This is a genomic window from Bradyrhizobium ingae (assembly GCF_055791185.1).
This window is the reverse complement of the sequence record NZ_JBVUBB010000035.1, coordinates 1-55,957: the sequence shown is the minus strand read 5'-3', so window position 1 is coordinate 55,957 and position 55,957 is coordinate 1. Positions and strand designations below refer to the sequence as shown.

52 protein-coding genes, 1 tRNA gene and 1 pseudogene (1 of these 54 cut by a window edge) are annotated in these 55,957 nt (G+C 64.4%); 24 read left to right on the top strand and 30 right to left on the bottom strand.

Annotated features, from left to right (window positions below):
• Positions 1–418, top strand: the 3' portion of a protein-coding gene (locus ACV1FX_RS33575; protein WP_473121828.1) for a DUF2147 domain-containing protein. 494 nt of this gene lie to the left of the window's left edge; the window shows 418 of its 912 coding nt (coding positions 495–912); its start codon lies off the left edge, out of view; it ends in the stop codon at positions 416–418.
• A gap of 11 nt (positions 419–429) precedes the next feature.
• Here the strand turns inward: ACV1FX_RS33575 and ACV1FX_RS33570 are convergent, their stop codons facing one another.
• Positions 430–1,242 (bottom strand): class I SAM-dependent methyltransferase, encoded by an 813-nt coding sequence (locus ACV1FX_RS33570; protein ID WP_473121827.1) that lies wholly within the window; start codon positions 1,240–1,242, stop codon positions 430–432.
• 218 nt (positions 1,243–1,460) lie between these two features.
• Here ACV1FX_RS33570 and ACV1FX_RS33565 point away from each other — a divergent pair, with 218 nt between their 5' ends.
• From ACV1FX_RS33565 to ACV1FX_RS33550, 4 genes are all read left to right on the top strand, one after another.
• Positions 1,461–1,775 carry a hypothetical protein gene (locus ACV1FX_RS33565; RefSeq protein ID WP_473121826.1) on the top strand — a complete coding sequence of 105 codons (315 nt, stop codon included), beginning with the start codon at positions 1,461–1,463 and terminating at the stop codon, positions 1,773–1,775.
• A 241-nt stretch (positions 1,776–2,016) separates the two neighbouring features.
• Positions 2,017–3,177: a TAXI family TRAP transporter solute-binding subunit gene (locus tag ACV1FX_RS33560; RefSeq protein ID WP_473121825.1), complete on the top strand. Its 1,161-nt coding sequence runs from the start codon at positions 2,017–2,019 to the stop codon at positions 3,175–3,177.
• Between the two features lie 21 nt (positions 3,178–3,198).
• Positions 3,199–3,801 (top strand): hypothetical protein, encoded by a 603-nt coding sequence (locus ACV1FX_RS33555; RefSeq protein WP_473121824.1) that lies wholly within the window; start codon positions 3,199–3,201, stop codon positions 3,799–3,801.
• A 276-nt stretch (positions 3,802–4,077) separates the two neighbouring features.
• Entirely contained in the window at positions 4,078–4,263 is a 186-nt protein-coding gene (locus tag ACV1FX_RS33550; RefSeq protein ID WP_473121823.1) for a hypothetical protein, read from the top strand.
• 183 nt (positions 4,264–4,446) lie between these two features.
• Here ACV1FX_RS33550 and ACV1FX_RS33545 read toward each other — a convergent pair whose 3' ends face one another.
• Positions 4,447–4,851, bottom strand: a complete 405-nt coding sequence (locus tag ACV1FX_RS33545) for a (R)-mandelonitrile lyase (RefSeq protein WP_473121822.1) — start codon at positions 4,849–4,851, stop codon at positions 4,447–4,449.
• A 23-nt stretch (positions 4,852–4,874) separates the two neighbouring features.
• Positions 4,875–5,573 (bottom strand): ribonuclease activity regulator RraA, encoded by a 699-nt coding sequence (locus ACV1FX_RS33540; protein WP_473121821.1) that lies wholly within the window; start codon positions 5,571–5,573, stop codon positions 4,875–4,877.
• 236 nt (positions 5,574–5,809) lie between these two features.
• On the opposite strand from ACV1FX_RS33540, the gene pxpB reads away from it, so the two are divergent.
• From pxpB to ACV1FX_RS33525, 3 genes are read left to right on the top strand one after another with little or no spacing between them, the layout of a single operon-like run.
• Positions 5,810–6,550, top strand: coding sequence for a 5-oxoprolinase subunit PxpB (pxpB, locus tag ACV1FX_RS33535; protein ID WP_473121820.1), 741 nt, complete (start codon positions 5,810–5,812; stop codon positions 6,548–6,550).
• The gene (locus ACV1FX_RS33530) at positions 6,547–7,584 is read left to right on the top strand and encodes a 5-oxoprolinase subunit C family protein (RefSeq protein ID WP_473121819.1); all 1,038 of its coding nucleotides are present in this window, start codon (positions 6,547–6,549) and stop codon (positions 7,582–7,584) included. Before pxpB ends, ACV1FX_RS33530 begins: the two co-directional genes overlap by 4 nt.
• A gap of 30 nt (positions 7,585–7,614) precedes the next feature.
• Positions 7,615–8,385 (top strand): LamB/YcsF family protein, encoded by a 771-nt coding sequence (locus tag ACV1FX_RS33525; RefSeq protein ID WP_473121818.1) that lies wholly within the window; start codon positions 7,615–7,617, stop codon positions 8,383–8,385.
• Between the two features lie 104 nt (positions 8,386–8,489).
• On the opposite strand, the gene ACV1FX_RS33520 is transcribed toward ACV1FX_RS33525, so the two are convergent.
• The 6 genes from ACV1FX_RS33520 to ACV1FX_RS33495 form a co-directional block, all read right to left on the bottom strand.
• Positions 8,490–8,642: a hypothetical protein gene (locus ACV1FX_RS33520; protein WP_473121817.1), complete on the bottom strand. Its 153-nt coding sequence runs from the start codon at positions 8,640–8,642 to the stop codon at positions 8,490–8,492.
• Between the two features lie 187 nt (positions 8,643–8,829).
• Positions 8,830–10,437: a sulfite reductase subunit alpha gene (locus tag ACV1FX_RS33515; protein ID WP_473121816.1), complete on the bottom strand. Its 1,608-nt coding sequence runs from the start codon at positions 10,435–10,437 to the stop codon at positions 8,830–8,832.
• Positions 10,434–12,236, bottom strand: coding sequence for a NirA family protein (locus tag ACV1FX_RS33510; protein ID WP_473121815.1), 1,803 nt, complete (start codon positions 12,234–12,236; stop codon positions 10,434–10,436). Before ACV1FX_RS33510 ends, ACV1FX_RS33515 begins: the two co-directional genes overlap by 4 nt.
• A 13-nt stretch (positions 12,237–12,249) precedes the next feature.
• Entirely contained in the window at positions 12,250–13,080 is an 831-nt protein-coding gene (locus ACV1FX_RS33505) for a formate/nitrite transporter family protein (RefSeq protein ID WP_473121814.1), read from the bottom strand.
• Between the two features lie 346 nt (positions 13,081–13,426).
• Positions 13,427–14,596 (bottom strand): CmpA/NrtA family ABC transporter substrate-binding protein, encoded by a 1,170-nt coding sequence (locus tag ACV1FX_RS33500; protein ID WP_473121813.1) that lies wholly within the window; start codon positions 14,594–14,596, stop codon positions 13,427–13,429.
• Positions 14,593–15,183, bottom strand: a complete 591-nt coding sequence (locus ACV1FX_RS33495; RefSeq protein WP_473121812.1) for an ANTAR domain-containing response regulator — start codon at positions 15,181–15,183, stop codon at positions 14,593–14,595. The genes ACV1FX_RS33500 and ACV1FX_RS33495 overlap by 4 nt, the downstream gene beginning before the upstream one ends.
• 112 nt (positions 15,184–15,295) lie before the next feature.
• Between ACV1FX_RS33495 and rimO the strand changes: the two genes are divergently transcribed.
• Positions 15,296–16,621 (top strand): 30S ribosomal protein S12 methylthiotransferase RimO, encoded by a 1,326-nt coding sequence (gene rimO / locus ACV1FX_RS33490; RefSeq protein ID WP_473121811.1) that lies wholly within the window; start codon positions 15,296–15,298, stop codon positions 16,619–16,621.
• A gap of 19 nt (positions 16,622–16,640) precedes the next feature.
• Here the strand turns inward: rimO and ACV1FX_RS33485 are convergent, their stop codons facing one another.
• Positions 16,641–17,903, bottom strand: coding sequence for a methyl-accepting chemotaxis protein (locus ACV1FX_RS33485; RefSeq protein WP_473121810.1), 1,263 nt, complete (start codon positions 17,901–17,903; stop codon positions 16,641–16,643).
• Positions 17,904–17,988: 85 nt separating this feature from the next.
• Positions 17,989–18,939 carry a hypothetical protein gene (locus ACV1FX_RS33480; RefSeq protein ID WP_473121809.1) on the bottom strand — a complete coding sequence of 317 codons (951 nt, stop codon included), beginning with the start codon at positions 18,937–18,939 and terminating at the stop codon, positions 17,989–17,991.
• 552 nt (positions 18,940–19,491) lie between these two features.
• Here ACV1FX_RS33480 and ACV1FX_RS33475 point away from each other — a divergent pair.
• On the top strand, positions 19,492–20,688 hold the full coding sequence (locus ACV1FX_RS33475) for an acetylornithine transaminase (protein ID WP_473121808.1): 1,197 nt from the start codon (positions 19,492–19,494) through the stop codon (positions 20,686–20,688).
• A gap of 131 nt (positions 20,689–20,819) precedes the next feature.
• On the opposite strand, the gene ACV1FX_RS33470 is transcribed toward ACV1FX_RS33475, so the two are convergent.
• From ACV1FX_RS33470 to pcsA, 3 genes are all read right to left on the bottom strand, one after another.
• Positions 20,820–21,794, bottom strand: a complete 975-nt coding sequence (locus ACV1FX_RS33470; protein ID WP_473121807.1) for a quinone oxidoreductase family protein — start codon at positions 21,792–21,794, stop codon at positions 20,820–20,822.
• 91 nt (positions 21,795–21,885) lie between these two features.
• Positions 21,886–22,611, bottom strand: coding sequence for a TerC family protein (locus tag ACV1FX_RS33465; protein ID WP_473121806.1), 726 nt, complete (start codon positions 22,609–22,611; stop codon positions 21,886–21,888).
• Positions 22,608–23,333 (bottom strand): phosphatidylcholine synthase, encoded by a 726-nt coding sequence (gene pcsA, locus ACV1FX_RS33460; RefSeq protein WP_473121805.1) that lies wholly within the window; start codon positions 23,331–23,333, stop codon positions 22,608–22,610. The genes ACV1FX_RS33465 and pcsA overlap by 4 nt, the downstream gene beginning before the upstream one ends.
• 132 nt (positions 23,334–23,465) lie before the next feature.
• Here pcsA and ACV1FX_RS33455 point away from each other — a divergent pair, with 132 nt between their 5' ends.
• A complete protein-coding gene (locus tag ACV1FX_RS33455; RefSeq protein ID WP_473121804.1) occupies positions 23,466–24,650 on the top strand; it encodes a UbiH/UbiF family hydroxylase in 1,185 nt (394 codons plus the stop codon).
• 35 nt (positions 24,651–24,685) lie between these two features.
• Here the strand turns inward: ACV1FX_RS33455 and ACV1FX_RS33450 are convergent, their stop codons facing one another.
• A complete protein-coding gene (locus ACV1FX_RS33450) occupies positions 24,686–25,639 on the bottom strand; it encodes an AEC family transporter (RefSeq protein ID WP_473121803.1) in 954 nt (317 codons plus the stop codon).
• Positions 25,640–25,745: 106 nt separating this feature from the next.
• Between ACV1FX_RS33450 and hspQ the strand changes: the two genes are divergently transcribed.
• Positions 25,746–26,078: a heat shock protein HspQ gene (hspQ, locus tag ACV1FX_RS33445; protein WP_027523411.1), complete on the top strand. Its 333-nt coding sequence runs from the start codon at positions 25,746–25,748 to the stop codon at positions 26,076–26,078.
• 80 nt (positions 26,079–26,158) lie between these two features.
• Here hspQ and ACV1FX_RS33440 read toward each other — a convergent pair whose 3' ends face one another.
• On the bottom strand, positions 26,159–26,977 hold the full coding sequence (locus ACV1FX_RS33440) for an invasion associated locus B family protein (protein WP_473121802.1): 819 nt from the start codon (positions 26,975–26,977) through the stop codon (positions 26,159–26,161).
• Between the two features lie 268 nt (positions 26,978–27,245).
• Here ACV1FX_RS33440 and ACV1FX_RS33435 point away from each other — a divergent pair, with 268 nt between their 5' ends.
• The 3 genes from ACV1FX_RS33435 (at position 27,246) to ACV1FX_RS33425 (ending at position 31,909) form a co-directional block, all read left to right on the top strand.
• Positions 27,246–29,069 carry an extracellular solute-binding protein gene (locus ACV1FX_RS33435; protein WP_473121801.1) on the top strand — a complete coding sequence of 608 codons (1,824 nt, stop codon included), beginning with the start codon at positions 27,246–27,248 and terminating at the stop codon, positions 29,067–29,069.
• 28 nt (positions 29,070–29,097) lie between these two features.
• Entirely contained in the window at positions 29,098–30,600 is a 1,503-nt protein-coding gene (locus ACV1FX_RS33430; protein ID WP_473121800.1) for an AMP-binding protein, read from the top strand.
• A gap of 85 nt (positions 30,601–30,685) precedes the next feature.
• Positions 30,686–31,909 carry a GGDEF domain-containing protein gene (locus tag ACV1FX_RS33425; protein ID WP_473121799.1) on the top strand — a complete coding sequence of 408 codons (1,224 nt, stop codon included), beginning with the start codon at positions 30,686–30,688 and terminating at the stop codon, positions 31,907–31,909.
• A gap of 6 nt (positions 31,910–31,915) precedes the next feature.
• Here the strand turns inward: ACV1FX_RS33425 and mfd are convergent, their stop codons facing one another.
• Entirely contained in the window at positions 31,916–35,434 is a 3,519-nt protein-coding gene (gene mfd / locus ACV1FX_RS33420) for a transcription-repair coupling factor (RefSeq protein WP_473121798.1), read from the bottom strand.
• Positions 35,431–35,721, bottom strand: coding sequence for an FAD assembly factor SdhE (locus tag ACV1FX_RS33415; protein WP_473121797.1), 291 nt, complete (start codon positions 35,719–35,721; stop codon positions 35,431–35,433). Before ACV1FX_RS33415 ends, mfd begins: the two co-directional genes overlap by 4 nt.
• Positions 35,722–35,967: 246 nt before the next feature.
• Between ACV1FX_RS33415 and recG the strand changes: the two genes are divergently transcribed.
• Positions 35,968–38,076, top strand: a complete 2,109-nt coding sequence (recG, locus tag ACV1FX_RS33410; protein WP_473121796.1) for an ATP-dependent DNA helicase RecG — start codon at positions 35,968–35,970, stop codon at positions 38,074–38,076.
• Between the two features lie 25 nt (positions 38,077–38,101).
• Here the strand turns inward: recG and ACV1FX_RS33405 are convergent, their stop codons facing one another.
• The 5 genes from ACV1FX_RS33405 to glmS all read right to left on the bottom strand — a co-directional run bounded on the left by ACV1FX_RS33405 (position 38,102) and on the right by glmS (position 43,260).
• The gene (locus ACV1FX_RS33405; RefSeq protein WP_473121795.1) at positions 38,102–38,950 is read right to left on the bottom strand and encodes a helix-turn-helix domain-containing protein; all 849 of its coding nucleotides are present in this window, start codon (positions 38,948–38,950) and stop codon (positions 38,102–38,104) included.
• Between the two features lie 97 nt (positions 38,951–39,047).
• Positions 39,048–39,437 carry a nuclear transport factor 2 family protein gene (locus ACV1FX_RS33400; RefSeq protein ID WP_473121794.1) on the bottom strand — a complete coding sequence of 130 codons (390 nt, stop codon included), beginning with the start codon at positions 39,435–39,437 and terminating at the stop codon, positions 39,048–39,050.
• Between the two features lie 145 nt (positions 39,438–39,582).
• Positions 39,583–40,440 carry an NAD(P)-dependent oxidoreductase gene (locus tag ACV1FX_RS33395; protein ID WP_473121793.1) on the bottom strand — a complete coding sequence of 286 codons (858 nt, stop codon included), beginning with the start codon at positions 40,438–40,440 and terminating at the stop codon, positions 39,583–39,585.
• 113 nt (positions 40,441–40,553) lie between these two features.
• Positions 40,554–41,333 (bottom strand): DUF502 domain-containing protein, encoded by a 780-nt coding sequence (locus ACV1FX_RS33390; protein WP_473121792.1) that lies wholly within the window; start codon positions 41,331–41,333, stop codon positions 40,554–40,556.
• Between the two features lie 100 nt (positions 41,334–41,433).
• On the bottom strand, positions 41,434–43,260 hold the full coding sequence (glmS, locus tag ACV1FX_RS33385) for a glutamine--fructose-6-phosphate transaminase (isomerizing) (protein WP_473121791.1): 1,827 nt from the start codon (positions 43,258–43,260) through the stop codon (positions 41,434–41,436).
• A gap of 219 nt (positions 43,261–43,479) precedes the next feature.
• On the opposite strand from glmS, the gene ACV1FX_RS33380 reads away from it, so the two are divergent.
• Positions 43,480–43,698 carry a hypothetical protein gene (locus ACV1FX_RS33380; RefSeq protein WP_473121790.1) on the top strand — a complete coding sequence of 73 codons (219 nt, stop codon included), beginning with the start codon at positions 43,480–43,482 and terminating at the stop codon, positions 43,696–43,698.
• Positions 43,699–43,718: 20 nt separating this feature from the next.
• Here ACV1FX_RS33380 and ACV1FX_RS33375 read toward each other — a convergent pair whose 3' ends face one another.
• A complete protein-coding gene (locus tag ACV1FX_RS33375; protein ID WP_473121789.1) occupies positions 43,719–43,895 on the bottom strand; it encodes a hypothetical protein in 177 nt (58 codons plus the stop codon).
• Between the two features lie 35 nt (positions 43,896–43,930).
• A complete protein-coding gene (gene glmU, locus ACV1FX_RS33370) occupies positions 43,931–45,286 on the bottom strand; it encodes a bifunctional UDP-N-acetylglucosamine diphosphorylase/glucosamine-1-phosphate N-acetyltransferase GlmU (RefSeq protein ID WP_473121788.1) in 1,356 nt (451 codons plus the stop codon).
• A 184-nt stretch (positions 45,287–45,470) separates the two neighbouring features.
• On the opposite strand from glmU, the gene ACV1FX_RS33365 reads away from it, so the two are divergent.
• Together ACV1FX_RS33365 and ACV1FX_RS33360 are read left to right on the top strand one after the other, a co-directional pair.
• Entirely contained in the window at positions 45,471–46,895 is a 1,425-nt protein-coding gene (locus ACV1FX_RS33365) for a hypothetical protein (protein ID WP_473121787.1), read from the top strand.
• A 98-nt stretch (positions 46,896–46,993) separates the two neighbouring features.
• Positions 46,994–47,374 (top strand): hypothetical protein, encoded by a 381-nt coding sequence (locus ACV1FX_RS33360; RefSeq protein WP_473121786.1) that lies wholly within the window; start codon positions 46,994–46,996, stop codon positions 47,372–47,374.
• Here ACV1FX_RS33360 and ACV1FX_RS33355 read toward each other — a convergent pair.
• Complete coding sequence (locus ACV1FX_RS33355; RefSeq protein ID WP_473121785.1) at positions 47,334–48,893, bottom strand: glycoside hydrolase family 17 protein; 1,560 nt, start codon at positions 48,891–48,893, stop codon at positions 47,334–47,336. The two genes, ACV1FX_RS33360 and ACV1FX_RS33355, sit on opposite strands and share 41 nt — an antisense overlap.
• A 335-nt stretch (positions 48,894–49,228) precedes the next feature.
• Here ACV1FX_RS33355 and ACV1FX_RS33350 point away from each other — a divergent pair, with 335 nt between their 5' ends.
• From ACV1FX_RS33350 to ACV1FX_RS33340, 3 genes are all read left to right on the top strand, one after another.
• Positions 49,229–49,807, top strand: a complete 579-nt coding sequence (locus ACV1FX_RS33350) for a beta-1-3, beta-1-6-glucan biosynthesis protein (protein ID WP_473121859.1) — start codon at positions 49,229–49,231, stop codon at positions 49,805–49,807.
• Positions 49,808–50,038: 231 nt separating this feature from the next.
• Entirely contained in the window at positions 50,039–52,702 is a 2,664-nt protein-coding gene (locus ACV1FX_RS33345; RefSeq protein ID WP_473121784.1) for a glycosyltransferase, read from the top strand.
• Between the two features lie 330 nt (positions 52,703–53,032).
• Positions 53,033–53,108, top strand: a tRNA-Lys gene (locus tag ACV1FX_RS33340).
• Between the two features lie 367 nt (positions 53,109–53,475).
• On the opposite strand, the gene ACV1FX_RS33335 is transcribed toward ACV1FX_RS33340, so the two are convergent.
• Entirely contained in the window at positions 53,476–54,009 is a 534-nt protein-coding gene (locus ACV1FX_RS33335; RefSeq protein WP_473121783.1) for a twin-arginine translocation signal domain-containing protein, read from the bottom strand.
• A 280-nt stretch (positions 54,010–54,289) separates the two neighbouring features.
• On the opposite strand from ACV1FX_RS33335, the gene ACV1FX_RS33330 reads away from it, so the two are divergent.
• Together ACV1FX_RS33330 and ACV1FX_RS33325 are read left to right on the top strand one after the other, a co-directional pair.
• Positions 54,290–54,652 (top strand): hypothetical protein, encoded by a 363-nt coding sequence (locus ACV1FX_RS33330; protein ID WP_473121782.1) that lies wholly within the window; start codon positions 54,290–54,292, stop codon positions 54,650–54,652.
• A 97-nt stretch (positions 54,653–54,749) separates the two neighbouring features.
• Positions 54,750–55,022 carry a hypothetical protein gene (locus tag ACV1FX_RS33325; RefSeq protein ID WP_473121781.1) on the top strand — a complete coding sequence of 91 codons (273 nt, stop codon included), beginning with the start codon at positions 54,750–54,752 and terminating at the stop codon, positions 55,020–55,022.
• A gap of 60 nt (positions 55,023–55,082) precedes the next feature.
• Here ACV1FX_RS33325 and ACV1FX_RS33320 read toward each other — a convergent pair whose 3' ends face one another.
• The 3 genes and pseudogenes from ACV1FX_RS33320 to ACV1FX_RS33310 all read right to left on the bottom strand — a co-directional run.
• On the bottom strand, positions 55,083–55,475 hold the full coding sequence (locus ACV1FX_RS33320; RefSeq protein ID WP_473121780.1) for a hypothetical protein: 393 nt from the start codon (positions 55,473–55,475) through the stop codon (positions 55,083–55,085).
• Positions 55,472–55,702, bottom strand: coding sequence for a hypothetical protein (locus ACV1FX_RS33315; protein ID WP_473121779.1), 231 nt, complete (start codon positions 55,700–55,702; stop codon positions 55,472–55,474). The genes ACV1FX_RS33320 and ACV1FX_RS33315 overlap by 4 nt, the downstream gene beginning before the upstream one ends.
• Positions 55,677–55,957: pseudogene (locus ACV1FX_RS33310) on the bottom strand (hypothetical protein); the annotation flags it as partial. The pseudogene ACV1FX_RS33310 and the gene ACV1FX_RS33315, both read right to left, overlap by 26 nt.

The window sequence follows — 55,957 nt, the reverse complement described above, 5'->3', positions numbered from 1 at the left end:
GGCCACCGTGGCGGTTGCGCCGCCCGCGCCCCCGGCTCCGCCACCAGCCTCCGCTCCGCCTCCCGTTCAGGCGACGGCCGCTCCGGCCGCAGCGACGCCTGCGCCCACGCGCGACCTCAATTCGCCGCTTGGCGTCTGGCTCACCGAGGAGAAGGAAGGCAAGGTCCGTATCGAGCAGTGCGGCAACAATCTCTGCGGCTACTCAGTCGACGCCAAGTCGGACCAGAACGGCGAGCAGATCCTGATCAACATGAAACCGGCTCAAGGCCAGAAATGGACCGGCCGGATCGTCGATCCCAACACCGGCTCGACCTACGACTCCACGATCGCGATGCGGGGCAGCGACCGCCTGCGCGTGCAGGGCTGTGCCTTCGGCGGCATGTTCTGCGGCGGCCAGACCTGGACGCGCGTGAATTAGTTCATGTCGATCTAGGGCGTCGCCTCGATCACGTGCGCCTGGATCTTTGCGGAGATCTCGCCCTCACCATGGCGGGCGGCAATTATCTTTGCCGCGTGAGCGGTAGCAGCCTCCAGCGCGTCGGGACGCCTCGCCTCGATTTCGCCGCGGAGGGGCGTGCCCTGACAGTAGCTTATCGCGGCAAGCTGCGCTGAGATGGCCCGATTTTGATCGGACCGTGTTTCAATCGTCACGGCTGAAAACCCTGCACCCAGCACGTCGCGGCGGATCAAGGCGGTGTCGTGATAACCGTGCGGCGTGCGTGCAAGAAATCGCGGCGGATCGTCCGGAAAGAACTCGGCCAGTGCATCCGTGACGTCGGCGGCAATGACATTGTCCTCGATCCTGTCCCAGACATTGAAAATGAAAATGCCCTGCGGCTTTAGAACTCGCCGCGCCTCCTGATAGCCTTTGATGCGGTCCGGGAAGAACATCGCACCGAACTGGCAGCACACGACGTCGAACGAGTTGTCCGGAAACGGCAGTGACAGCGCGTCGGCCTGGCGCCAGTTCAGGCGCGCATCGGCGCCCTGCCGAAGCTTTGCATGGTCGAGCATCGGCTGATTGAGATCTGTTACCACGTAAGTTGCGTCCGGCGGCAAGAGAGCCGCGACCGCGCGCGTAACCGCGCCGCTTCCCGCCGCGGTTTCCAGCACGGCCTTTGGCGCGCGTACGGCGACGCGACGCGCCATGTCGTCGGCATAGCTCTGGAAAATCAGCGGAACCATATGGCGGTCGTAATTTTCCGGGACCGAACCGGCAAATACCTTGTCGGATTCAGGCATCGTATCTCCCCTCGCGAACAGCCGTTCGGGACGCAAGGCAGCAGGACACGGCCGCGGCGCCTTGTCACGTTGCGCTGCACAGCATGCCGTCCAGCGTGCGCAATGTCACGCCCACGGAATCGGAGTGACAGCCCTCACGTCGACGCGCCCGAACACGGTGGCAAGCTTCCTGCACGTTCAAACCCAGGGGCGAGTCATGAGCCATTTCCGAAGGATTTTTGATCAGCCTCCTCGCTATTGCCCTGCCGGTCGCACGGGCAAGCGCTGCGCCCCCGAGCTTCGACGGCACCTGGAACGTGCGGATCGCGTCGTCGTCAGAAGCCTGCGGCAACGGCTCGACGGTCGCCATCGGCATCAGCAATGGTCAGGTCGCATCCAGCAGCGCGGCGGTAAGTGCGTCCGGGCGCGTCGCCAACGCCGGCAATATCAGAGTCGTCTTAAGCAGCGGCATCAAGCGCGTCATGGGCTTTGGCCAGCTCGTCGGCACCTCAGGCTTCGGCACCACATGTACGGGAACGTGGAAGGCGGAATGACTCTAAACATGGCGAGGCTTGCCTGACGGTTGGCATTCTAGTCGCGGTTCGCCGATCACGCGCAGACGTGCCGGGGAACGTCGCTCCGATCGGCGCGTTGGGAAGTCCAAGCAAACCCACTCCGACCGTCATGCGACCGATGGGCGGGGGATTTGCCAGATAAGATAAGACCGCGCCAAGCGGACGTTGACGCCGCGAATAGGCTTGAACAATGAGGGTCTGCGCAGCTATGCGGGCCGGTTTGTTCACCGCACTCATTGCAGCGACCTGGCTCGGCGGACAGGTCCAGACATCCCTCGCGCAGACCCGGCCATCCGTTTCCTCCAACGAAAAGGCGAAGGTGTCTCCGCGGAAAGAAAGTGTACCCCGGAAGGAAGCTGCGAGATCTGATCCGCACACGACAGGATTTGTAACCGGCGCGGCGCAGAGCACTGAGTTTGCCATCGCTCAGGACATTGCAACGACGCTGGCCAGTGGCCAGGAGACCGGCCCTCACGGCGAGGTCGCGTTGCGGGTGCTGCCAATAGTGGGAAATGGTGGCGTTCGCAACATCATCGATATACTGAGCCTGGCAGGCGCGGACATGGCGATCGCTCCTGTCCTGCTGGCTGATCGTCTTCGAGATTCAGGAACGCTCGGAGATATCGGAAACAAGCTCGTCTACATCGCCCCGCTGTTTGTCGAAGAGTTCCACCTCCTTGCGCGGCCCGAGATCCAGAGCGTGTCGGATCTGGCGGGAAAGCGGGTCAATCTCGGCGAAGAAGGCAGTGCAGGCGCTGTCCTCGGCCGCGAGGTGCTCAACCATCTCGAGGTGAAGGTCAGCGAATCCAACCTGGCTCCGGACGCAGCACTGGAGGGAATGCGGAAGGGGCAAATCTCCGCCGCTCTGCTGGTGTCGGGCAAGCCGGTCAGTTTCCTGGTTCGCTCCGCGCAAGGCGACGGCCTTCACTTTCTCTCCATTCCTTACTCGAAGGCGTTGCTTCAGCAAGATTATCTGCCGTCGACGCTGCGCCATGAAGACTATCCAGAGATTATCGGCGCCTCTGAGAGCGTCGACACCATCGCGATCAAATGCGCGCTTTTCGCTTACAACTGGCCGATCCGCAGCGAGCGGTTTCCGCTTCTGGAACTGTTCGTGCAGACACTGTTCTCGCGGTTTCCTGAATTTCTGGGTGATGACCATCACCCCAAATGGCGAGAGGTGAATCTGGCCGCGCTGGTTCCTGGTTGGCGGCGATTTCAACCTGCGGAGCGCTGGCTCCAGCAGCAATCCGGCGGGGAAGCCGCGCTTCGCAAGGCGTTCGGTCGTTTCCTCGAGCAAAAACCGATCAGCAATCCGCCTGACCGCGAACAATTGTTCCAGGACTTTATGCGATGGCGAGAACGCCAGCAGGGCCGATGACCCAAGCACTGGGAGGTCTTGATGCGCAATTCACTGGTGACCGGAGCCTTGGTCACGTTGCTTGCATTGACTGCCGACGTCAGGCAGCCGGCCGCGCAACTTTTTCCATTCGAGCAGCCGGCTCCGCAGACGCTCGCTCCAACTACGCTGCCATCGACCGACGATAATGGGAAAGCCAACACCGGGAAAGCCAAGGCGGTAACTCGTCATGACGGCAAACCGCATACTCGCCCGGACGGCAAACCACACAAAAGGCTCTACGTCGCTGCCTTACAGCCAAATCAGCGGAGGATCGCCGAAACGAAGGGATACAAGCGCGTCAGCGACCTCGTGAACTTCCCGAAATTCTTTCCCGGCTTGGGCATTCTCTTTGTCAAACCCGACACTCTGCCGCTAGGGCCTTTCCTGTGCTTTGATCGCAGGGATCGCCTGGTGGCGAGCGTGTATATGGTGCCCATCAAGGATATCGACGATCACAAGTCGTTGGAGGCGCTGGGCTTCGCTGGACGGGTTGACCACGTCAACATCTACTTCAACCCGGGTCACCCTGGCGTGGACGTGCCCCACTACCACTTCGTGGTCTGGCACGTGAGCAAGAAGGAGGAAGCGCGGGTCGCGAAATAGCTTACGTCACCTTGAGAGCGATGAATCATCACCACCAGCTTGCGTTTGCTCATGGAAAAAGTTCTCGCCTATACGATTTCGGGTTTCATCGTCGGCTTCGGCATCTGGATCCTTGTTGCTGGCCTGGACTCCAGCACACCCGCACTCCGGTCGTGCGCTGCCCTGTTGCCCATCGCAATCGGGCTTTTGAGCGCTTTCGGGGACATTTAGAGATGGTCCGGCAGGAACCAGGACCGCCCCCGCGGCCTTGGTTCTTGGGTGGGGAGATTTTGCCCGATGGACCTTACCGCAACCGAGCGCGATTTCCTGAGACGGCTAGCTTTCGAGGCCTGGACCAGCCCACCGCTGTTCGACCATGAAATCGTCGTCCGACTCGTGGAATTCGGACTCGTTGAGACGGAACCACTGGTTTCAGGCGAAGTCGAATACCGGATCACCGATGCGGGCCGCGACGCTTTGTGAGCGGCGCCTCTGACGGCGCCACAAATGCGCAGGACTTGGACAAGCTCGCGAGTCCCGGACGCGTTGCAGCGCGCAGAATTGCTCCGCAGAGCCGGCCAGTAATCGTGGTGCCGTCGAGAATTCTAGGCCCCGGATCGGCGATGCATCGCCACGAGGCGATGCATCTTGTCCAGGAGCACGTTGCTAGCCCACCGGCGCTGAATATTCCGCGTCGGTCACCGGCTCCAGCCAAGTCGAATAGACGCCGTCGAGCGCTTCCTGCATGGCGATGTGTGTCATGCCGTTGGTGGGCGAAGCGCCATGCCAGTGCAATTCGTTCGGCGGAATCCAGACGGTGTCGCCGGGGCGGATTTCCCTGATCGGGCCGCCCTTGGCCTGGACGCGGCCGACGCCGGAGATGACGTAGAGCGTCTGCCCGAGCGGATGGTGATGCCAGTTGGTGCGCGCGCCGGGCTCGAACGAGACGCGCGAGCAGTTCAGCCGTGCAGGCGCGGGCGCCATGATGACGGGGTCCTGCAACACCGTGCCGGTGAAGTTCTCCTTGGGCGCGCGGCGGGTCGGCCGCGTGCCTGCGACATGAATATCCATGGGATACCTCGCTTGGTTTCTCGTTACTTCTTGCTCGCGGCGTAGCGCGCCTTGGTCTCGGCGTTCATGGGATAGAGGCCCGGCAGGACGGCGCCATTGTTCACTTCATTGACGATCCAGGCTTCCATCCGCTCCTGCTCGACGCCCTCGTTGAGCACGTGCTCGAGCATAGCCTGCGGAATCAGCACACAGCCGTCCTGGTCCGCGACGACGATGTCGTTCGGAAACACGGCAACGCCGCCGCAGCCGACCGGCTCGCCCCAGCCGACGAAGGTCAGGCCCGCGACCGACGGCGGCGCAGCGTAGCCGTCGCACCACACCGGAAGGTTGGTGCCGAGCACGCCCTCGACGTCACGCACGACGCCGTCGGTGACGAGCGCGGTGACACCGCGCTTGACCATGCGCGCGCAGAGGATGTCGCCGAAAATGCCGGCATCGGTGATGCCCATGGCGTCGACCACGGTGATGCAGCCCTCCGGCATTGCCTCGATCGCGGTGCGGGTCGAGATTGGGGAGGACCAGGATTCCGGCGTCGCCAGATCCTCGCGCGCCGGCACGAAGCGCAGCGTGAAGGCCGGGCCGACCAGCCGCGGCAACCCCGGACGCAGCGGACGCGCGCCGCGCATCCAGACATTGCGCAGGCCCTTCTTCAGGAGGACCGTGGTGATGGTGGCGGTGGTGATGCCGGCGAGGGTCTTGCGGGCTTCGGGGGACAGCGACATGGACGAGAACGAGCTCCGGGTGGGCGGGAAAGAAGTTGCGCATCTTGCGGTGTGCGCGGCGTCCGTCAAGGCCAAAGGAGAAGGCACGCAACACTGTTATGCGATGCGATAACAAGGCTTTATCGCTAGCCGCTGAATTAATTTATTGGACTTGCGGGCGCATTTACGCGAAGCAAAGGGGCAGCGGGAACCAAGGGAGTCTCCTGCGACTTCCAAAAGGCCGATTTCGACAGCTCATGGCAGCGACGCTTGCTCCGACCCTCGCCCCACCCCGCCTTCTGCCCAGTGGCGACAGTGCCGTCACGGTCGAGTTCAGCCGCACCATCGACAATGCCGCAAACCAGCGCGTGCTGGCGCTCGACCGGGCGCTCACCGAAGCCGGCATCGAAGGCGTCACCGAGGCGGTGCCGACCTATCGCTCTCTGCTGGTGCACTACGATCCCGGCCGGATCGGCTTCGATGCGTTGGGCGAAAAGCTGCTCGCGCTTGCAAGCCAGCCGCAACCGCCCACGGCAAAGGCGCGCCGCTGGCGCATTCCCGTGGCCTATGGCGGCGAGCACGGCATCGATCTCGAGGATGTCGCCAAGACGCTGAACACCACGCCCGACGACATCATCGCGCGCCACGTCGCCGGCGACTACCGCGTCGCCATGATCGGCTTCACCCCAGGCTGGTCCTATCTCAGCGGCCTGGCGAAATCCCTGCACTTGTCGCGGCGGCAGAATCCGCGGCTCTTGACGCCCGCCGGAACGATCGCGATCGGCGGCGTGCAGACGGGCGTGCAATGCCTTGCCGGTCCGAGCGGCTGGCACCTGTTGGGGCGCACCCCCGTGCGGACCTATCAGCTCCACCGGAATCCCACCTTCCTTACCGAACCCGGTGATCGCGTGACGTTTTTTGCCGTCGACCATAAGACCTTTGCGGAGCAGGACCGGGCGGCCGAAGCTGGCGAGATCATTGCGGAGCTGACGCCATGAGCCGGCTCATTGTCGCCAGCATCGGGCCGGCCAGCTCCGTCCAGGACGGCGGCCGGCCGGGCTCGCAGCGCTATGGCCTCACGCCGAGCGGCGCGATGGACCGGCTGGCGCTGGCAGCCGCCAACTGCCTGGTCGGCAACGAGCTGTTCGCAGCCGCCGTCGAGATCGGCCCGTTCGGTGCCTCCTTCATCGCGCGCGACGGCTCGGTGCGTGTCGCCCTCGCGGGGGCGCCGCGCAATGTCGATATCGCCGGCAAGCCCGTCGCGCTTGAAACATCGTTGACGCTGAAGGATGGGGAGACGCTCACGCTCGGCTTCGCCCGCGGCGGCGCGTTCAGCTACCTCACGATCGAAGGGGCTATCCAAGGCGAGCCGGTGTTCGGCAGTCTCGCGGTCAACGCCCGCGCCGGGCTTGGCAGCCCCTACCCGCGCCCGCTCCAGGCCGGCGACGAGTTCAGTGTCGCGGCCGCCAGCGGCGGGCCGGAGCAGCGGATCGAGCTGCCGAAGCCATTGAGTGGTCCGATCCGCGTCGTGCTGGGTCCGCAGGACGACGAGTTCGATGACGCCAACAAGGCGCTGTTCCTGTCGAGCGACTGGAAGATCTCGGCAACGTCAGACCGCATGGGCTACCGGCTCGAAGGTCCCGCGATCAAGCATCTGCACGGCCACAACATCGTTTCCGATGGCACGGTTAACGGCAGCATCCAGGTGCCCGGCAATGGCGCGCCGATCGTCCTGATGATGGACCGCGGCACCAGCGGCGGCTATCCGAAGATCGCGACCGTCATCTCCGCCGATCTCGGCCGCCTCGCCCAGACCTCGGCCGGCACCGCGTTCCGCTTCAAGGCGGTCAGCATAGCGGAAGGGCAGGAGGAGGCGAAAAAATTCGCACAGCTCCTGCGCAGCCTGCCCGACCGCTTGCGCGCGGCGGACACCTCAGAACTCAACATCGACGCGCTGCACGATGCTAACGTCGCGGGCTACGCGGTGAACGCCGTCGACGCCGGGACGTGGCAGGTTTCGGCGGAGCCGTAACCGACAAGAAGATGAGAGGCGGAGAGCACCATGACGACGATCGATCTCAACTGCGACCTCGGTGAGGGATTCGGCGCCTGGGAGATGGGCAACGATGCAGCGATGCTCGAACTCGCGACCTCGGTCAACGTCGCCTGCGGCTTTCATGCCGGCGATCCCGACATCATGCGGCGGACGGTGGAGCTTGCAAAGGCGCGCGGCGTCTCGATCGGCGCCCATCCCGGGTATCGCGACCTGCACGGCTTTGGGCGGCATCCGATCGTCGGGCTGAAATCCTCCGAGATCGAGAACCTCGTCGCCTACCAGATCGGCGCGCTCCAGGCGCTCGCGACCGCGGCCGGCCACAAGGTTACGCATGTGAAGGCGCACGGCGCGCTCTCCAATGTCGCCTGCGAGGACGACGTGACAGCAAGGGCGATCGCGGCCGGCATCAAGGCCGTCGATCCCTCGCTGATCTTCGTCGTGCTCGCCAATTCAAAACTGGTGAAGGCCGGCGAAGACGCGAACCTGCCGATGGTGCATGAGGTGTTCGCCGACCGCGCCTATGAGGACGACGGCAACCTGGTCTCGCGCAAGAAACCTGGGGCGGTGTTGCACGACGCCAAGGCGATCGCGGATCGCGTCGTGCGCATGGTGCAGGACGGCGCCGTGATCTCGGTCACCGGCAAGGTCATCAAGATGCGGATGGACACGGTATGCATCCACGGCGACACGCAAGGTGCGGTGGATATCGCGCGCAATCTGCGTCAGGCGTTGAAGGATGCCGGGATTGCGGTGGCGCCGTTCAAGCGCGCCGCGTGATGTAAGGTCTGTAGGGTGGGTTGGCCGAAGGCGTAACCCACCACTTCTCTCTTCGCGGAAAGCAAAAGAGGTGGGTTACGCTTCGCTAACCCACCTACGAATTCTCAGAACGGGTGCACCGACAGCGTGCCGAAGACGATGGCCGCGATAACCGCAAATGCACTGTAAAGGGCAACATGGTGCATGCTTGCCCCGGTCCGCCGCGAGAGCGAGCGCGCGTAGAGATGCAGCCTGGCTTCCGCCGATAGTTCGCGCATGGTCGATCTCCAACGCCCCATTTGCGGAGATATGAAGGAGCAATCGGGGCGGCGGACAAGGTGCCGGCAGAAATAGCGACGGCGGTTCTCTCCGGAAGCGCCATCGCAGAGGGAAATTCTCTTCACCGCCGGGTTCCGAGAATCTTATTCGTTCAACCTTTAGGCCAATGGAACCGGTTCCCGCGCACTAATAAACATCCGCCTGGAACCTGCCCTTCTTTTTGAGGTCGGCCACGAAGCTCACGGCCTCGTCGGTCGAACGCGCGCCGAACTGGGCGACGATGTCGACCAGCGCACGCTCGACGTCCTTGGCCATGCGCTTGGCATCGCCGCAGATGTAGAGATGCGCGCCTTCGGCCAGCCACGTCCACACCTCGCGGCCGAGCTCGCGCATGCGGTCCTGCACGTAAAACTTCTTCTCGCCGTCGCGCGACCAGGCGAGAGAGAGGCGGGTCAGCAGGCCGGAGGTCTTCAGCGCGTTGAGCTCATCGCGATAGAAGAAATCGCAGTCGCTGCGCTGATGGCCGAAGAACAACCAGTTCTTGCCCGGCGCGCCGGTCGCCTTGCGGTCGAGCAGGAAGGCGCGGAACGGAGCGACGCCGGTGCCGGGACCCACCATGATGATCGGTGTCTTGGGGTCCTGCGGCAAGGCAAAGCCGTGCGCCTTCTGCACATAGACGTTCAGCTTCTCGCCCTCGGTGATGCGCTCGCCGAGGAAGGTCGAGGCAACGCCGAGGCGCTTGCGCTTGCCGATGACGTAGCGCACGGAATCGACGGTCAGCGACAGCTTTCCGGGCGTCGCATTGTGCGAGGACGAGATCGAGTAGAGCCGCGGCTGCAGGGGCTCGAGCGCCTCGACGAAGGCTTCGGGATGCGGACGGCAGCCGGAGAACTTTTGCAGCGCCGCCATGACGTCGAGCGTGGCGGCATCGCCATCGGGATCCTCGCCCTGCGCCAGCGCCCGCGCCTTCTCGCGCTGCGCGCCGCCGGTGATGAAGGACAGCAGCTCGAACAGCTTATCCGGCGCCGGCGACAGCGAGACGTCCTCGACCAGCGCTTGGCGCAACGTCTTGCCGTTAACCTGCGTGGTATGGGAGGCACCGAGCAGCGCGATGATCTGGTCGACGAGACCGAGATCGTTGCGCGCGAACACGCCGAAGGAATCGCCGACGACATAGTCGAGCTTGCTCTCGGAGAGATCGAACTCGATGTGATAGGTCTCCTTCTCGGAGCCCTGCTTGTTGAGGAGGCGCCTCGACAGAAACACGGCTTCAGCCGGATTTTCACGGACGCGGCCCAGTTCGCCCTTCACTTCCGGCGCGGCGGCTGCCGGAGCAGCAGCGCCCGCGGCAGGCTTCGCGGCCGGTGCCTTGTCGAGCTCCTCGAAGAGCTGCTTCAGCATCCGCGCCGTCTCCTTGCCGCCGGGAGCGCAAAGGTTGAGGCGGGCTTCGCTCTTCTTGGCAATGGCGTCGGAATAGTCGGCGCAGTTGTAACCGCACTGGCCACAGTCTTGCTGCGCCATCGCCGCCATCATGCGGCGGCGGAGCGGACGCCCATCCGCAAGCTTCATGCGATCGCCGATCGGCATCGCCGGATCGTGCCAGGGCGCCTCGCCATCATCGCCATCGCCCTGCGGCGCGAGCACAGCACCGTTTTCGGCGGGCGACAGCGGCGTCGAGCCGTCAAGGCCGAACATGCCCACGAGAAATCCATTCAGCCACAGCCGCTGCCCTTCGCTGAAGGGCGCGTTCGGCGGGATGATCTCGAGTTTCGGTGGGACAGGCATCTGGGTCATGCTGTTGCTTCCGCTCCGGCCAGTTTGCGCAGGGCTTCGCCGTCATGGCGACGAGAGAAGGTAAGGAACGTTTCTTCCGGCGAGGCGCGGTTGGCGAGATAGGCCTTCAAGAGACCCTCGACGAGCCTGGGCGCGTCCTCGGCCTTCACGTCGTGATAGACCTCCTGCCCGATGTCAGCATCGGGACCGAAACCGCCGCCGGTGAAGAGGTGATAGCCCTCGACGGTGTCCTCTTCCGTCGCACCGGGCACCTTGGCCGCGATCAGGCCGATGTCGGAGATGTAGTGCTGCGCACAGGAGTGGTGGCAACCGGTCAGATGGATATTGAGCGGCGTGTCGAGCTTCACGTGTTCGTCGCACCAGTCGCCGATCGCAGCCGCATGGCGCTTGGTGTCGGAAGCCGCGAACTTGCAGCCGGCATTGCCGGTGCAGGCGATCAGACCGGCGCGCACTTGCGAGACCTGCGTGGCGAGGCCGAGCTTCTCGACGGCCGCGGTCACCAGCGCGACGTTCTCGTCGCGCACGCCTGAGATCAGAAAATTCTGCCAGACGGTCAAGCGGATATCGCCGTCACCGAGATCCTGCGCGATCCTGCCGATGCCGCGCATCTGCTCGCAGGTCAGCTTGCCGACCGGGAGCGCGACGCCGACCCAGTTGAGCCCCGCCTGCTTCTGCTTGTGCACGCCGATATGGGCCATGCGGTCAAATGCCGGGCGCGGTGCCATCGCATCCGCCGGCACGCGCGTGAAGGGCTTCTTCAGCCGTTCCTCGACGAGCTTGAGGAATTGATCGTGCCCCATGTTGTCGAGCACATATTTCAGCCGTGCCTTGGTGCGGTTGGTGCGGTCGCCATGCTCGATGAAGACGCGCACGATGGCGTCGGCAACTGCTGTGGCGTCCTCGGGACGAACGACGATGTCAGAATATTTCGCAAAGTCCTTGTGGCCGGTGATGCCGCCGATGCCGAGCCGGAACCAGACGCCGGCGTCGACGCCAAATCCGCCCTTCACCTCCACCGCGGAGAACGCGATATCGTTGGTTTCCTCCAGCACCGCGACGCGGCCCGCGCCATCGAAAGCGACGTTGAACTTGCGCGGCAGGCCGTAGAGCGAGCGGTCGTTGAGGATGTGGTAGTGCCACTCGCGCGCATAGGGGCGCGTGTCGAGCAGCTCCTGCGGATCGATGCCAGCGGTCGGCGTGCCCGTGACGTTGCGGATGTTGTCCGCGCCGGAGCCGCGTGAGCACAGGCCGATGTCCTGGATGCCTTCGATCAGCGCGACCGCGTTCTTCGGCTCGATCTCGCGGATCTGGAAGTTGGCACGCGTAGTCACGTGGGTGTAGCCACCGCCATAAGCTTCGGCCAGATCGGCAAGGCCCGACATCTGCCAGTGCTTCAGGATGCCGTTCGGAATGCGCAGTCGCGCCATATAGGAGGTCTGCGCCGGCGCAACCCAGAAGATGCCGTAATAGCGCCAGCGGAAATTGTCCGCCGGCGTCGGGTTGGCGTTGTTGCGGGCCTGGTCCTTCAGCCGCTCATAGCCGTCGAAAGGATGAAGCTCCCGCTTGAACTTCTCCTGATCGGCAAGCTTCTTGCCGGAGGCCGTGACCTTATCCTGCGCCTTGAACGCCGCGGCATCGGGCCCCGTCGGCTCCGACGGCGCGTTGCCGCCGGCCGCGGGAGCGCCGCCTGCGACGAAGGCGCGGCCGACACGTCCGACCTGGAGGCCGGACATGAAGCCTTCGAGATAGCGCTTCTGCTCGTCGGAGAAGTCGGCCGTGGGTGCTGTGTCGAGTTTCATGGGGTAACTGGACCTACTCTGCTGGCTGAACCGCGACCTGCGCCACTTCGGCCGGCGGCTTTACGGGCTTGTACGTTGCGTAGAGGGCAAGACCGGTGAACACGAATCCGCCGACGAGATTGCCGAGCGTCACGGGAATCTGATTCCAGAGCCACCAGTCGGTGATGGACACTTTCGCGCCGAGCAGCATGCCGGTCGGGATGACGAACATGTTGACGACGGCGTGCTCGAAACCGAGCGCGAAGAACAGGAAGATCGGCAACCAGGTCGCCGCGATCTTGCCGACCGTCGAGGTCGAGGTCATCGCCATGACAACGCCGAGGCAGACCAGCCAGTTGCAGAGGATCGCCTTGACGAAGACGGAGACCATGCCGGCGGTGCCGATCGCGGCATTGCCGATCGTCTTGGCTTCCGCCACCGCAACGATGCGCGCGGCGACGCCGGCGACTTCAACCTTGCCCATGTTGGTGAGCGAGATCGCAATCAGGGCACCGAAGGCGAGGCTGCCGAGCAGGTTCGCTACGAAGACCCAGGACCAGTTGGCGATCACCGCATTCCAGGTGGCTTTGCCCTCGAGGCGGGCGAGCGGCACGATGGCGAAGCTGCCGGTCACGAGTTCAAGCCCGAGCAGCACGATCATCACGAGGCTGACGGGGAAGATGAGTGCACCGACGATCGGCTGGCCGGTGGTGACGGCGCCGGTGAAAGCGAGCGTCGTGGCAGCACCCAGGAGCGCCCCGGAAATCGCGCCGCGGATCAGGAGGTCGCGCGGACCGAGTGCCAGCTTCTTCAGGCTGGCATCAACCATCGAGGCCACGACGTCAGAGGGTTTTGCGTAATCCATATCGAAGCTCCAGCGCCGCGCGGGCGGCCACAACGGGTTGAAACGGCGTTGACCGCTGGGAGCACGATTTCAGGCGCACGTAGCCTGACCGGAACCCGGGGCGATCCGATCAGCCTCGTTGCTGCGGAAATCCATCATGGACTTGGGGCCGCCAGCTTCCACGCTGGTCGGCTTATTCCTTCCTATTCAAGGAGTGTGCCAACGCAGCATAACTCTGGAATTTGTGTAAAATCAGTAGGTTATATCTGTGTGCACCGCATGAAATGGATCAGCATTCATGCCGCTTGGGGCAGCAATAGCCCAAAGTTTAAGCTTCGAATCGCTCAGCTTAATATTTAAGCAGAAACTAGCGAGCGCGGCGCGGGACCTCGAAAGCGGCGAGATAACCGGCCAGATCCTGGGGGTCCAAGGCCGGTCCGGCGAAGGCCCCGAACGAGCCGCCCGTGGCATCCTTGCCGCCTCCCCCTGGGCCGACCGCGGCGTCGTAGAGGTCGGGCCGGAATACGCCCATGGCGGTCTTTAGCGCAGTCTCGCTGAGCTCGGTCTGACCCCAGCGCACCATCTGCGCATAGAGCCAGGCAGCCTGGACAGGTTCGGGCCGCCCTGCCCCTTCACGACCAACGAGGAGATAGCGGCCGCTCTCTCGCAGAGTGCCGTCGGGCGAGATTTTCAGGCGGCCACCAAGGGTGCGCCGGATCACTTCGGCATCGACGCCAAGCCGCTCCGGCTGCGCAAGGAGGCGCGCGGTCTCGTCGCGATTGTCTGGATGCTCGATGAACTCGGCAGCCTTCACCGCGGCACGCACCAGCGCGGCTACCGCGTCGGTGTGCTTCTCGGCCCAGGTCTGACGCACGGCCAGGACCTTCTCGGCGGCGCGAACCAGAATGTCGGAGACGAAATGCAAGATGTGACCGATACCGAGATCGACCGCGACCGAATTCCAGGGCGCGCCGACGCAGAACGCATCGACATGGCCGTTGGCGAGACTGTCGACCATGTAGGGCGGCGGCAGCACCACGAGACGCACGTCCTCATCGGGATCAACGCCGGCCGCCGCCATCCAGAACCGGAGCTGGTAATTGTGGGTGGAGAACGGGAAGGTCATGCCGAAGGTCAGCGGCTCAGCCCCTGCCTTGCGCCGTTTCGCCACAACGCGCGAGAGCGCCTTGGCGGTCGCCATCGGATCGAAGCGGTCGCCGTCGATCTCTTCCATCAGCGCGGCGTGAAGCGGCGGCGAGACCGTGATCGCGTTGCCGTTGATGCCGAGGTTGAAGGGAGCTGCGATCGGCACCTTGACGTGGCCGAGCCCCAGTGACGATGCGATCGCAACCGGTGCCAACAGATGGGCGGCATCGAATAGGCCGATATTGAGCTTGTCGCGGACGTTGGACCAGGAGACCTCGCGCACCAGTTCGACCTCGAGCCCTTCGGCCGCGGTAAACCCCTTGTCGACGGCAACGATCAGCGCTGCGGCATCGACCAGCGGGATGAACCCTATGCGGAGCGGTCCGGTCATTTCAGCATCTCCGACGCGGTGATGATCGACTGGGCGATTTCGCCGATCTTCTTCTTTTCGCGCATCGCGGTGGAACGCATCAGCACGTAGGCCTCGTCTTCGGTCAGGCCCTTCACCCGCATCAATATGCCCTTGGCGCGCTCGATGATCTTGCGGTCCTCGAGCTGCGATTTGGTGCGCTCCAGCTCCTCCTGGAGTTTCGCAAAAGCGTTGAAGCGGGACACGCAGAGGTCGAGGATCGGCTTGATACGCTCTTTCTTCAACCCGTCGACGATATAGGCGGATACCCCCGCCTCCACGGACGCCTGGATCGAGGCCGAATCGCTCTGGTCGACGAACATCGCGATCGGCCGCCGCACGGCGCGGCTGACCTGGAACATCTGTTCCAGGACGTCGCGGCTGGGGTTTTCCAGATCGATCAGGATGATATCGGGGTCGACCGCATAGATGCGCGCCAGCAGGCTCTGCATCTCCCGGATATGCATGACCTGGGTGAAGCCCGCCTCCCGCAACCCCTCCTCGAGGATCGCAGCCCGGATCGGGCTTTCGTCGACAATCACGATTTTAGGCGACTGTTCGGCGCTCATTGCTCACTCACCACCCGGCGAGGCATCCATAGCACGCCGGAGCCCCATGCAAAGGGTTGTAATTGTGGGCAATTAGGACTAGCTGCAAGCGGTCAATCAGGCAGATTTAGGTATGGATCAGACGGCTGCGCCCAAGGTCAGCTTCGTTTCGCTCGGGTGTCCCAAGGCATTGGTGGATTCCGAGCGCATCATCACGCGGCTGCGCGCCGAGGGCTACGAGCTTGCCCGCAAGCATGATGGGGCCGATATCGTCATCGTTAACACTTGTGGCTTTCTCGACAGCGCCAAGCAGGAATCGCTCTCGGCGATCGGCGAGGCAATGGCCGAGAACGGCAAGGTCATCGTGACCGGCTGCATGGGCGCCGAGCCCGAGCAGATCGAGCAGGCCTATCCCGGCGTGCTCTCGATCACGGGGCCGCAGCAATACGAATCCGTGCTCGATGCCGTGCACCGGGCTCTGCCGCCGGCGCACAATCCGCATCTCGACCTGGTGCCGCCGCAGGGCATCAAGCTGACGCCGCGCCACTACGCCTATTTGAAGATCTCCGAGGGCTGCAACAACCGCTGCACCTTCTGCATCATCCCCAAGCTGCGCGGCGACCTGGTATCACGCCCCGCCAATGACGTGCTGCGCGAGGCCGAGCGGCTGGTCGGCGCCGGCGTCAGGGAGCTACTCGTCATCTCGCAGGACACCTCGGCCTATGGCGTCGACGTCAAATATGCCGAGAGCCCGTGGAAGGATCGCCAGGTCCGCGCCAAATTCCTCGACCTCGCGCGCGAGCTCGGCGAGCTCGGGGCCTGGGTGCGGCTGCAGTATGTCTACCCCTACCCGCATGTCGATGAGGTCATCGCGCTGATGACCGAGGGCAAGGTGCTGCCCTATCTCGACATCCCTTTCCAACACGCGAGCCCTGAAGTTCTCAAAGCAATGAAGCGTCCGGCGGCGCAGGACAAGACGCTGGCGCGGATCAAGCGCTGGCGCGAGGAATGTCCCGATCTCGCCTTGCGTTCGACCTTCATCGTCGGTTTCCCCGGCGAGACCGATGCGGACTTCGCCTATCTGCTCGACTGGCTTGACGAAGCCGAGATCGATCGCGTCGGCTGCTTCAAATACGAGCCGGTCGCGGGCGCAACCTCCAACGCGCTGCCCGGCGCGGTGCCGGATGAGGTGAAGCAGGAGCGCTACAACGCATTGATGGCGCGCCAGCAGAAGATTTCCGCGCGGAGGCTCAAGCGCAAGGTCGGCACCCGCCAGCAGGTCATCATCGACGAGGTCGGCCCGACCGTTGCGAAAGGCCGCTCCAAGTCAGATGCGCCCGAGATCGACGGCGCGGTGTATCTGTCGAGCCGCCGCCCCTTGCGCGTCGGGGAGATCGTCACCGCCAAGATCGAGCGCGCCGACGCCTACGATCTGCACGGCAGCGTTGCGGGATTCTGATCTTCACGCCGGCCACGCGTTACGCGGCGCGCACGGCTTTCAGAAAGCCGGCCACCTTGTCGCGCAGCGCAACTGCGTTGCGTGACAATTCGCCGGCAGCGCCGAGCATGTCGTTGGCGGCAGTGCCCGTGGCATCGATCGTGTGCGTGACGGCATTGATGTTTGCGGCAACCCCGCCGGTGCCTGCCGCCGCCTGGCTCACTGAGCGCGCGATCTCCTGCGTCGCATGACCTTGCTGTTCGACGGCAATGGCAATCGACTTGCCGATATCACTGATCTGCCCGATCGTCCCGCCAATTCCCTGGATGGCAGCAACAGTATCATCCGTTGCACGTTGCATGGCGCTGATATGGGCGCTGATCTCTTCGGTGGCCTTGGCGGTCTGGCTGGACAGGCTCTTGACCTCGGCAGCGACGACCGCAAAGCCGCGACCGGCATCACCGGCTCGCGCCGCCTCGATCGTGGCGTTCAGGGCCAGAAGATTGGTCTGGCTTGCGATCGCATTGATCATCTCGGTGACGGCTCCGATCTTGGCCGCCGCCTCTGACAGGCTCTTCACGAGATCATTGGTGCGCGCGGACGCCTCCACCGCTTCGGCAGCGATGCTCGATGAGGTCGTGACCTGACGGTTGATCTCAGCAACCGAGCTCGACAGCTCTTCGGTCGCACCCGCCACCGACTGAACATTGGTCGACGCCTCGGACGATGCAGCCGCGACGGTCGAAACGCGTTGCGCAGCATTCTCGGCGGTCGAGCTGAGCGAGCTCGCCGTCACCTCTACGTCCTTCGCGGCCGACGACAGGGCATTGGCAATGGAGCCGATGGTTTCCTCGAATTCGCCGGCGAGTTTTGCGATAGCGCGCTTCTTCTCTTCCCGCGCGGCAATCAGCTCGGATAAGTCCCGCCGATAGCTGATGACGACGGGCTGGCCATCGATCTCCGCGGGAACGAGAGTGACCTGCACCGGCACCATCTGCCCATCCGCTCGGCGCGTGATCCATTCGAAACGGGCGTGGCCATCCTTCATTGCCCGCGCGAGCGTCTCCTTGACGCACTCCGACGAGCGGCGACCATCCGCCTGGAATTCGGGAGCCATATCGGCCGGGGACCGGGACAGCAGGTCGGCCTTGCTGCGATAGCCGCCAAACCTGACCGCGGCCTCGTTGCAGGCGATGATCTTGGGTCCCGCCAGCACCATGATCGCATCGACCGAACGTTCGAAAATTGCTTGCCAGATCTGGCCGTCGCGATCCTGGCTTGCTTGCCGCCCGAAAAATCTCATCCGCTCTCCCCATTCGAAGCGGACGGTGAATAGCAAGAAAACATTAACCAAACACTTATCGCACGACGAGCCGTTCGGAGCGAGATCAGCCTGCAGCCAGCCAGGTCGGCACCCAGCGCTCCGGCCGCGGCGCCCGGGCGAGGTCCGCCTTCGCCTCGGACAGCTCCGCCGGGACGTCGTCGATCGTCGGGCGCTCGTCATAGTCGAAGCACGGCATGACGCGGCCGTCGGCGTAGAGGCCAAAATCCATCGAGTACCAAAGCCCGAGCTCCGGCTGCGCGCGGCGCATGTCGTCGCGCAACTCACGCAGCAACGGCTCGATCGCCTTTTCCTCCTTGAACGACTGCGGACCGGAACGCATGAGGCGCGCCTGATATTGCGTGCCGACGATCGCGACCTCGAACCGTGTCTTGTCCCAGGGATTTTTGCCTTTCGGAAGGTGCGCGGCGAGGCGCCAGCCGAGTTCGGCCATCATCGTGTGGTTGGCCCAATAGGTCTCGCGCTCCCTGCTCCATCTGTCGACGAAGCCACGAAAGTCGGGCAGGTCCGATGACGCCTCTTCCAGTGGCGCCAAACCGACACCGGAAAGTCGCCTCGCCAGCCACTGCGCAAGCTCGACCGTCTCGCATTCCACCTCGTCGTTGGGCGCCAGATCATGCCACGCACGCTCGAACTCCTGGCTCGCGAGCTTGGCGATCAGCCGCGGCAATGACGATGCAAGTATGTCGTATTCGCCTTCCGATCCAAGTCCCACGATGGGCGGATCGGCTCTGTCCAGGCCCTCACCATACCAGGCGCCGACGGCCGAGCCGTCCGGCAGCCGCATGAACAGGGCGAATTTGTCGCGTAAGGGGCTGCTGTCGAAGACCGGCGCGGTATCCGCGAACTGCCCGCGCAGATCGAAGCATCCGACACTGCCCCAGGGACGGCCCTCGAGCCAGCCTGCAAAATCGAGCAAAAGGGGCGGCGCCTCGGTGCCGGGCGGAAAGGCCCGGCGAATGCTGTCGACGTCGATACGATAGGAGGGATCGGACAAGGGAGCGCGCCTGACGGGATGGAGATGTCTTCTTGGTCGCGCAGGCCACCAGCCCGGTTCGAACCAAGCGGCGCCTGAAAGGTACAAACACGCGGGCGTGAAAATGGTTCGGCGCGGTCGCCATCGATGAAATCTGAATTCTGGGCTGATCCCGGGGCTTTTGCGGCCATTCTCGCTCTTGCCCTCGCTCGCCGCCACTCGACGGAGGCGTGGACGTCCTCACCGTCCGAGCTGTGCGAACAGTGCTCACAAGGGACGTGATCCACTTCGACCGGCTCATCGAAGGCTGCACGGTCGTCCTCACGAAGCAGCTTGACAAGCCCCGCCCTTCGCCTGTATGGCCGCGCCCCATGATCTCTTCTCGGACCCACCGCCGCGCAGCTTTCCGTCGTCGCACCCGCGACGATGATGGGTTGCGCCATGTCCGACGACGCCGCTGAAGCACTGACATCAGCAGAGTTTTCGAGAAGGCCGCACCCGCAAAGTGCGGCCTTCTCGCTTTTTCGCGCGTCTTTTTCCCTGAACTGTCCCTGCCCCCATGAGGAGTCTGACATGACCAAGGCTACCCATCCGTATCATGCGCTGATGGACATCACCGCGCGGCCGAAGGCCGTGTTCATCCGCGGCGCGGGCTCCTATCTCTGGGACGACAGCCGCAAGCGATATCTCGATTTCGTACAGGGCTGGGCCGTCAACTGCCTCGGTCACTCGCCGCCGGCCATTGCCGACGCGCTCACCGCGCAAGCCAAGCGACTGCTGACGCCGAGCCCCGCCTTCTACAACGAGCCGAGTTTGAAGCTCGCGCAGGCGCTGGTCCAGAACAGTTGCTTCGATCAGGTGTTCTTCGCCAATTCCGGTGCGGAAGCCAACGAGGGCGCGATCAAGCTGGCGCGCAAATTTGGCAGTCTGCACAAGGCCGGCGCGTTCGAGATCATCACGTTCGCAGGCGGCTTCCACGGCCGCACGCTCGCCACCATGTCGGCATCGGGCAAGAAGGCATTCGAGCCACTGTTCGAGCCGAAAGTCTCGGGCTTCAAGAAGGCGACGCTGAACGACATCGCCTCCGTCGAAGCGCTCGTCACTGCGAACACCGTGGCCGTGATGCTCGAGCCGATCCAGGGCGAAGCCGGCGTGTGGCCCGCGACCGACAAATTCCTGCAGGACCTGCGCGCGCTCACCAAGGCGCACGGCCTCTTGCTGATCCTCGACGAGATCCAGACCGGCGTGGGCCGGACCGGAAAGCTCTTCCACTATGAACATGCCGGGATCACGCCCGACATCATGACACTCGGCAAGGGCATCGGCGGCGGCGTGCCGCTCGCCGCGCTGCTCGCGACCAAGCACGCCTCATGCTTCGAGCATGGCGACCAGGGCGGCACGTTCGCCGGCAATCCCGTGATGTGCGCCGCAGGGCTCGCGGTGCTTGAGGAAGTCGGCAAGCCGGAGTTCTTGAAAGCCGTCGCCGACACGGGTCTGCTGCTCGAAAGTGCGTTGCAGAAGGTCTCGGCGCGGCACGGCCTCGGCGAGGTGCGCGGCCGCGGCCTGCTCCTGGCACTCGACTTGAAACTGCCGATCGCGTCTGCGATCGTCGCGCAGGCATTCGAAGAGGGTGTCCTCCTCAACGCGCCGCAGGTCGACACGCTGCGTTTCATGCCCGCGCTCAACGTGACGCGCGAGGAGATCGCCGAGATGATCGATTGTCTCGACGGGATATTGACCAAGGCGGGCGCGGCACGGCGGGTGGCGTAAGGTTTACGCCCCTGCCCCGTCGTCATGGCCCGGCCTGTCCCGGCCATCCACGCTTCGCCACGATTCACGAAGATCGTTGATGCCCGGGACAAGCCCCGGCATGACGTCCCTCTTGGACAGCGGCGCTGCGCCTACGGCTTCAAGATCGAAGCCCCCGTGGTGGCGCGGCTCTCCAGATCGATATGCGCCTTCGCCGCGTCCTTCAGCGCATAGGCGTGGTTGATCGGCACGTGCAGCTTGCCGCTGATCACGGCGGCGAACAGTGTGTCGGCGCCTTCCAGCAATTCCGAGCGCTTACCGATATAGTCGTTGAGCTTCGGCCGGGTGGCAAACAGCGAGCCGTGATTGTTGAGCTCGGCGATCGCGAATGGCGGCACCGGACCTGAGGCATTGCCGAACGAGACGAACATGCCGCGCGGCTTCAGGCAGGACAGCGAGCCGGGAAAAGTCGCCTTGCCGACGCCGTCATAGACGACGTCGCAGCCCTCGTTGCGGCTGATCTGCTTTACGCGCGCGACGAAATCCTCCTCGTTGTAGAGGATGACGTGGTCGCAGCCATTGGCCTCGGCAAGCTCCGCCTTCTGACGCGAGCCGACCGTACCGATCACGTGCGCCCCGAGCGCCCTCGCCCATTGGCAGGCAAGCAGGCCGATGCCGCCGGCGGCGGCATGGATCAGCACGCGGTGATGCGGCTCGACCTTGAAGGTCTTGTGCAGGAGGTACCAGACGGTGAGCCCCTTGAGCATCAGCACGGCGCCCTGCTCGTAGGTGATGTGGTCGGGCAGCTTGACCAGCTTCTCCCAGGGGATGTTGCGCTCGCCGGTGTAGGCACCCAGATTGTGGTAGTAGGCGACGCGGTCGCCGGGGTGGAAATTCGTCACACCGGGACCGACCGAGATCACCTCGCCCGCCGCCTCGTTGCCGGCGATGAAGGGCAGTCCTGGCGCCTTGTAGAGGCCGGTGCGGAAATAGACGTCGATGAAGTTCAACCCGACCGCGTGCTGGCGAATGCGCACCTCGCCCGGCCCCGGCGCCGGCACGTCGACGCTCTCATAGACCAGGACCTCGGGACCCCCGACCTGGTGCACCCGGACGGCTTTGGTCATCACCTGACCTCCTCGTTCTTGTTGAACGCAAGCGAAAGCCATCACGCCTGCCTTGTCAACTCGACGCACGAATCCGACCGGACAAACCCGGCTATTTGCCGGCCTTCCTGCGATTGCGCTTGGCCAGCACGTTGAAGAACTCGACCGCCGCCGAGAACGCAATTGCGAAGTAGATGTAGCCGCGCGGAATGTGAAACTTGAATCCGTCGGCCACCAGCGCGACGCCGATCAGCACCAGAAATGCCAGCGCCAGCATCTTCGTGGTGGGATGCTCGGCAACGAATCGCGCCACCGGTCCAGAGGAAATGTACATCACGAGGCAGGCGATCACGACGGCCGCGATCATGATCTCGAGGTCCTGGGCCATGCCGATCGCGGTGATGATGGAATCCAGCGAGAACACGATGTCGATGACGACGATCTGGGCGATCACCCAGAAGAAGGCGCGGCGTCCGGAATTGTCCTCGCCCCCCTCGTCATCCGCATCGACCTCCGCATGGATCTCGTGGGTCGCTTTCGCGATCAAGAACATGCCGCCGCCGATCAGGATGAGGTCGCGCCAGGAGAAATCATATCCCCCGAGCGAGAACACCGGCTGGGTCAGACCGATCAGCCAGACCAGTATGCTGAGCAGGATGATGCGGAACACCAGGGCCAGCGCGAGTCCGATCTGGCGGGCGCGGTGCGCCTGTTTCTCGGGAATGCGCGAGACCATCACCGACAGGAAGATGACGTTGTCGATGCCGAGCACGATCTCGAGCGACGTCAGGGTGAGAAGAGCGGCCCAGGCTTCCGGGCTGGTGATGAGATGAATCATGCGAAAGATCTTGCCATCCTGATCACGGCGTCGCTGCCGACAATCCAGAGCGCAATTGCGCACAGCGCGATCTTCGCAGCGGTGCCGACCTGGAAGTCCATCTCCAGTGCATAAAGGCCAAGCGCGGCCCAGATCACGATCAGCGACATGGTGAGCCAACGCAACCGCACCACGCGCACCGGATGCAGCACGTGGAAGGGAACGAAGGTCAGGACGACCAGCGCGGCGACCAGCAGCGTAGACCACAGCGGCGGCCAGTGCAGCAGGAACAGATAAAACGCCGCAGCATTCCACAGCGCCGGAAAGCCGCGAAAGTGATTGTCCTCGGCCTTCATGCGCAGGTCGGCGAAATACAGCGCGCTGGTGACGATGATGGCGACGCCCAGTAGCGGCGCTGCGACCGGCAGCAGCAGGCCACTCGCCACGATCGCATAGGCTGGCACGAACACATAGGTGACGAAATCGACCACGAGGTCGAGTACGTCACCCGACCAGTTCGGCTGCACATTCTTGACGTTCAGCCTGCGCGCAATGGGGCCGTCGATCGCATCGATGATCAGGGCGACGCCGAGCCATTGAAACATCGCCGCCCAATGCTCGCGCACGGCTTCCAGCATCGCCAGCAGCGCGACTGCCCCGCCGAACGCCGTGAAGATGTGCACGGAGAAGGCTGCGGCACGGGCGGCCGGCGTGGGGTTGAGAGAATCCTGCGGGGTATCCATGGCTGGCGCAGTGCTATCAGAATGAGAACGATTTGCACATAAGCCGCGGCGACATCCGGCCGCGCAATTTCGCGACAAATTCGCGCGAAACAGCGGCTTGAATTTACCGCCGGGCATGTCAAATGTCCGGTCATGACAGATCTAGCAGCACCTTTTGACGTGGCCGTGATCGGCGGCGGACCGGCCGGCGTCGCGGCGGCCATCGCGCTGGCGAAGTCCGGTGCGCGTACGGCGCTGGTGGCGCGGCGCGCGCCCTATTCCGACAATCGCACCACCGCGCTGCTCGGCGGCTCCGTCGAATTCCTGGACGGGCTCGGGGTCTGGTCGCGTTGCAGCGACAAGGCCTCACCACTCGAGGCGATGCGGCTCGTTGACGATACCGGCCGATTGATCCGCGCGCCGGAGGTGCGGTTCTCCTGCCATGAGATCGGGCTCGACGCGTTCGGCTACAACATCGACAACCGCTCGCTGATGCAGGCGCTGGAGGCGCGCGCCACCGAGCTTGCCAATCTGGTTCGCTTCGATGACGAGGCCGACAGCGTCCTGACCGAGGCTGAGGATGTCGCGATCCACACCGCCGCCGGGCAGTATCTGACCGCGCACCTCGTTGTCGGCGCCGACGGCCGACATTCGCTGTGCCGCGAGGCCGCCGGCATCGAGGTCACGCGGCACGATCTGAAGCAGACGGCGCTGACCTTCAACGTCAGCCATTCCCGGCCGCATTGCAACGTCTCGACCGAGTTCCACACGCCGCATGGGCCTTGTGTGTTCGTGCCGCTGCCCGGCGATCGTTGCAGCATCGTCTGGGTGACCTCGCCTGCGGAAGCCGAGGGGCTCCGCGCCTTGAGCGACGAGGAGCTCTCGACAGCGGTCGAGAAGCAATCGCATTCCATCCTGGGCCGGATGAGCGTGGAACCGGGCCGCAACCTGTTTCCGCTGGCGATCGAGCGACCGAAATCCTTCGCTCGCGACCGCATCGCGCTGGTGGGCGAAGCGGCCCATGTGGTTCCCCCGATTGGCGCGCAAGGTCTCAATCTGGGCCTGCGGGATGCCGCCGATATCGCCGGGCTCGCCGGAGAGGCGATCGCGGCAGGTCGCGATCCGGGAGCGGACGAGGTGCTCAAGCGCTACGACTGGGCGCGCCGCCCGGACATCTTGAGCCGCACCTTCATGATCGATATGGCGAACCGTTCACTGCTGAACGATTTCCTGCCGCTGCAGCCGGTTCGCGCCGTCGGCATGCACCTGCTCGGGGCCATCGGCCCGTTGCGGCGCTTCGCCATGCGCGAGGGGCTGGCGCCGACGTGGCGGCGCTAGATCGGCGGCGGTCATTTAGCGGCCCCAGCCTTGCGTCACGGAAATGCAAGCCGTCCGGTCTGGATGAACCACATCACGCTGGTCAGCGTGACTACCGAGGCGAACGTCCCGAGCAGCACCGCAACCGATGCGGATTCGATCCAGGCATCGTTCTGGCGCGCGATGACGAACACGTTCAGCGCGGGCGGCAGCGAGGCCATCAGCACGGCGGTCGCGGCCCAGGGCTGCGCGAACGGGCCGAACGCCAGCATCAGCGCAAACGACGTGAGCGGATGGATCAGCAGTTTCACTGCGATCACGCCCGGCACTTCCCAGGGTACGCGATCGAACGGCCGCAGCGCCACGGTGACGCCGAGCACGAACAGCGCCGTAGGAGCCGCAGCATTTTGCAGGAAGGTGATGGTGCGATCGAGCGCGACCGGCAGCTCGACATGGAGTGCCGCGACGGCCGCGCCAAAGCAGGCCGACATGATCAGCGGGTTGAGCAGGATCTGCTTCAGCACGACGCCGAAAGCGTGCAGGATCGAGGGATGATCACGGTCGGAGAGCTCGATCAGGAGCGGCACGATCGTGAACAGGAAAATGCTGTCGCAGCAGAAGATCAGCGCGGTGGGCGCCGCAGCCTTTGGTCCGAGCACAGCGAGCGCGAGCCCCGGGCCCATATAACCGATATTGCCATAGCCGCCGGAAAGCCCCGCAAGCGTCGCCTCGCGCAACGAGAGCCGGCCAAGGACCTTACCCACCACGAGCGCAATGCTGAACGCGGCAATCGTCGATAGCGTGGTCGCAACCAGAAACGGCGGGTTGTTCAGCTCGGAGAACGGCGTCTTCGACATGATCGCAAAGAGCAGCGCCGGCAACGACACGTAGAGCAGGAAGAAGTTCATCCAGGCGAGGCCCGATTCCGGTAGGGATTTGGCCTTGCCGCAGGCGAAACCGACGAAGATCAGACCGAAATAAGGTAGGGCCAGATTGAGGATATCGACCATTTATGAAGTGATGTCTGAGGCAATCAGGGCTATCCGCCCGCCCTCTGCGGGTTAATTCCAAGCAAGGCCACTAGCATCGGCCACAATCCTGGTCTATCGACGAAGCATGATTAAAGCACGGACCGCAAAATTCCAGATCGGACAGGTCGTGCGCCACCGGATATTCTCGTTCCGGGGCGTGATCTTCGACATCGATCCGGAATTCAACAACACCGAGGAATGGTGGCTGTCGATCCCCGAGGAGGTCCGGCCCCACAAGGATCAGCCGTTCTACCATCTGCTGGCGGAAAACGCGGAGTCCGAATACGTCGCCTATGTCTCCGAGCAGAACCTGTTGCCCGACGATTCCGGCGAGCCGATCCGGCATTCGCAGGTCGCCGAGATCTTCGTGAAGGACAAGTCGGGCGGCTATCGCCCGCGCAATCCGTCGCTCAACTGATCCGTTTGGAATTCGGCCAATCAAGCCAATAAAAAAGGCGCTCAACCGAGCGCCTTTTTCGTGTTCTTGTGTCGGCCCGATTACTTCTGGGCCGAAGGCGCCGGCGTTGCCTGGCCGCTCTGCTCGAGCTTCTTGCGCTGCTCGTCGGCCTTCTTCTGCAGCTCTTCCTGAAGCTTCTTCTGGTTCTCTTCGAACACCTTCGGATCGGTCGGCGGACCGTCATAGGCCTTGGCAAACTCGCCCGCGAGCGGCAGCGGCAGCGTCAGCGGCGCGCCGTTGGCGTTGATGGCCTGAACCACGAGGTTCTGCCCCTTCTTCAGGTTGGCGATGAGCTCGGGGGTTGCTTCATAGTCCGACATGCAGCCGTTGGCGAAGCAGATCACGTACGGGCTCTGCAACGGCGGATTGCTGTCGACGATGATGCGGGTGCCGTGCACGAGCTGCATGCCGAGCGGCAGCGTAACGCGAAGAATTTTCTTTGGCTCGCCTTCTGGCTCGATGATCACGGCGGCGATCACGGGCTGACCGGACTCGATGCGACCGTCCTTGCCGGTGAAACAGACCTGCTTGGCATTGGCATCCTGGCCCTTCAGGCAGAATTTGGTCCAGGGCGCGTAGATCAGCTGGATCTGCTGCTGTTGCTGGTCGGCCGGCGGTGCGCCGGCTGCCGGAGCGCCGGCGGCGGGCGCCTGGCCCTGGGCCTGCGGCGCCGGTGCGGCGGGCGCAGGCGCCTTGGGAGCGGCCTTCGGCGCGGCTTTCGGAGCAGCCTTCGGTGCCGCCGGAGCAGGCGTTGCGGTCTGAGCCTGGGCGGCGAAGGGAACAACAAGTGCCGAGGCCGTCAGCAGGGCGAGAAGGCGCCCGCGCGGCCGGACCGACGCGGCCAAAATACGAAAATTCATTGCGGAAAACCCTTTCTGAACGGGAAGTGCCCGAACCGCTCCTGAGCACCGATACCGAGCCGCCTTGGCGCGGCTGTCTCCCCATCAATAGAGGCGGAAACGTGACAAGTTCGACGCTCCTGCGCGATTGCCCGCCTTCTTAACGTGGCGGACGAAAAGATCAATGCCGACAAGCATGTTTGAAGTGGGCAGAGAGACTTAAGACGAAGGCCTATGTGCTAGGTTCGGGGGGTGATCGGTCCCCGAATCAATCCGCGCGCCGTTGTTCATGCTTGAGAGCCTGCGCCTGCCAACAGCGGCCTGCGTGGCGATTGTTCTCGCATGTGCGGGCCCGACGTCCGTTCCGGCCAACGCGGCCGAAAGCTACGCCATTGCCATGCATGGCGAGCCGGCACTGCCGCCCGATTTCACCCATATGCCCTACGCCAATCCCGATGCGCCCAAGGGCGGCCGGCTGATTTGGTCGGTGCTCGGCACCTTCGACAGCCTCAACCCGTTCATCGTCAGAGGCATCGCGGTCCAGCAGGTCCGCAGCTACGTCGTTGAAAGCCTGCTCGCACGCGGCAATGACGAGGCCTTCACGCTGTACGGACTGCTCGCCAGGACCGTCGAAACCGACAACGACCGGACTTACGTGACATTCCATCTCGATCCGCGCGCGCGGTTCTCTGACGGAACACCGGTCCTCGCCGATGACGTGCTGTTCTCCTGGCAGCTCCTGCGAGACCATGGCCGCCCCAACCACCGGCAATATTACACCAAGGTCGCCAAGGCGGAGGCGCCGGATCCCCTCACCGTCCGCTTCGATCTCACTGGCGCCAATGACCGGGAACTGCCGCTGATCCTGGGGCTGATGCCGATCCTGCCCAGGCACGCCGTCGATGTCGCGACCTTCGAGGAGACGACGATGAGCGGCCCGATCGGTTCGGGGCCGTATCGTGTCAGCGCAGTTAAGCCCGGCACCAGCGTGACGCTGACCCGCAATCCCGACTATTGGGGCCGCGACCTGCCGGTCAACCGTGGCCTGTACAATTTCGACGAGATCAGGCTGGATTATTATCGCGAGGCCAACGGCCAGTTTGAAGCCTTCAAGCGCGGCCTCTACGACTTTCGCGTCGAAACCGAGCCGCTGCGCTGGCATGACGCTTACGACTTTCCCGCCGTGAAGACCGGCCAGGTGATCCGCGACACCATCAAGCCGGGTGTGCCGCAGCCCTCGGAATTTCTGGTGTTCAACACCCGCCGACCGATGTTTGCCGACATCCGCGTTCGCCAGGCGCTGACGCTGTTGTTCGACTTCGAGCTGGTCAACCGCAGCTACTTCTTCGGGCTCTATTCGCGCGTGGCCGGCTACTTCGCGGGCTCGGACCTATCCGCCTATGGCCGCCCCGCCGACACGCGCGAGCAGGAGCTCCTGAAGCCGTACGCGGCGCAGATCCGGCCGGATGTCATGGACGGCAGCTACCGCCTGCCCGTGACCGACGGCTCGGGGCGCGATCGCGCCACGCTACGCGCAGCGCTGAAGCTGTTGTCGGAGGCGGGCTACGATCTCGACGGCACAGTTCTGCGCAGCCGCGCGACCAAAGCGCCCTTCACCTTCGAGATCCTGGTGACCACGCGCGACCAGGAGCGCATTGCGCTCGCCTTCGCCCGTGACCTCAAGCGCGCCGGCATCGAGCCGACCGTGCGTTCGGTCGATCCGGTACAGTTCGACCAGCGCCGGCTCGGCTACGAGTTCGACATGATCCAGAACCGGTGGGACCAGTCGCTCTCGCCGGGCAACGAGCAGTCGTTCTACTGGGGCAGTGCCGCCGCCGACAATCCCGGCACCCGCAACTACATGGGCGCGAAGGACCCGGCTGTCGACGCGATGATCGCAGCTCTTCTGGAGGCCCGCGATCACGCGGATTTCGTCTCCGCCGTGCGGGCCCTCGACCGCGCCCTGATCGCCGGCTTCTACACGATCCCCCTCTTTAACGTATCGGAGCAATGGATCGCACGCTGGAATCGGATAGAACGGCCATCGGCTACCGCCCTGTCCGGTTATCTGCCGGAGACCTGGTGGCAGAAGATGGACGCCCCGCGCAAGTAACAAGGCAACCTGCAAGCGACGTGATGCCGTGAATCAGCCAGCCGTATCGCCGACGCTCGACACGCTGTTCCAGCGGACGCTCGCCCGCCAGCCGCATGCGCCTGCGCTGTACGATCCCCTCAACAAGATTCGTATCACCGGGCATCTGCCCAGGCGCTTGACTTACGCCGAAGCCGATCACGCGATCGAGGCTCTGTCCGCCCATTTCGTCGAATCCGGCCTGCCGGCCAACTCCGTGATCGCCGTGCAGCTGCCGAACACGGTCGAGTTCGTGCTCACGGTGCTCGCCGCCCATCGCGCCGGTCTCGTTGTCGCCGTGCTGCCGCTCCTGTGGCGGCACGCGGAGCTGACAGCGGCGCTCAACCGCACCGCGGCACGCGCGATCGTCACCATGAGCAAGGTCGACGGCGTGATCTATGCCGATCTAGCCATGCATGCCGCGGCGGAAGCCTTCTCCATCCGTCACGTCTGCGGCTTCGGCACCGACCTGCCGGAAGGCATGGCCTCGCTCGACGGTGTTCTTTCGCGCCCGCCCGGCACGACACGCAGCGTGATCCAGGACGGCCGCAAGGCTGCGATGATCTCCTTCGACGTCACTGCGGAAGGCTTTCGTCCGGTGCCGCGGCCGCATTTCAGCATCATCGCGGGCGGGCTTGCGATGTCGCTTGAAGCCGACATTCCGCAGGGCGCGACCATCATGTCGGCATTCGCGCCGATGTCGTTCGCCGGCCTTGCTTCTTCGCTTGCGATCTGGCTGCTCTCGGGCGGAACGCTGGCGCTGCACCATCCCTTTGACAGCGAGGTGCTCGAGCAGCAAGTCGACGAGCAGGGCTGCGAGGTGTTGATCGCACCTGCCCCGCTGGCCTTGCGGCTCGGTGAGGCCGAGCTCGCGGCGCGCATGCCGGGCTTGCGCAACGTCGTCGGCCTGTGGCGCGCGCCGGAGCAGGTCGCGGCAAGCGATGCCTGGATCGCGCCGCATGCGCCGCTAACGGACGTCTATTTGTTCGGCGAGGCCGGCCTGTTCGGAGCCCGGCGCGGCGAAGATGGCATGCCAATACCGGTGATGCCGGGGCCGCACGGCGCTCCACGGGAGCAGTCGGGCTCCTCCGTTGCCGGAGAGATCCTGCTGACGCCGAAGGGCACACTCGGCCTGCGCGGGCCGATGGTGCCGATCGCCGCCTACGCCCCGCCGCAACCGGTCGGCGATACGCTGATCGCCCAGCCGCCGCGCGACTATGTCGACACCGGCTATGCTGCACGGCTCGATCGCACCGGCGGCGCGCTCTGCATTACCGCCCCCCCTTCCGGCATCATGGCCGTTGGCGGCTATCGCTTCCTGTCGAACGACCTGCAGGAGTGGGCACGCCGGCTCGGCCAGGGCGCCCTGCTCACGGCGCTGCCAGACCGGCTCTCCGGGCACCGTCTGGCCGGGCGCGCCCAGGACAACGCAAGGGCGCGCGAAGCACTCAGCGAGCTCGGGCTTAACCCCCTGATGGTTGAGGCTTTTCGCGACCGCACCGAGCCCGCTTGAAGCGCTTTTCGTTGCTTGCGTTGACCGGGCATTAAGGCGGCCGGACTAGATTGCGCGGCATTCGTTTGCGTAATCAGAGCGTGAGATGTCCCAGGCGGGCCCGATCCTCTTTGTGTCCAATGCCCCGCGGCCGGCATTCATTTCGGCGCTTGATGAGGCCCGGCTTTTTCCCGTCATCGACAGCGATTGGGCGAGCGCTGCACGCGCCGTCGAAGAGGTCCAACCAGCATCTGTCGTCGCGGTGCTCGCCGGTGGGCATGAGCCGCATCTTGCTGCGGTCGCAAAAGCGATTGCGGGCCAGACGCTCTACCTTCCGTTGATCATAGTCGATCCCCGGACAGCCCTGCCCCATAATGCGCTGCCGTTCGCCCTACGCGGCAACAATTCCGACCGCCTCATCGCACGGCTGCGCGCCGCGATGCGCGTCCGCACGCTGCACGCGACCGTGCTGCGCCGCCTGCCGGAGGCAAAGGTCTCGCTGCCCGACTCCGACCCCGCGCGCGACGCCTCCGTGCTGCTGATCGGCCGCGGCTCCGCCTATCCGGCGCTGTCCGTTGCGCTCGGCGAGCGCATGGGTGTGATCGGCGCTCTCAGTATCGAAGCCGCCGCCAGGCATCTCAACACCCGCGACATCGACGGTGTCGTGCTCGCCGAAGGGTTTACCGCGCGCGTTGCGGACGCCTTCCTCACGGTGCTCGCGGAAGACACCCGCTTTCGCAATATGCCCGTGATCGTCACCGCGCATCAGCTCACCCAGACTTACGATCTGCCGAACCTCGAGCTCATCTCCGGCGAGCCCGCACAGATCGCGGCCAACGCATTGCCGCTGATCCGTCAGCACGCGATGGAAGCCCAGTTCAGCCGCACGCTGCGCTCGATCGACGCCGGCGGCTGGCTCGATCCGCGCAGCGGCCTGCTCACGCCTGAAGCCTTTGCCCGCGATTTTTCCAAGGCGGTCGAGCAGACGCTCGCCCGCGGCGGCGGCCTGTCGGTGGCGCGCTTTGCGTTCGATGCACACAATCCGCGCGCGCAGTTGGACGCCGCGCGAATCCTGAGCCGGCTGATGCGGCAGATGGATTTTGGCGCCGCGCAGAAGGATGGCTCCGTCATCGTGGTGTTCGCCGAGACCGATTTCCGGACCGCCCACATGATCGCGCGCCGCCTCTTCGCCGTGATGCGCCATACCTCGAACGGCAAGCGCGAGCCGCGCAATGAACCCGTCGTCAGTGTGGATTCGCTGTCGCCCTCGGATACCGCGCGGTCGCTGCTCGCGCGCTTGTCGGCGGAAGCTCCGCGCGCCGCATCCTGATCGCGCCTAAGCCGCCTTCTTGCTCGTGGCGAGCTGCGCGAGCTGGCGCAGGATCTCGGTCGTGCCCGCCAGCCGCTCTTCCGGCGTCTCCCAATCCTGGAAGAACACGACCTTCATGTCGGGCCGCACCTTCGCGGCCTCGCCGTGGCTGCGAATGAACGACACCAGGCGGTCGGGATGGGCGAAGGAGTTGTCGCGGAAAACGATGACCGCGCCCTTGGGGCCGGCATCGACCTTCTCGACATTGGCGCGCCGGCAATAGGCCTTGATCGCCGCGACCTTGAAGAGATACCGCACCTCGTCGGGCAGCACGCCAAAACGGTCTCGCATCTCGGCGGCAAAGTTCTCGATCTCCTCCTCGGTATCCAGATCGGCAAGCCTCCGGTAGAGCGACAGCCGCACCGAGAGGTCGCCGACATAATCTTCCGGAATGAGCACGGGCATGCCAATCGTGATCGACGGCGACCAGCGGTCGGCCGCGGGCTCGGAAACACCTGCCTTGAGGTTGACGATCGCCTCTTCCAGCATCGATTGATAAAGCTCGAAGCCGACCTCCTTGATGTGGCCGGACTGCTCCTCGCCGAGCAGGTTGCCGGCACCGCGGATATCGAGGTCGTGCGAGGCGAGCTGGAAGCCGGCGCCGAGCGTCTCCAGCGATTGCAGCACGGTGAGCCGGCGTTCGGCCTGCGCCGTGATCTTCTGCTGCGCCGGCAGCGTGAACAGCGCATAGGCGCGCAGCTTCGACCGGCCGACGCGGCCGCGGAGCTGGTAGAGCTGAGCAAGGCCGAACATGTCGGCGCGATGCACGATCAGCGTGTTGGCATTGGGGATGTCAAGGCCTGATTCCACGATGGTGGTCGAGAGCAGGATGTCGAACTTGCCGTCGTAGAACGCCGTCATGATGTCCTCGATCACGGCGGGCGGCATCTGCCCGTGCGCGACGGCGACCTTCATCTCCGGCACGTTCTTGTCGAGGAAGTCCTTGACCTCGGCCAAGTCATCGATCCGCGGCACCACGTAGAACGCCTGTCCGCCGCGATAGCGCTCGCGCAAGAGCGCCTCACGGATCATCAGGGGATCATGCGGGGCGACGAAGGTGCGCACCGCGAGGCGGTCTACCGGAGGCGAGGCGATGATCGAGAGCTCGCGCACACCGGTGAGCGCAAGTTGCAGCGTGCGCGGGATCGGCGTCGCCGACAGCGTCAGCACGTGCACCTCGGAACGCAACGCTTTCAGCCGCTCCTTGTGCGTGACACCAAAGTGCTGCTCCTCGTCCACGATGACGAGGCCGAGATCGCGGAATTTGATGGCCTTGCCGAGCAGCGCATGGGTGCCGACGACGATATCGACCGATCCGTCGGCGATGCCCTTCTTGACCTGGTTCAGCTCCTTGGTCGCGATCAGGCGCGAAGCCTGCGCGACGTTCACCGGAAAGCCCTTGAAGCGCTCGGTGAACGTTTTTGCATGTTGGCGCGCCAGCAGTGTGGTCGGAACCACGACCGCAACCTGCTTGCCTTCGAGCGCAACGGCAAACGCCGCGCGGAGCGCAACCTCGGTCTTGCCGAAGCCGACGTCGCCACAGATCAGCCGGTCCATGGGACGACCGAGCTCAAGGTCCTTCAGCGTGGACTCGATGGCTCCTAACTGGTCCTCGGTCTCGTCATAGGGGAAGCGCGCGCAGAACTCGTCATAGAGCCCCTGCTGCACCGGCAGCTTGGGTGCCTCGTGCAGATGGCGCGCGGCCGCGATCTTGATCAGCTCACCTGCGATCTCGCGGATGCGGTTCTTCAGCTTCGCCTTGCGGGTCTGCCAGCCGCTGCCGCCGAGGCGGTCGAGCTCGACCGTGGTCTGATCGGAGCCGTAGCGCGAGAGTAGTTCGATGTTCTCGACCGGCAGGAACAGCTTGGTCTCGGCCGCATAGTGCAGCTCTAGACAGTCATGCGGCGCGCCGCCGACCTCAAGGGTCTGCAAGCCGACGAAGCGGCCGATGCCGTGATCGACATGGACGACGATATCGCCGGCGCTGAGGCTCGTCACCTCCGAGATGAAATTGTCGAGCTTCCGGCTCGCCTTGCGCGGCCGCACGAGGCGGTCGCCGAGGATATCCTGCTCGCTGATGATAGCGATCTCGTCGGTCTCGAACCCGCTTTCGAGGCCGAGCACGGCGAGCATGGTTTCGTTGCGCGGGGTTGCCTGCACGGTGCGCCAGCTATTGACGCTGGTCGTATGCGTCAGCTTGTGGTCGCGCAGCATCGAGATCATGCGGTCGCGCGAGCCCTCGGTCCAGAGCGCCACGACGACCTTTTTGCGGGTGGCCTGCAAGGCCATCACATGCGCCACCACAGCCTCGAAGACGTTGACGGTGGTGTCGTTGCGCTCGGGCGCAAAGTCGCGGCCCTTGCGCGCGCCGGCATCGATGACGCTGGCGCCGTCGGCGGGCACCGAGAACTGCGTCAGCCGCACCAATGGGATCGCGCCTTCACGCTTTCCCCATTCCTCTTCGGTCAGATACAGCCTGTCAGGCGGCAGCGGCTTGTAGACGGCGCCGCCGGTCGGATGCTCCAGCGCATCGCGGCGCGCCTCGTAATAGTCGAGGATCTGCTTGAAGCGTTCGCGGATCGCGTCCTCGGCCTGCGGCTCGATCGCGACGGCTGCACCTTGCAGATAGTCGAACAGGGTGTCCATTCGCTCCTGGAACAACGGCAGCCAATGCTCCATGCCGGGATGGCGTCGGCCTTCGCTGACGGCCTCATAGAGCGCATCATCGCGCTCCGGCGCGCCGAATTCGGCGACATAGCCCATGCGGAAGCGGCGGATGGTCTCGGTCACGAGCTGGAATTCCGAGACCGGCACCAGATCAAGCGAGCGCATGTCGAGCAGCGTGCGCTGCGTCTCTGCGTCGAAGGAGCGGATCGACTCAAGGCTGTCGCCGAAGAAGTCGAAGCGGACGGGCTGGTCGAGGCCAGCCGGGAACAGGTCGAGGATGCCGCCGCGCACGGCATATTCGCCGGGCTCGCGCACGGTCGAGGAGCGGTTATACCCGTTGTGCTCCAGCCAGGCGACGATGGTATCCATCGGCACGACATTGCCCGGCGCAAGCGACAGCGCCTGCGCCGCCACCAGATCGCGCGAGGGCACGCGCTGCACGACGGCGTTGACGGTGGTCAGCACGATCAGCGGCTTGTCGCTGCCGGTGAGCGAGGCGAGCCGCGCCAGCGTCGTCAGGCGCTGGGCGAGGATGCCGCCGTGCGGCGAGACGCGGTCATAGGGCTGGCAGTCCCAGGCCGGGAACTGGAGCACCGGCAGGTCGGGCGCGAAGAATTGCAGCGCGCGTTCGAGCTGCTGCATGCGCGGCCCGTCCCGGCAGATCACCGCGAGGCTAACGGCGGACTTCTTCGGCCGCGCCGCGATCGCACGGGCAAGATCGGAGACAACCAGCCCCTCGGCTCCCTCGGCGACATTGGCAAGTGTCAGCACACGGCCGGGCGCGAGCAATTCGGCCGGCGATTTCAACCCCTGTTTCATAGGTTGCGATCCGCGACCGGGAACGCCTTGATGCGGGCAAACAGTGCGCCGGCGACATCGGGTGGCAACACCTTGTCGCCGGTAATGGCGGCATAGAGGTCGGGATCGTTGACCTCGAGCAGGTGCTCTAGCTCGGTCAGTTCACCCTCGGACAGATTGCCGATCTCGGCGTCCGCAAAGCGGCCGAGGATGAGGTCCATCTCACGCGTGCCGCGGTGCCAGCAGCGGAACAGAAGCCGCTTGCGCCGGTCATCCAGGCCGCCGCTCGATCGTGTTGTTCCCGTCATTTCCAAGGATCCAGTCAAACGCCAAAAGCCCGGACGTGCCGGGCGGGGGTGATATAGCGGCTGAGGTCGCCCGTGTCAGCCCTTTGTTGTGCCCATTTGTTTCAGTTCGTCATTGCCGGGCTTGACCCGGCAATCCATCGTCCTTGAAAGATGGACGCGCGGGCCCCGGCTTCGCCGGGCCTACGATCTTGGGCCGGCGAAGCTTCAGCGAAGACGGCAAGCCCGCGCATGACGAATGTTGCACGAATGCGCCCCAGCCTGCTCAATCCGTTGTTTGCTCTCGTGACCAGCCTGCCCGGCGTCGGGCCGAAGCAGGACAAGCTGCTGCGCTATCTGCTCAGCCGTGATGAGACGCCGCGGCTGGTCGATCTGCTGCTGCATCTGCCGAGCAAGGTCATCGACCGCCGGGCGCGGCCGAAGATTCGCGACGCCGCGCAGGGAACGTTGGTGACGCTGGAGGTGACGATCGATCGCCACCGCCCGCCCCCACCACGCAATGCGCGCGCGCCCTATCTCGTCTACGCCAGCGACGATACCGGCGACGTCGTGCTGACCTTCTTCCGCGCCAAACCAGGCTATGTCGAAAAGCTGCTGCCGGTCGGTGAGAAGCGCTACGTCTCCGGCACGCTCCAGATGTACGACAGCATCCCGCAGATCGTGCATCCCGACCGCGTTCTGGACGAGGAAGCCATCTCCAAGCTCTCCGGCATCGACCCGGTCTATCCACTCACCGAAGGCCTGGCGCTTGGCTCGCTCCGCCGCGCGATCGCGCAGGCGCTGCAAAAGCTGCCGGCTTTGCCGGAGTGGATCAGCCCTGAGGTGCTGCGCCGCTGCCACTTCCCGCCCATCGCGGAAGCGCTCACCCGTGTGCACCAGCCGGTCGAGCTCACCGACGTGCTGCCGGACCAGCCATTCTGGTCGCGGCTTGCGTTCGACGAATTGCTCGCCGGCCAGCTCGCACTGGCGCTGATCCGCGCGCAATTGCGTAGGCCTGCCGGCGTGCGCAATGCCGGCGACGGTCATTTGCGCAACAAGATCATCGACGCCCTTCCCTACGCGTTGACGCCGTCGCAGCGCAACGCCGCGGCCGCGATCGCCGAAGACTTGACACAGCCCGTGCGCATGCTGCGCCTGCTTCAGGGCGACGTCGGCTCCGGCAAGACGGTGGTGGCGCTGCTGGCTGCGGCGGCGGTCGCCGAAGTCGGCAAGCAGGCCGCGCTGATGGCGCCGACCGAAATTCTGGCGCGCCAGCACATCAAGACCATCGCCCCGCTCGCCGAACGCGCGGGCTTGCGGGTTGCGATCCTCACCGGGCGCGAGAAGGGCAAGGAGCGACGCGACCTCCTTGCGCGGCTGGCAGATGGCGAGATCGATCTTCTGGTCGGAACCCATGCGCTGATCCAGGACGACGTGATCTTCAGGGCTCTCGCTCTTGCGGTCGTCGACGAGCAGCACCGTTTCGGCGTCCGCGAGCGGCTGGCGCTGACGTCGAAGGGCGACGCGGTCGACGTGCTGGTGCTGAGCGCCACACCCATCCCGCGCACGCTGGTCCTGACTTATTTCGGCGACATGGATGTCAGCGAGCTGTGCGAGAAGCCGGCGGGCCGACAACCGATCGATACCCGGGCGGTGCCGATGAGCCGGCTTTCGGAGGTCATGGATGGCGTCGCTCGCGCGCTGCAATCCGGCAAGCTGGTCTACTGGATCTGCCCCTTGGTCGAGGAATCCGAGGCCGAGGGCACCGAGCATCTGACCAATGCGACCAAGCGCTTCGAGAGCCTGCAAAAGCGTTTTGGCGATCGCGTCGGGCTGGTCCACGGCCAGATGAAGGGCACGGAGAAGGACCGCGTGATGGCGCAGTTCGCGGCGCACGAGATCGGGCTTCTGGTCGCCACCACCGTCGTCGAGGTCGGCGTCGACGTGCCGGCCGCGACCATCATGGTGATCGAGAACGCCGAACGCTTTGGCCTTGCGCAACTACACCAGTTGCGCGGCCGCATCGGACGCGGCTCGGAAGCCTCCACCTGCCTCCTGCTCTACTCGGAGCCGCTCGGCGAGATGTCGAAAGCGCGGCTGAAGGTGATCCGCGAGACCACCGACGGCTTTCGGATCGCCGAGGAGGATTTGAAGCTGCGCGGCGAAGGCGACGTGCTGGGCGTGCGCCAGAGCGGCCTCCCCGGCTACCGGATCGCGCGTTCTGAAGTCCACAGCCAGCTCATCACGCAGGCACGCGACGAGGCGCTGCGTATCATGAAGGACGATCCGAAGCTCAAGGGCGAGCGCGGCGAAGCGCTGCGGTGCCTATTGTATTTGTATGAGCGGGACGAGGCGATCCCGCTGATCGGAGCGGGTTGATGCTGATCGGCCGGCTTTGCCCCCGTCAATGGCGGGCCGACCAAAGACTGGAATGGGCTCGCACGAACCTGCAATGCTCGGCTTCGGTCGCCTCATTGGCCGGAAACATGCACTCGAGTCGTAGCTCCTCTGCAGTGACCGTCTGCGGCGTTCCGACCGTTGTGATCATGGAGAAATAATCCAGCGTCACGCTGTCCTTGACGAAGGTGAGCGAAATCATCGGCATGGCATCACTCGGCGACGGCGCGCGCCATTCCGGCTTCACGCCCGGATATCGCGACAATTCCGCCAGAAGGGCCTCCATCCTGTCGTCGATGACGCGTCCGACCGCCTCGCGATACACCCGCGCAAGCAATCCCCGGGCCGTCTCCGGCCAGTTCGCCACGAAGGGACGCATGCCCTCCGGATCGAACATGAGGTGCAGCAAGTTCCGCGGGGTCGGCCGCGCGGACATGTCGATGAAGCAATTGAACAGCTGCGGTGCGGCCTCGTTGGTCATCAGCACGTTCCAATAGCGGTCCATGACGATGGCCGGAAAGGGCTCGTGCTGACGCAGCATGCGTTGCAAGGCGCGGTTGATGCTCGTCATGGCGGGCGCATCGAGAGCGGGATCGGAATAAGACGGCGCGTAGCCGGCGGCGAGCAGCAGCTCGTTTCTTTCGCGGAGCGGCACATCGAGGGCCTGAGCGAGATCGAGTAGCATTTGGCGGCTCGGGACGCTGCGGCCGCTTTCGACAAAACTGATATGCTTCTGCGAGACACCGGCATCGAACGACAGATCCAGCTGCGTCTTGCCACGAATATCCCGCCATTGACGCAGGAGGGCGCCCGCCGAAGCGGCGCGTGTCTTGATGTCGCTGGCCGTCGCTTTCATGTCGGGCGGTCCTTCTTGTCGATTTGCGGCTTCGCGCGTCAGCAGTCGGGGTGCCCCGGCTGACCCGGAGCACCCTCGCGCCGCCGATCGGAGCGGATCAACCGAAGGCAACCGGGCCTACTGCACCAACCCAGCGGCGCACTTTGGTGTCGTCCTTTTCGTCCATGTAGAAGAAATGGGTCATCGTGGGATGCACCGTCGGCCCCGACCGGTCATCGGGTGTCATGTCCACGACACCGCGAAACACCTTCAGCGCGCCGGCATCCCAATACTCGGTGACGTGATGAAGCGCGGTGAAGCCGGTATCGATGAAGGCTTTCAGGTTGGCGCGGATCGCTTCGCGCCCCTTCCAATCGGCCACACCGAGGTTGCAGACGGCATCCTCCGCGAAGCAGTCAAAGCCCTTTCCGAAGGTCTTGTCGTCGATCTCCTTCCACATGTCGAGGAGCCATTGCGGCGGCTCCTTTCGCGTGAACATGACTTGCATGTTTCTCTCCTGATGCAGTGATACAAGCTGGCCAGAAAGCTTCGTTGGTTGCTCCGTGGCTGGCGAATGATCAGGAGAGTAGTCAGACGGCGAATTGGCTCAATTACATGCCAGGTAATAAAGCGAGCACCCAACTGCCAGCAAGCTAGCCCTTCTTTTCCGTGCTCTTTTCGGCAAACGCCTTTAACAGCTCCGCATCCGCCGCCTCACCCTTCGCGTCCTCCGCGAGATGCTCGAACCAGCGCGCAAAGCCTTCGTAGATCTGGCTCGCGGGATGATCGCCCCCCAGAAAACCCGCGATCTCCCGCATCTCCGCGACCCAGCGATAGGCCTTCGGGATCATGTCCGGGAGTACGGTGGATAGCCGCGCCAAGATCGCCGGCTGGCTGAGCGCGAGTTCGTCGCGCAGCGCATCGGCGGCGCCGGCCTTGGTCGCGGCGAGCACCATGGCCGAGCCTATGCCGGCAAGCCCCTTGGCGATCCCGGCGTAGGACATTTTCAGCGCCGACGCCGCGCCGACCGGGCCTTCGACGATCCGCAGGTCAAGGCCGAGCTCTTTCAGCACGGCCAGATCCCTTGCGTGCTCGCCGGACACATAGAATGCCGGTCCCTTGCTGCCGGGCTGCGGCGGGAAGCCGATGATGCCCGCATCGACGAACGGCGCCTGCGCCGAGCCGATGATCTCCTCGATTCCCAGGACCGTATCGACATTGACGGCGTTGCAGTCGACGACCAGCGGCTTCTTCTCCCGCCTCACGATCACTGCGGCCAGCCGCTCGGCAAGCGCCACAGCTTCGCCCGGCGGCACGATCGACAGGATGATGTCGCAGCCCGCGATATCGGCATCCTCCGCGGCAATCATGCCCGCCTCCGCGGCGCGCTTTGCGGTCTGCTCGCTGCGACCTTTCAACGAGGTCAGTACGCGCGCGCCGTTTTCACTCAGGCGACGGCCGATCGCGCTGCCCATGGCGCCGGGTGCGAGGATCGCGATGGTTGGGGACATGGCTCACTCCAGTTCGAATGCGAAAGCGATCAGCGCTTCGTCATCTGGAATGATAGCAGAGTCAGGGAACCGCCAAGCGAATGCCCGCCATCCCGCAGCGGAATGGCGGATGTTCACTCCACCTTGACGGGCTCGGGGCGCGCGGCAGCGGCATTGGCAATGCGGGCGGCGTTCGCCACGCCCGCAAGAGCTGCGACCTTCTTCGGATCGGGGCTCGATCCCGGCTGCACCACGCCCGCCGACATGATCAGCGTCGCAGCATCCTCGGCGCTCAGCTCGACCTCGATGATCTTGCTCTTGGGGACGTAGAAGAAGAAGCCGGTCGTCGGGTTCGGCGAGCACGGCAGGAACACCGAGACATGCTCCTCCTGTCCCGGCAGGCTCCGTGCGATGTCCTCGCTCGGCGATTGCGAGATCAGCACGATCGACCACATGCCCGGCGAGGGAAATTCGACCAGGCCCACCTTCCGGAAGCTCGAGCCCTTGCCCGAGAACAACGTCTCGAACACCTGCTTCAGCCCGCGATAGATCGCGCGCACGGCCGGGATCCGGCCGAGGAAGGTCTCGCCGACATCGACCAGCGTCCGGCCGATCAGGTTGGCAGCGAGAAAGCCGACCAGCGTCAGCGTAAAAAATGCGACAATCAGTCCCCAGCCGGGAACACCGTACGGCAGATAGGTTTCGGGGCGATAGGCCAGCGGCACGAACGGCCGCACCACCCCGTCGACCCAGGTGACGAACCACCAGACCAGATAGAGGGTGATCGCAATCGGCCCCGTAACCACGAGCCCGGTCAGGAAATAATTGCGGAATCGGCCCATCAGGCCGGTATGCGGCTCCGGCGGCAGGTCTTCGGCAGGCACAGGCGGGGACGCGTCGTCACGGGCGGTCATTCGGGTTCCAAGTCGGTCGCAGCACTCTAGCTAGGGTCTTCTAGCAGATTTTTGAAGGTGCAAGGCGACCGCGCCTGCTCTCCTTCTGCGCCCGCCCTGCCTATTCGACGGTCACCGACTTGGCCAGATTGCGCGGCTGGTCGACGTCGGTGCCCATGACCACCGCCGTATGGTAGGCCAAAAGTTGCACGGGGACGGCATACACCATGGGCGTGAAGGCTGCCGCCATGTCGGGCATGACGATGGTGACGAGGGAATCCACCGTCGCCTCCGCCGCCCCCTTGGCGTCCGTCATCAGGATGATGTTGCCGCCGCGGGCTGCGACTTCCTGCATGTTTGAAACGGTCTTCTCGAACACGCGATCGTAGGGTGCAATGACGACGACCGGCATGGTCTCGTCGATCAGCGCGATCGGCCCGTGCTTGAGCTCGCCGGCAGCGTAGCCCTCGGCGTGGATGTAGGAGATCTCCTTCAGCTTCAGGGCGCCTTCGAGCGCGAGCGGGAAGCTGGTGCCGCGGCCGAGATAGAGCACGTCGCGCGACTTGGCGATCCTGTGCGCAAGCTTCTCGATCTGCAACTCGGTGGTGAGCGCGTCCGCCATCAGGCGCGGAATCTCGACCAGGCCGTGCACGAGCTGGGTCTCGTCCTCCTCGGACAATTCGCCGCGCGCCTTGCCGGCGGCAACCGCGAGCGAGGCGAGCACCATGAGCTGGCAGGTGAAGGCCTTCGTGGACGCGACGCCGATCTCGGGGCCAGCGAGCGTCTGGAGCACGGTTTCGCTCTCGCGCGCGATCGTCGAGGTCGGCACGTTGACGACGGCGAGCGTGTGCGCGCCTTCGGCCTTGGCATAGCGGAGCGCCGCGAGCGTGTCGGCAGTCTCGCCCGATTGCGAAATGAAGATCGCCAAATCGCCCTTGCGCAAGGGAGACTCGCGGTAGCGGAACTCGGAGGCGACGTCGACCTCGACCGGCAGGCGCGCCATGCGCTCGAACCAGTACTTTGCGACATAGCCGGCGTAGCTCGCCGTACCGCAGGCCGTGATCGTGATGCGCTTGACGTCTCGGAAGTCGAACGGCAGCTTCACCGGGAGCGAGACGCGCTCGGATGCCATATCGACGTAGCGGGCCAGCGTGTGGCCGACGACCTCGGGCTGCTCGTGGATCTCCTTCGCCATGAAATGGCGATAATTGGCCTTGTCGATCAGCGAGGTCGAGGCCGCATGCTTGATCTTGTCGCGCTGGACGGCGTTGCCGTCCTTGTCGAAGACGGCAACGCTGCTCCGGGTCAGAACGACCCAGTCGCCGTCCTCGAGATAGCTGATCGTGTCGGTGAAGGGGCCGAGCGCGATCGCGTCCGAGCCCAGGAACATCTCGCCATCGCCGTAGCCGACCGCCAGCGGCGGACCATTGCGGGCGCCGATCATCAGATCGCTCTCGCCCGCGAAAATGAAGCCGAGCGCGAAGGCGCCGCGCAGCCGGCCCAAGGCGAGCTTCACCGCTTCGACCGGCTTGTTCCCGCGGGTGAGCAGGTCGTCCACCAGATGCAAAACGATCTCGGTGTCGGTCTCGGTGCGGAACACCGTACCCTTCGCTTGCAGTTCCTCGCGCAGCTCGCGGAAATTCTCGATGATGCCGTTGTGGACCACCGCTACGCGCTCGGTGGCGTGCGGATGGGCATTGTGCTCGGTCGGCTTGCCGTGGGTGGCCCAGCGGGTGTGACCGATGCCGCTCGTCCCCTTCAGCGGCTTGTCGCGCAGCCGCGCCTCGAGGTTCTTGAGCTTGCCTTCGGCACGGCGGCGCTCCAGGTGATCGCCTTCGAGCGTGGCAACACCCGCGGAGTCATAGCCGCGATATTCAAGCCGCTTGAGCGAATCCACCAGTTGCTCTGCAACCGGTTCGCGCCCGAGAATGCCGACAATCCCGCACATGCGGATCAATATCCCCCAAATCGTCGAAAAATAGCCAAAACGACGCGATCGGTTTTTATCGAAACTCGCAAGGAACCAGATACTCAATAATTATTGCGGATTGCGACAGCACCAAATGGCGGTAGCCCAAATGTGCGGCGAATTGGCTGGCCTTTAACCCCGGCCATTAACTTGCTGTCAACAAGTTTGGCCAACGATTTGCGCGCAGGAGATACGGTCATGAGAAGCTCATCCGACCGCAAGGGTCCACCGTCTGTTTACTTGCGCGCCAGCGAGACCGCGGGCACGCATCTGGCGCACTGGCCACCGCCCCAGCGCGGCAAGGAGAGCAAGCCCGTCTTCGTAAAGCATCCGGAAGGCGAGCCGATCAAGCGCGCCAAGCCGCGCGGCTGGCGCCTGACCCGCGCGATCTTCTCCGAATTCGCCGAGGACGAGTAAAGTCCGTGATCGTTGCCGCTTCACATTTGCATGATGAAAGCCAGCACAGCAACGAGCCCCCAAAACACCAGTCCCATTGCGAGAGACAAGCCGTAGTGCGGCTCGCCCTCGCCGAACAGCTTCAGCGCCCACCGTCCCGTCGCCACGAAGAAGAGCTCAACGAGCAGATTGATCACAACAGCAAGGAAGTCGTTCACGAGTGCGCGAACCTAAGGACCTGGTTCTCGCCCGCTCACTTCTCCGGCTTCTTGCCACGCGTCTTCATTTCGCGATAGCGCGCCGCGCCACCTTCGCGGATGGTCTGCTGGCTGCGCTCCAGCGCCATCGCATCGTCAGGGACGTCTTTGGTGATGACGGAGCCCGAGCCGATATAGGCGCCGTTGCCAATCTTCACCGGGGCAACCAGCGAGGAATTGGTGCCGACGAAGGCACCCTTCCCGATCAGCGTCTTGTGCTTCTTGAAGCCGTCGTAGTTGCAGGTGATGGTGCCGGCGCCGATGTTGGAATTGGCGCCGACGGTCGCATCCCCGATATAGGAGAGATGGTTGACCTTGACGCCGGCTTCCAGCGTCGCGGCCTTGGTCTCCACGAAATTGCCGATGCGGGCGCCGTCGCCGAGCGAGGTACCGGGCCGCAGGCGCGCGTAGGGGCCGATCGAGACGTTCTTGCCGAGCGAAGTCTCGACGATGTGCGAGAAGGAGTGGATCACCGTTCCGTCGCCGATCGAGACGCCGGGACCGATCACCACGAAGGGCTCGATCGTCACGTCCTTGCCGAACGTCGTGTCGGCGGCGAGATAGACGGTTTCGGGCGCAATCAGCGTGACGCCGGCGTCCATCGCCGCTCTTCGCAGCCGCGCCTGCATCACGCTCTCTGCTTCCGCTAGCTGTGCCTTGGTGTTGATGCCGCGCACTTCGTCTTCGCCGGTCTCGATCACCACGGCCTCCCATCCCTGTTCGCTGATAATGCCGACCGCGTCCGTCAGATAATATTCACCCTTGGAGTTCGCATTGCCGATCTTGTCGAGGATCGCCAGCGCGCGGCGCCCGTCCAGCGCCATCACGCCGGCGTTGCACAGCGTGATCTTGCGCTCTTCAGCATTCGCATCCGCCTGCTCGCGGATCGCAACCAGGCGGTCGCCTTCGACGATGAAACGGCCGTAACCCGTCGGATCGGCGGCACGAAAGCCGAGCGCGGCAAGCGCCGCGCCGCTTGCAAGCGGCGCACGGAGCCGCTCGAACGTTTCGGCCGAGATCAGCGGCGTGTCGCCGAATGCGATCAGAAGATCATCTGCTCCGCGCGCGATCGCCTCGCGCGCCGCCAGCACGGCATGGGCGGTGCCGAGCCGCTCGGCCTGTACGAAGGTGAGCGTGTCGGGCCGGATGCGCCGCGCTTCATCCGCAACGGCCGCATGGTCGGGCCCGATCACCACAGCAAGCGAAGTGCCGGTTCCTTGCGGAGCCGCCGCGAGCACATGGGCGAGCAGCGACTGTCCTGCCACCGGATGCAGCACTTTTGGCAGGCTCGATCGCATGCGTGTGCCTTCGCCGGCGGCGAGAACGATCGCGAGGCTGGAGCGGGCGGTCATCGAGATCCCTGGTGATTCCAGTGTCGGCCGAATCGCTTCCGATCGGCGCAAGCTGCTTTGCCCTTCGTCATAAAGGCGTTTTGCTTCCCCCGCAAACGCCCGGAATTCCAGTGCATCCCGCTTTTCCTGTTAATGTTCCGTGATTGATTCGGGGAAGCTCGACGGGGCTGGGCACTTAACAATCATGGCAAAGGATTCCGACCCACTGGCCGGCGTCTTCGAGACCAAGGAATCCGGCGGCCTTCTCGCCGGGCTCCTGGCTGAGGAGAACGAGTTCGATCGCCGCATGATGTGGCGGCTCGGCTCGTGGGGCGTCGCTGCCGTCGGCGCCGTGGTGATCGCCGTCATGGCCAGTCAGGCGGAGCTCGGGTGGCGGCGCGACCAGGTCGCAGCCGCCGATCTCACGCGCCAGGCGGATCGGCTCCAGATGCTGACGAGGGAGAGCCAGAGCGAGGCCCGCAGGCTGGCGTCCGCGATCGAGACGCTCAACACCGATCGCGACCGGCTCTATTCGCGCGTCGCTGTTTTGGAGCAAGGGCTCGATTCCGTCACCGGCGCAATCGCAAAGCAGAATGCAGCGCCGCCGCAGACGCCACCCGCCAAGCCGCAGGAGATGGCGGCGGCCACCGCGCAGCCGACGCCCTCGCCTTCGCCCGCTGCGCCAAGCGTCGCACCGGTCGCCTCGACGACACCCGCGGCGAGCGACAAGCCGCGCGCGGACGCCGTCAAAGACCAGGTCAAGGAAGCGAACAAGGAAGCGAACAAGGAACCAAGCAGGGAACAGGCCAAGCAGCAAGCCGCTCCGCCGCCCCAGACTGCTGCTGCGGCATCGCTCGTTTCGCAATCCTCAACACCGCCTGCCGGGCTGCCCACGATGCCACTGGTCGCATCCAAATCACTGATGGCACCGCCCGATGCCGCCGCATCCAGGCTGTTCCAGCCGGAGGCGGCAGACAAATCCGAGAAGGCTGACAAATCGGACAAGACGGAGAAGGCCGAGAAGCCGAAGGCTGACGCTACGTCGCCGACCGAGGTCGCGGTGACAGCATCTCCGAGCACCGAGCCCGAGGCCGCCGAGAGCGAGCCGCCGCCGCCGACGATAGCGGTGCAGCAGACCCGGTTCGCAGTGGACCTCGGCAGCGCCAGCTCGGTCGGTGGCCTGCGCGCGCTGTGGCAGGGCCTGATCAAGTCCAACCCCGAGGTCGCCAACCTCCGGCCGATCATCATGATCAAGGAAAGCAAGACCGGCGCCGGCATGCAGCTCCGGCTCGGCGCCGGACCACTGGTGAATGCCGCCGCCGCCGCGAAGATCTGCGCCGGCCTCATCGAGAACGAACGGGCCTGCGAGACCACCGTGTTCGACGGCCAGCGGCTGTCGATGCGCGGCCAGGATGCAGCGCCCCAGCAGATCTCTCCCCAGGCCGAGACGCCGCCTGCCACCACCGCCAAGCCGGAGAAGCCGCAGCACCGGCGAGGCTACTCTTCCCGGCGCAGCAAACGCGAGGAGCCACCACCGCCGCCCCCGCCGGCAGCGGCCACACCGCCGCCCAAGCAGGAGACGACGGCCGCCTCGACCATATCCTCGTTCTTCAGTCGAAACAAAAACTGAAGTTTAGTCAGTCTCTTATCTCGAGACTCTGAGGCAAATTCACAAGGCCTTCGCCTTGCCTGTTGCCCGCATCCGCCTTCCCGACCATATTGGGCCCCATGAAGAAGAAACCGTTTCGCCTCACGCCCTACCAGGTGCAGTTCCTGCTCGTGGTCGGCTTCACCACCGTCGGCTACGCCCTTTATCTGCGCTATCTCGCCGTCGAGTTCTCGCAAGTGTCGCTTGCCTGCGACGCCGGCCTGCAGACCATGATCTGCAAGGCACGCGCGACCGCGACCGTGCTGTTCAAGAACTCGGTATTCGGCATCGTCGCGCTGGTGATCGCGACGCTGAACCTGATGCGACCTTCGATCGTGCTGCTGACGCTGGGCGTGATCGCCGCAGGCCTCGGCATCGTGCTCTACAACATCGTGTTGGCGGGGATCGCGATCGGCCTGCTTATTCTGGGCTTTGCGCGGCCCGCGCCCGCCACAGCGTAAGCGCGAACAGCAGATACATCGCGCAGGTCCACAGCGACTGCCAATTGTCGCGCCCTTCGTTGATCAGCACATAGGCCGCCGACAGCGCCAAGAGGCCGGCAAAGACCGACTCAGCGATCGGGCGTACGCCGGTCTGCGGGCGGTTCAGCATCAGAAGCGCAAACGGCACCACCGCCATGGTCAGCGAAGCGAACGGAAAATCGCGGTAGCGCGGATCGAACACGAAACCGAGCGCGGTCTCGGCTGCGATCACGGCGGTCACCGCAAGCGTCAACCCAAGCGCCGCGGTGAGTTTTGACCATTTGCGCTCCTCGCGCGGACCCAGGATATCGAGAAACGTCGGCAGTCCCCGCCCCGACACCAGCGCCTGCGCGCAGAAGATCGGCGACAGCACGCCGGCGGCAAGCAGCGCGCCCCATTGCAGCCAGCCGCCCCAGCCGTAGCTCTCGTAGTACATCTTGTCGAAAGCGACCCCGGACAGCATGCCGGCCGTCGTCGCCGAGATGCCGACGCCGAGCCATGCCGAGAAACGCGGCGTCCACGGCCGCCGGCGCAGCGTCAGGCCTGCGACCGCGAACACCAGCACGCTCACGGCCATGCCGGCGCCCATGTACCATTTCCAGTACGGGAAATTGCTGATCGGCTCGCCCGGCGGATATTTGAGCTGGCGGCGCACGGAATCGATGAAGCCCCAGTAGCCACCGACGGTGCCTTCGAGCTGGCGCTTCCAGGGCTGGTCATAGGCCTCGATCAGGTTGACGCGAAAGCCCTGCGCCTTGGCGAGGGTCAGGATTTCCGACACCACGCGCGCCTGGTTGGTGCGCGAGGGCAGCGCGCCTTCGCGCATCCGGCCCTCGCTCGGCCAGCCAGTCTCGCCGATCAGGATCTCCTTGCCGGGAAAGGCGACCGCCATGCGCTGGCGGATCTGCTCGACATGGGCGGCGGCGAACTTGGCGCGGATCGGAAAATCCTCCCAATAGGGAAGGATGTGGATCGTGACGAAGTCGACGGCGTCATAGACCTCGCGATTTTTCAGCCAGTATTCCCAGACGTCGGCATAGGTCACGGGAACGGCGACCTGCGCCTTCACCGAGCGGATGATGGCGACGAGGTCGGCCGTGGTCATCTCACCGCGCAACAGCACCTCGTTGCCGACCACGAGCGAGGTGATGGTGTCGGGGAATTCCTTGCTCAGGCGGACCGCGGTCGCGACCTGGGAGAAATTCTTGGAGCGGTTGCTGCCGAGCCAGATGCCCTGGATCACCTTCAGCCCACCGACCTTGGTGGCGATCGCGGGCACCTGATCGAGGCCGTTCTCGATCGAGTAGGTGCGAACGCAGTCGGTGATCTCCTTGAGCTGCCGCAGATCCTGCTCGAGCTGGTCGGCTTCGATATGGGTCGCGGGATTTAGCGGCGTCTGGTCGCCGCGGAACGGCGCATAGGAGACGCATTGCAGCTTGGAACTGGGATCGATGGGCGCGCGCGCCAGCGTGATCGGCGTGGCCAACCACCACCACACGGCAGCAATCGCACCCAACGATAAGAGCAGGAGCGCCAGTGGCGTACGAAGAGTAATCGGTTCCGTCCTCCGCGAAGGGTCCGTCGATTACCTGCTTGCAGGCCGTCTGCCAAGGGGGCCGATGCGGACAAGCGGCAATTGCACCCACCATCCCGCCCGTTTCGCCTGCGGCTCTTCGACCGGCGCATAGCATGGTGACTTTGCTGGACAAAATTCGAAATACCAGTCATGGGATTCAGCGGGACTTTTCCGCCGCATTGGAGACCCATTTGGACGGCATCACACCGCGCGTCCGTGGCGTTCTCGTGCGGGCGGCCAGAGAGATCGGGGAATTTATGCGGCGACGGGTGCTTGAGTTAACGAATGCGGTCCTGCGGCATGTTGCCGTCCCCTCCCTTGTCGTTCTGCTCGGCATTTCAAGCGCATTCGCCCAAAGCGGCACTCCCCAGGATCAGGGCAAGGCGGCCGCGACGACGCCAGCCGATGCGGCCAAGGACGCCAACCAGAACCAGCGCCGCACCGACGAGTTCGCCGAGGCGGCCCAGGCCATCAACGGCCCGGCCGGAAACCCCGAATGCGTCTGGCTCGGCCGCCGCGTGGTACGGTTGATGTGGCGCGATGATCTCGATACCGCCTTCCGCCATCTCGATCTCTACGACCGCTTCGGCTGCCCCGGCGGCCACATCCAGGCGGCGTTCCGCTGCCTGACCCGCTTTGGCGGCCAGATCGATCCCAAGGTCGCCGAGACCCTGGACAGCCGCGTGCATGCCTGCTGGATCAATCCGGCGGCGCAGCCGCAGCAGGCCGCTGCCGCGGCGTCCCAGCCGCCGGCGCCGACAACGGGCGCATCGCCGCAGCCGGCAGCAAGCCCTGCGCCAGCCGCGAGCCCCTCACCCGCCGCCCCTTCAAAATAAGCCGCGATCACTTCACGCGCCGTTCAGGAACGATGGGCGATACCGACGATTGGCACTGCGCGTGCTTTTCAGATCGTCGGTGCCCTCAAAAGGCCATGCCGCTAAACGACAGGGCGTCATGACAGTTGTGAAAAGGCGTGGCAGAGGTATGTTCCATTTGCCGCGGACTCGGTCGGATCTCGGGGTCGGATCCGCTTCCCTGCCATCTCAGCCCCAATTGGTTTAGCCGCGATGCGTGCCATCGTCGCCGTTCTGTTGCTCGTGTCCGCGCTTCACGCCGGGCTGTGGGGAGTCCTGCGCGACAGGGAGCCCGCGCCGGACTTCAAGGGCCTGTTGCCGAGCGTGTCCTATACACCATTCGAGCCAGGACACGTCGTCGACATCAACATCGACTCCGAAAGAATTCGCGCCGACTTGAAGAGACTCTCGACGATTGCGCGCGCCGTTCGATCGTACTCCGCAACGGAAGGCAATGAACTGGTGCCGCCGATCGCTGCCGAATTCGGACTCAAGGTGACGGTCGGCGCGTGGATCGGCAAGGACGAGGACCGCAACCAGCGGGAGATCGAAGCCGCCATCAACCTTGCTCGGAAGAACAGCAACGTCATCGGCGTCGTCGTCGGCAACGAGGTGATCTACCGCGGCGAGCAGAAGGTCGAAGACCTGATCGACATGATCAAGAAGGTCAGGAGCGCGGTTCGCGTCCCCGTCACGACCGGCGAGATCTGGAACATCTGGCGCGACAATCCCGACCTTGCCTCCAACGTCGACTTCATCGCCGCCCACGTCCTGCCCTATTGGGAAAATTTCCGCTCGGACCAGGCGGTCGACCAGGCCGTCGATCGTTACAACCTGCTGCGCAATTTATTCCCCGGCAAGCGCATCGTGATCGCCGAATTCGGCTGGCCGAGCGCGGGCTACAATCTGCGCAATGCCGATCCCGGTCCGTTCCAGCAGGCGCTGACGCTGCGTAACTTCGTCAGCCGCGCCGAAGCCCTCGGCATGGAATACAACATCGTCGAGGCGATCGATCAGCCCTGGAAGTTCTTCGAAGGCGGCGTGGGTCCTTATTGGGGCATCCTCGACGCCAGCCGCGAACCGAAGTTCTCCTGGACAGGGCCGGTCGAGAATCTCGACTATTGGAAGCTGATGACGATCGCGCTGCTGGTCGGCATCCTTCTCTCGCTACCGATCCTGCGACTGGAGCAGCCTACCGCCAAGCAGGCGTTCCTGCTGTCGGCGACTGCGAACGGCGTCGGCGCCTGGGTCGCGACCGTGTTCGCCTATTGGAACGGACACTATTTCCTGTTCGGCTCGGCGTTCGCACTGACGCTGGGCATGACCCTCCTTGTTCCCCTTGTCCTCATTGCGATGGCGCGGATCGAGGAGATCGCAGCGGTGGCCTTCGGCCGGCCACCGCGCCGGCTGCTCGCCAAGGACAAGCCGGTCGAAGGCGTGCCCGAGAACTATTTCCCGAAAGTCTCGATTCACATCCCCGCCTATTACGAGCCGGTCGACATGCTCAAGCAGACGCTTGATGCGCTGGCGCGGCTGAACTACCCGAACTACGAGTGCGTGGTCATCATCAACAACACGCCCGATCCCGCCTTCTGGCAGCCGATCCAGGATCACTGCCGCGCGCTCGGCGAGCGCTTCAAGTTCATCAACGCCGAGAAGGTGCAGGGCTTCAAGGCCGGTGCGCTGCGCATCGCGATGGACCGCACCGCGGCCGATGCGGAGATCATCGGCATTCTCGATGCCGACTATGTCGTCGATCCCGACTGGCTGAAGGATCTGGTGCCGGCCTTCGCCGATCCGCGCGTCGGCCTCGTGCAGGCGCCGCAGGATCACCGCGACGAAGACCTGTCGATCATGCACTACATCATGAACGGCGAATATGCCGGGTTCTTCGACATCGGCATGGTCCAGCGCAACGAGTTCAATGCCGTCATCGTGCACGGCACGATGTGCCTGATCCGCCGCGGCGCGATGGACATGGCCGGCGGCTGGTCGAGCGACACGATCTGCGAAGATAGCGATCTTGGCCTGGCAATCCAGGAGCTCGGCTGGACCACGCACTACACCCGCCACCGCTACGGCCAGGGCCTGCTGCCCGACACCTACGAGGCCTTCAAGAAGCAGCGTCACCGCTGGGCCTATGGCGGCTTGCAGATCGTGAAGAAGCATTGGCGGCGCTTCATGCCCGGCGCAAGCCGGCTGACGCAGGACCAGAAACGCGAATATGGGCTGGGCTGGTTGAACTGGCTGGGCGCGGAAAGCCTCGGCGTCGTCGTTGCGCTCCTCAACCTCGTCTGGGTGCCGATCGTGGCCTTTGCCGACATCGCGATCCCCGACAAGATCCTGACGCTGCCGATCATCGCCGCCTTCGTGGTCTCGCTCGCGCACTTCCTGTCGATGTATCGCCTGCGCGTCGCGGTGAAGCCCGGCCAGATGCTGGGCGCCATGATCGCGGCCATGAGCGTGCAATGGACGGTGTCACGCGCGGTCGCGCAGGGGTTGATCACCGAGCACATCGCCTTCGCCCGAACCTCCAAGGGCGGCCTGTCGCGGATGTCGATCGAGTTCCAGGCGTTCTGGGAAGCCGTGATCGGCGCGCTGCTGCTGATCGGCGCCGGCGTGCTGGTCGCCTCCAACAGCTACCGGCAGATCACCGAGATCTACATCTTCGCCGGCGTCCTGGTGCTGCAAAGCCTGCCGTTCCTGGCAGCGGTCGCGATCGCCATCCTGGAGCTCAGTCGCATCAACTCGTTCCAGTTCTGGCGCGACAGCGCCGTGCGCGCCGCCGAGCTGATCGGCCTGCGCCCGGTCGCGCTGCCGAGCCCCGCCGGCTCCTCGCAGCCGGTCGCCAGCGAAGCCCGCCGCGAGGCGAACTGACCGGACGCCGCAGCCGACCGGAGGGCAGCCCACGCCCCCTGGATTGGAAGTCCCCGCTCTTCGAGATGGACGACGCTCGTCGATGAGCTGAACATTTCGGGCTAAACCACGGAACGGGCGCGGAAATCCCGCCCCCTGCCGCGATCTGCGGCAACCGCACCCGCTATTGACCTGCGCGGCCGCTCCCCCTACACAGCGCGGGCCGAAAGCATGATCCGGAAATTGCCTTACCGGTTTTCCCCGCGACGCGCGTTACGTTGCGGCAAGACATGCTTCTCGAATGTCCGAAGGCGATGGCGACCGATCCGCGAAGCCATCAAGCGGTCATGGGAGCGCGTAGCTCAGCCGGTAGAGCACGTGACTTTTAATCACGGGGTCCTGGGTTCGAGCCCCAGCGCGCTCACCAAGCAAAAACAAAGACTTAGGTCGAAATTTGCAATCCATAAACTCCCTGCGATTTCGCGGCGTGCACACACCATGCACACACGCCGAGCCTAACCATGACTTCGCTTTGGATTGTGGGCGGCGTCGCGCTGCTCGTCGTTGCTGCCATCGCCGGCTTGATCGCGATCGTCGCGAAGGTCAACAGCTTCGGCCCAGGCGACGGGCTCGAATAGAAAAGGCCGCCAGCGGCAAGCTGGCGGGCCTCCAATCACGTATGCCCCGCCGTTATTCGGCAGTGAGGATCCGGTAGGTGCGGGCCCTCAGGAGCCCGTACAGCCCCCGGCGCTCATAGTAGGCCACGATGTGATGGTAGTGCCACATGGTGGGGCTCAGAAGGTGAATTTGCGCGTGAACTTGAGGGCTGCCAGCGCGCCCTCGAACGTCGTTGGCTCGATATCGTCGACGCTCAACCGCGCCTCGAGTTCGCGCGCTTCGACGGCGCGTAAGGCCGCTACGAGAGGGCGGAGCCGCGCATCCCGGCGCGCGATCGCGGCCGACAACCTTGCATGCTCATCACGGTTGCGATCGGGATACAGGTCTGCCGGAGTGTACCGATCGATTTCCACATGGGACATCGAAGGGAATTCCTGCATGTTTCCGACGTTGAGCACGTTTCCGACGCTGAGGACGCACGGGTTAAGATCGCCGGCGCGGTCCAATTCCCGTTCGGCCGCCTCGAGCGCATCGGTCGCATCTGCCAACGCTTCATCGACCCTCTCGTATTCAGCCAGGGCCGCGAAAATGGGGTCAACAGCCTTCATTGCGATTGCGGGGACGGCCGCCAACGTGGCCGCACCGGCCAGGGCCGAGAGAGTAAGAAATTCACGACGAGATGTGTTATTCGCCTTTGCAGCCTTCGCCATGGTCCAGATCCTTGGTGGGGGTTAGGACCGGGCCTGTGCTTCCAACACTTGCCCGGTCCACTGTTTTATGCCATTATAAATTCGTGACGTCAAGAATAAATGACATTAAAAAATCGCGTGGGCGCCCGGCTGTGGACAGTCAGCCTGTCACGGTCCGCATGACGGCCGATGCGCTCAGATCGCTCGATGACTGGCGCCGACTACAGGACGATCTACCCGGGCGCCCCGAGGCAATCCGCCGCCTGGTTGAGCAGGCCTTGGACAAACAGCAGAGGAAAGCATGATCGGCGCGGTTGATCGCCTACAGGCCCGGGTTGACGCTCTGGAGGCACTCGTAGCCGAGCGGTTGCCGCTCTCAGCGCGGCTCCGCGAGGCGCTCCGAATCGAGACGATGCATGCCGACATGCTCGAGCTTCTGATGCGCCGGGAGACGGTAACGCGCTCGGGACTGCTTGAGTATCTGTATGGCCGCGATCCCGACTGCGATCAGCCAGAGAACGGCGAAAAGAACCTCGATGTGATCACTGCAAGGCTTCGACCGGTGCTGCGCCGGCACGGTATAGACTTTGAAGCCGTGTGGGGCGTCGGCTGGCGCATGTCGCGCGCTGACAAAGCCAAGCTCAAGGCGTTGCTGGGGGATTGAACTGCGCGAATTTGGGCAAGATGGCGGCGGCAAGTCGTGTTTGCCGCAGCTCGCGTTTCCAAATAAGAGTGTTGCGTGGTGAGATAGGGGCGAAAAAATGTTAGAGATCGCTGGTGGCATTCTGATTGCAGTGGCGGTGCTGGCTTTCCTGCCACGGATATTGGTGGTGCTCTCTGCGCTGTTTGTCGGCGCGATCGTCATTTGCCTGCTGATCGCTGCCGGGGTGGCCATATGGGCTATTGCACAGTCGACGGCGGCCCTCGGCCTCGCGTTTATCGCAGCTGGGATTTTCGCGATCTGGCTTCACTATGAAATGAAGGCGCGGGCGCGGGAGCGCGCGCAGGCTGAGGCATCTTCCCGAACGCCCTAGGTCCGGTGAGACTGAGAGGGCCATCAGGACGGCTCACCGGCCCTCAGCGCCTGCCCTGGGCTACGCGACGCGGCTGGGACCGTAATCAAGCCGGCGATTGAACCCGCCCCCATTCCAGCGCTGGCGGATCAGGACGCTTGCCACAGTTCGGCAGTCGACACCGGGCCCAATTGCAACTGCTTCACAGCCCTCAATCGGGACGCCCTGTTCGTTCGTGAGCGTGAGAAGGCTACCTTGCACCACGTAGTGGCCAAGCTCTACCTGGCCGGGATCGCTACCCTTAGCACCTTTCACGCTCACCGTGATCGATTGCACGCGATGTGCCGCCGTTGGCGGCTCTTGCGCCAGGACACCCGAGGAATCCTCCTGTGCCGAGGGCCGGCGCTCCTCGACCGCGGGAGCCGCATTGGCAGCCTTCCCGCTGGCAGCCTCGAGCCTATCCAACCAGTTCATAGCGTCCCCAGCTTCAAGAGAGCGAGGAACGGCCGGCACTGACATTCCTCGTTTGCCGTTTCGACATCGATCTTGAGCGCCTGATTCTCGATACTCGCCCGGATCGACGCCCGCGGAATGCCTGGGCATTGCTTCACGACTTCGTCGACATGAGCCTCAATGACCGCGTCGATTTCAGCGCGGAGCTGCTTGATGCGCTGCTCAATCTGCTGAGAGGCTGTTGCCATCGATCCATCCTTTCCTCGCGGCAGCAGCCGCATTCTGTGCGCGACGAACGGCCCGATCTCTGTCGGCCTCGCGCTTGTTGACGTAGATCTGGAGGTCATACGGCAGAGCAAAAAAACGCTGCCGCTCTTGCTTCGGCCACGATCGCGGTGGCTCCATCCGGGACACCGCATTCATGGCAAGGGCTGCCGGGGCGCCGAGGGTCGGATCGGCATACCCGTGCTGCTGATGCGCCCGCGACACCTCCCGAACCGCGT

Bases quoted from the DNA above. Each gene is read 5' to 3' on its own strand.
- mfd (WP_473121798.1), bottom strand. From the start codon at position 35,434: ATGAAACAGGGGTTGAAATCGCCGGCCGAATTGCTCGCGCCCGGCCGT.
- ACV1FX_RS33465 (WP_473121806.1), bottom strand. From the start codon at position 22,611: ATGATTCATCTCATCACCAGCCCGGAAGCCTGGGCCGCTCTTCTCACC.
- ACV1FX_RS33330 (WP_473121782.1), top strand. From the start codon at position 54,290: ATGATCGGCGCGGTTGATCGCCTACAGGCCCGGGTTGACGCTCTGGAG.
- ACV1FX_RS33545 (WP_473121822.1), bottom strand. From the start codon at position 4,851: ATGGATATTCATGTCGCAGGCACGCGGCCGACCCGCCGCGCGCCCAAG.
- ACV1FX_RS33315 (WP_473121779.1), bottom strand. From the start codon at position 55,702: ATGGCAACAGCCTCTCAGCAGATTGAGCAGCGCATCAAGCAGCTCCGC.
- ACV1FX_RS33335 (WP_473121783.1), bottom strand. From the start codon at position 54,009: ATGGCGAAGGCTGCAAAGGCGAATAACACATCTCGTCGTGAATTTCTT.
- ACV1FX_RS33345 (WP_473121784.1), top strand. From the start codon at position 50,039: ATGCGTGCCATCGTCGCCGTTCTGTTGCTCGTGTCCGCGCTTCACGCC.
- pxpB (WP_473121820.1), top strand. From the start codon at position 5,810: ATGGCAGCGACGCTTGCTCCGACCCTCGCCCCACCCCGCCTTCTGCCC.
- pcsA (WP_473121805.1), bottom strand. From the start codon at position 23,333: ATGGATACCCCGCAGGATTCTCTCAACCCCACGCCGGCCGCCCGTGCC.
- ACV1FX_RS33515 (WP_473121816.1), bottom strand. From the start codon at position 10,437: ATGACCCAGATGCCTGTCCCACCGAAACTCGAGATCATCCCGCCGAAC.
- ACV1FX_RS33530 (WP_473121819.1), top strand. From the start codon at position 6,547: ATGAGCCGGCTCATTGTCGCCAGCATCGGGCCGGCCAGCTCCGTCCAG.
- ACV1FX_RS33450 (WP_473121803.1), bottom strand. From the start codon at position 25,639: ATGGTCGATATCCTCAATCTGGCCCTACCTTATTTCGGTCTGATCTTC.
- ACV1FX_RS33550 (WP_473121823.1), top strand. From the start codon at position 4,078: ATGGACCTTACCGCAACCGAGCGCGATTTCCTGAGACGGCTAGCTTTC.
- ACV1FX_RS33525 (WP_473121818.1), top strand. From the start codon at position 7,615: ATGACGACGATCGATCTCAACTGCGACCTCGGTGAGGGATTCGGCGCC.
- ACV1FX_RS33470 (WP_473121807.1), bottom strand. From the start codon at position 21,794: ATGACCAAAGCCGTCCGGGTGCACCAGGTCGGGGGTCCCGAGGTCCTG.
- glmS (WP_473121791.1), bottom strand. From the start codon at position 43,260: ATGTGCGGGATTGTCGGCATTCTCGGGCGCGAACCGGTTGCAGAGCAA.
- ACV1FX_RS33540 (WP_473121821.1), bottom strand. From the start codon at position 5,573: ATGTCGCTGTCCCCCGAAGCCCGCAAGACCCTCGCCGGCATCACCACC.
- glmU (WP_473121788.1), bottom strand. From the start codon at position 45,286: ATGACCGCCCGCTCCAGCCTCGCGATCGTTCTCGCCGCCGGCGAAGGC.
- ACV1FX_RS33520 (WP_473121817.1), bottom strand. From the start codon at position 8,642: ATGCGCGAACTATCGGCGGAAGCCAGGCTGCATCTCTACGCGCGCTCG.
- hspQ (WP_027523411.1), top strand. From the start codon at position 25,746: ATGATTAAAGCACGGACCGCAAAATTCCAGATCGGACAGGTCGTGCGC.
- ACV1FX_RS33435 (WP_473121801.1), top strand. From the start codon at position 27,246: ATGCTTGAGAGCCTGCGCCTGCCAACAGCGGCCTGCGTGGCGATTGTT.
- ACV1FX_RS33350 (WP_473121859.1), top strand. From the start codon at position 49,229: ATGCGGCGACGGGTGCTTGAGTTAACGAATGCGGTCCTGCGGCATGTT.
- ACV1FX_RS33570 (WP_473121827.1), bottom strand. From the start codon at position 1,242: ATGCCTGAATCCGACAAGGTATTTGCCGGTTCGGTCCCGGAAAATTAC.
- ACV1FX_RS33360 (WP_473121786.1), top strand. From the start codon at position 46,994: ATGAAGAAGAAACCGTTTCGCCTCACGCCCTACCAGGTGCAGTTCCTG.
- ACV1FX_RS33475 (WP_473121808.1), top strand. From the start codon at position 19,492: ATGACCAAGGCTACCCATCCGTATCATGCGCTGATGGACATCACCGCG.
- ACV1FX_RS33405 (WP_473121795.1), bottom strand. From the start codon at position 38,950: ATGAAAGCGACGGCCAGCGACATCAAGACACGCGCCGCTTCGGCGGGC.
- ACV1FX_RS33400 (WP_473121794.1), bottom strand. From the start codon at position 39,437: ATGCAAGTCATGTTCACGCGAAAGGAGCCGCCGCAATGGCTCCTCGAC.
- ACV1FX_RS33325 (WP_473121781.1), top strand. From the start codon at position 54,750: ATGTTAGAGATCGCTGGTGGCATTCTGATTGCAGTGGCGGTGCTGGCT.
- ACV1FX_RS33380 (WP_473121790.1), top strand. From the start codon at position 43,480: ATGAGAAGCTCATCCGACCGCAAGGGTCCACCGTCTGTTTACTTGCGC.
- ACV1FX_RS33485 (WP_473121810.1), bottom strand. From the start codon at position 17,903: ATGAGATTTTTCGGGCGGCAAGCAAGCCAGGATCGCGACGGCCAGATC.
- ACV1FX_RS33555 (WP_473121824.1), top strand. From the start codon at position 3,199: ATGCGCAATTCACTGGTGACCGGAGCCTTGGTCACGTTGCTTGCATTG.
- ACV1FX_RS33440 (WP_473121802.1), bottom strand. From the start codon at position 26,977: ATGAATTTTCGTATTTTGGCCGCGTCGGTCCGGCCGCGCGGGCGCCTT.
- ACV1FX_RS33510 (WP_473121815.1), bottom strand. From the start codon at position 12,236: ATGAAACTCGACACAGCACCCACGGCCGACTTCTCCGACGAGCAGAAG.
- ACV1FX_RS33320 (WP_473121780.1), bottom strand. From the start codon at position 55,475: ATGAACTGGTTGGATAGGCTCGAGGCTGCCAGCGGGAAGGCTGCCAAT.
- ACV1FX_RS33495 (WP_473121812.1), bottom strand. From the start codon at position 15,183: ATGAGCGCCGAACAGTCGCCTAAAATCGTGATTGTCGACGAAAGCCCG.
- ACV1FX_RS33455 (WP_473121804.1), top strand. From the start codon at position 23,466: ATGACAGATCTAGCAGCACCTTTTGACGTGGCCGTGATCGGCGGCGGA.
- ACV1FX_RS33395 (WP_473121793.1), bottom strand. From the start codon at position 40,440: ATGTCCCCAACCATCGCGATCCTCGCACCCGGCGCCATGGGCAGCGCG.
- ACV1FX_RS33500 (WP_473121813.1), bottom strand. From the start codon at position 14,596: ATGACCGGACCGCTCCGCATAGGGTTCATCCCGCTGGTCGATGCCGCA.
- ACV1FX_RS33505 (WP_473121814.1), bottom strand. From the start codon at position 13,080: ATGGATTACGCAAAACCCTCTGACGTCGTGGCCTCGATGGTTGATGCC.
- ACV1FX_RS33415 (WP_473121797.1), bottom strand. From the start codon at position 35,721: ATGACGGGAACAACACGATCGAGCGGCGGCCTGGATGACCGGCGCAAG.
- ACV1FX_RS33390 (WP_473121792.1), bottom strand. From the start codon at position 41,333: ATGACCGCCCGTGACGACGCGTCCCCGCCTGTGCCTGCCGAAGACCTG.
- rimO (WP_473121811.1), top strand. From the start codon at position 15,296: ATGGATCAGACGGCTGCGCCCAAGGTCAGCTTCGTTTCGCTCGGGTGT.
- ACV1FX_RS33365 (WP_473121787.1), top strand. From the start codon at position 45,471: ATGGCAAAGGATTCCGACCCACTGGCCGGCGTCTTCGAGACCAAGGAA.
- recG (WP_473121796.1), top strand. From the start codon at position 35,968: ATGCGCCCCAGCCTGCTCAATCCGTTGTTTGCTCTCGTGACCAGCCTG.
- ACV1FX_RS33425 (WP_473121799.1), top strand. From the start codon at position 30,686: ATGTCCCAGGCGGGCCCGATCCTCTTTGTGTCCAATGCCCCGCGGCCG.